Annotated in this window: 53 protein-coding genes and 1 tRNA gene (1 of these 54 running past the window's edge); 21 read left to right on the top strand and 33 right to left on the bottom strand. The window is 64.5% G+C overall.

The features are described 5' to 3' along the window. The 5 genes from ABEA18_RS14850 to ABEA18_RS14870 form a co-directional block, all read right to left on the bottom strand. Window positions 1–1,718, bottom strand: a 1,718-nt coding sequence (locus ABEA18_RS14850; protein WP_345450266.1) for a SpaH/EbpB family LPXTG-anchored major pilin, incomplete at its 3' end; no start/stop codon positions are given. A 282-nt stretch (window positions 1,719–2,000) separates the two neighbouring features. Next, entirely contained in the window at window positions 2,001–2,357 is a 357-nt protein-coding gene (locus ABEA18_RS14855; protein ID WP_345450267.1) for a GNAT family N-acetyltransferase, read from the bottom strand. Continuing rightward, window positions 2,354–3,700: an acyltransferase family protein gene (locus ABEA18_RS14860; RefSeq protein WP_345450268.1), complete on the bottom strand. Its 1,347-nt coding sequence runs from the start codon at window positions 3,698–3,700 to the stop codon at window positions 2,354–2,356. Before ABEA18_RS14860 ends, ABEA18_RS14855 begins: the two co-directional genes overlap by 4 nt. 240 nt (window positions 3,701–3,940) lie before the next feature. Next, complete coding sequence (locus tag ABEA18_RS14865) at window positions 3,941–5,164, bottom strand: amidohydrolase (protein ID WP_345450270.1); 1,224 nt, start codon at window positions 5,162–5,164, stop codon at window positions 3,941–3,943. After that, window positions 5,161–6,591 (bottom strand): MFS transporter, encoded by a 1,431-nt coding sequence (locus ABEA18_RS14870; RefSeq protein ID WP_345450272.1) that lies wholly within the window; start codon window positions 6,589–6,591, stop codon window positions 5,161–5,163. Before ABEA18_RS14870 ends, ABEA18_RS14865 begins: the two co-directional genes overlap by 4 nt. Window positions 6,592–6,739: 148 nt before the next feature. Here ABEA18_RS14870 and ABEA18_RS14875 point away from each other — a divergent pair, with 148 nt between their 5' ends. After that, the gene (locus ABEA18_RS14875) at window positions 6,740–7,741 is read left to right on the top strand and encodes an Lrp/AsnC family transcriptional regulator (protein ID WP_345450274.1); all 1,002 of its coding nucleotides are present in this window, start codon (window positions 6,740–6,742) and stop codon (window positions 7,739–7,741) included. 304 nt (window positions 7,742–8,045) lie between these two features. Beyond that, entirely contained in the window at window positions 8,046–10,853 is a 2,808-nt protein-coding gene (locus ABEA18_RS14880) for an aminotransferase class I/II-fold pyridoxal phosphate-dependent enzyme (protein WP_345450362.1), read from the top strand. 136 nt (window positions 10,854–10,989) lie between these two features. Here the strand turns inward: ABEA18_RS14880 and ABEA18_RS14885 are convergent, their stop codons facing one another. From ABEA18_RS14885 to ABEA18_RS14905, 5 genes are all read right to left on the bottom strand, one after another. Continuing rightward, window positions 10,990–11,382 carry a DUF1304 domain-containing protein gene (locus tag ABEA18_RS14885; protein WP_345450276.1) on the bottom strand — a complete coding sequence of 131 codons (393 nt, stop codon included), beginning with the start codon at window positions 11,380–11,382 and terminating at the stop codon, window positions 10,990–10,992. 46 nt (window positions 11,383–11,428) lie between these two features. Further along, on the bottom strand, window positions 11,429–12,304 hold the full coding sequence (locus tag ABEA18_RS14890; protein ID WP_345450278.1) for a class II fructose-bisphosphate aldolase: 876 nt from the start codon (window positions 12,302–12,304) through the stop codon (window positions 11,429–11,431). Continuing rightward, entirely contained in the window at window positions 12,304–13,770 is a 1,467-nt protein-coding gene (locus ABEA18_RS14895; RefSeq protein ID WP_345450280.1) for a GntP family transporter, read from the bottom strand. Before ABEA18_RS14895 ends, ABEA18_RS14890 begins: the two co-directional genes overlap by 1 nt. A gap of 101 nt (window positions 13,771–13,871) precedes the next feature. Then, window positions 13,872–14,771, bottom strand: coding sequence for an NAD(P)-dependent oxidoreductase (locus tag ABEA18_RS14900; protein ID WP_345450282.1), 900 nt, complete (start codon window positions 14,769–14,771; stop codon window positions 13,872–13,874). A 45-nt stretch (window positions 14,772–14,816) separates the two neighbouring features. Further along, the gene (locus tag ABEA18_RS14905; RefSeq protein WP_345450284.1) at window positions 14,817–16,304 is read right to left on the bottom strand and encodes a four-carbon acid sugar kinase family protein; all 1,488 of its coding nucleotides are present in this window, start codon (window positions 16,302–16,304) and stop codon (window positions 14,817–14,819) included. Window positions 16,305–16,423: 119 nt separating this feature from the next. Here ABEA18_RS14905 and ABEA18_RS14910 point away from each other — a divergent pair, with 119 nt between their 5' ends. The 3 genes from ABEA18_RS14910 (at window position 16,424) to ABEA18_RS14920 (ending at window position 18,430) form a co-directional block, all read left to right on the top strand. Continuing rightward, window positions 16,424–17,242 carry an alpha/beta fold hydrolase gene (locus tag ABEA18_RS14910; protein ID WP_345450286.1) on the top strand — a complete coding sequence of 273 codons (819 nt, stop codon included), beginning with the start codon at window positions 16,424–16,426 and terminating at the stop codon, window positions 17,240–17,242. A 28-nt stretch (window positions 17,243–17,270) separates the two neighbouring features. After that, window positions 17,271–17,972, top strand: a complete 702-nt coding sequence (locus tag ABEA18_RS14915) for a FadR/GntR family transcriptional regulator (protein WP_078106926.1) — start codon at window positions 17,271–17,273, stop codon at window positions 17,970–17,972. A 248-nt stretch (window positions 17,973–18,220) separates the two neighbouring features. Continuing rightward, window positions 18,221–18,430, top strand: coding sequence for a dodecin (locus ABEA18_RS14920; protein WP_345450290.1), 210 nt, complete (start codon window positions 18,221–18,223; stop codon window positions 18,428–18,430). Window positions 18,431–18,527: 97 nt separating this feature from the next. On the opposite strand, the gene ABEA18_RS14925 is transcribed toward ABEA18_RS14920, so the two are convergent. From ABEA18_RS14925 to ABEA18_RS14935, 3 genes are all read right to left on the bottom strand, one after another. Beyond that, complete coding sequence (locus ABEA18_RS14925; RefSeq protein WP_345450292.1) at window positions 18,528–18,800, bottom strand: hypothetical protein; 273 nt, start codon at window positions 18,798–18,800, stop codon at window positions 18,528–18,530. Next, window positions 18,797–19,003, bottom strand: coding sequence for a hypothetical protein (locus ABEA18_RS14930; protein ID WP_345450294.1), 207 nt, complete (start codon window positions 19,001–19,003; stop codon window positions 18,797–18,799). Before ABEA18_RS14930 ends, ABEA18_RS14925 begins: the two co-directional genes overlap by 4 nt. A gap of 144 nt (window positions 19,004–19,147) precedes the next feature. Next, window positions 19,148–20,068: a helix-turn-helix transcriptional regulator gene (locus ABEA18_RS14935; protein WP_345450296.1), complete on the bottom strand. Its 921-nt coding sequence runs from the start codon at window positions 20,066–20,068 to the stop codon at window positions 19,148–19,150. 164 nt (window positions 20,069–20,232) lie between these two features. Between ABEA18_RS14935 and ABEA18_RS14940 the strand changes: the two genes are divergently transcribed. The 5 genes from ABEA18_RS14940 to ABEA18_RS14960 are packed head-to-tail and all read left to right on the top strand — an operon-like array spanning window position 20,233 to window position 25,037. Then, on the top strand, window positions 20,233–21,078 hold the full coding sequence (locus tag ABEA18_RS14940) for an aldo/keto reductase (protein WP_345450298.1): 846 nt from the start codon (window positions 20,233–20,235) through the stop codon (window positions 21,076–21,078). Window positions 21,079–21,108: 30 nt separating this feature from the next. Further along, the gene (locus ABEA18_RS14945; RefSeq protein WP_345450300.1) at window positions 21,109–22,080 is read left to right on the top strand and encodes an aldo/keto reductase; all 972 of its coding nucleotides are present in this window, start codon (window positions 21,109–21,111) and stop codon (window positions 22,078–22,080) included. Continuing rightward, the gene (locus ABEA18_RS14950; protein ID WP_345450302.1) at window positions 22,077–23,084 is read left to right on the top strand and encodes an NAD-dependent epimerase/dehydratase family protein; all 1,008 of its coding nucleotides are present in this window, start codon (window positions 22,077–22,079) and stop codon (window positions 23,082–23,084) included. Before ABEA18_RS14945 ends, ABEA18_RS14950 begins: the two co-directional genes overlap by 4 nt. Before the next feature lie 19 nt (window positions 23,085–23,103). Beyond that, window positions 23,104–23,934, top strand: coding sequence for an aldo/keto reductase (locus tag ABEA18_RS14955; RefSeq protein ID WP_345450304.1), 831 nt, complete (start codon window positions 23,104–23,106; stop codon window positions 23,932–23,934). 32 nt (window positions 23,935–23,966) lie between these two features. Then, window positions 23,967–25,037, top strand: a complete 1,071-nt coding sequence (locus tag ABEA18_RS14960; protein ID WP_345450306.1) for a lactonase family protein — start codon at window positions 23,967–23,969, stop codon at window positions 25,035–25,037. Window positions 25,038–25,112: 75 nt separating this feature from the next. Here the strand turns inward: ABEA18_RS14960 and malQ are convergent, their stop codons facing one another. After that, window positions 25,113–27,305, bottom strand: a complete 2,193-nt coding sequence (gene malQ / locus ABEA18_RS14965; RefSeq protein ID WP_425550538.1) for a 4-alpha-glucanotransferase — start codon at window positions 27,303–27,305, stop codon at window positions 25,113–25,115. A gap of 427 nt (window positions 27,306–27,732) precedes the next feature. Between malQ and ABEA18_RS14970 the strand changes: the two genes are divergently transcribed. Next, a complete protein-coding gene (locus ABEA18_RS14970; protein ID WP_345450308.1) occupies window positions 27,733–28,758 on the top strand; it encodes a PHP domain-containing protein in 1,026 nt (341 codons plus the stop codon). Here ABEA18_RS14970 and ABEA18_RS14975 read toward each other — a convergent pair. The 9 genes from ABEA18_RS14975 to ABEA18_RS15015 all read right to left on the bottom strand — a co-directional run bounded on the left by ABEA18_RS14975 (window position 28,755) and on the right by ABEA18_RS15015 (window position 35,996). Then, window positions 28,755–29,798 (bottom strand): HoxN/HupN/NixA family nickel/cobalt transporter, encoded by a 1,044-nt coding sequence (locus tag ABEA18_RS14975; protein WP_345450310.1) that lies wholly within the window; start codon window positions 29,796–29,798, stop codon window positions 28,755–28,757. The genes ABEA18_RS14970 and ABEA18_RS14975 overlap by 4 nt on opposite strands. Then, window positions 29,798–30,628 carry an urease accessory protein UreD gene (locus tag ABEA18_RS14980; protein WP_425550539.1) on the bottom strand — a complete coding sequence of 277 codons (831 nt, stop codon included), beginning with the start codon at window positions 30,626–30,628 and terminating at the stop codon, window positions 29,798–29,800. Before ABEA18_RS14980 ends, ABEA18_RS14975 begins: the two co-directional genes overlap by 1 nt. A gap of 62 nt (window positions 30,629–30,690) precedes the next feature. After that, entirely contained in the window at window positions 30,691–31,308 is a 618-nt protein-coding gene (gene ureG / locus ABEA18_RS14985) for an urease accessory protein UreG (protein ID WP_078106937.1), read from the bottom strand. A 16-nt stretch (window positions 31,309–31,324) separates the two neighbouring features. After that, on the bottom strand, window positions 31,325–31,993 hold the full coding sequence (locus ABEA18_RS14990; protein WP_345450314.1) for an urease accessory protein UreF: 669 nt from the start codon (window positions 31,991–31,993) through the stop codon (window positions 31,325–31,327). A 210-nt stretch (window positions 31,994–32,203) separates the two neighbouring features. Continuing rightward, window positions 32,204–32,689: an urease accessory protein UreE gene (gene ureE / locus ABEA18_RS14995; RefSeq protein WP_345450316.1), complete on the bottom strand. Its 486-nt coding sequence runs from the start codon at window positions 32,687–32,689 to the stop codon at window positions 32,204–32,206. Window positions 32,690–32,708: 19 nt separating this feature from the next. Further along, window positions 32,709–34,466, bottom strand: a complete 1,758-nt coding sequence (gene ureC / locus ABEA18_RS15000; RefSeq protein ID WP_345450318.1) for an urease subunit alpha — start codon at window positions 34,464–34,466, stop codon at window positions 32,709–32,711. Beyond that, window positions 34,463–34,870, bottom strand: a complete 408-nt coding sequence (locus ABEA18_RS15005; protein WP_345450320.1) for an urease subunit beta — start codon at window positions 34,868–34,870, stop codon at window positions 34,463–34,465. The genes ureC and ABEA18_RS15005 overlap by 4 nt, the downstream gene beginning before the upstream one ends. Before the next feature lie 9 nt (window positions 34,871–34,879). Continuing rightward, window positions 34,880–35,182, bottom strand: a complete 303-nt coding sequence (locus ABEA18_RS15010) for an urease subunit gamma (RefSeq protein WP_078106942.1) — start codon at window positions 35,180–35,182, stop codon at window positions 34,880–34,882. Window positions 35,183–35,387: 205 nt separating this feature from the next. Further along, the gene (locus ABEA18_RS15015) at window positions 35,388–35,996 is read right to left on the bottom strand and encodes a DedA family protein (protein WP_345450322.1); all 609 of its coding nucleotides are present in this window, start codon (window positions 35,994–35,996) and stop codon (window positions 35,388–35,390) included. 312 nt (window positions 35,997–36,308) lie between these two features. Here ABEA18_RS15015 and ABEA18_RS15020 point away from each other — a divergent pair, with 312 nt between their 5' ends. Then, a complete protein-coding gene (locus ABEA18_RS15020) occupies window positions 36,309–37,484 on the top strand; it encodes a CoA transferase (protein ID WP_345450324.1) in 1,176 nt (391 codons plus the stop codon). A gap of 55 nt (window positions 37,485–37,539) precedes the next feature. Here the strand turns inward: ABEA18_RS15020 and ABEA18_RS15025 are convergent. After that, window positions 37,540–37,612: transfer RNA gene (locus ABEA18_RS15025), tRNA-Lys, on the bottom strand. A gap of 597 nt (window positions 37,613–38,209) precedes the next feature. Between ABEA18_RS15025 and ABEA18_RS15030 the strand changes: the two genes are divergently transcribed. The 3 genes from ABEA18_RS15030 (at window position 38,210) to ABEA18_RS15040 (ending at window position 40,740) form a co-directional block, all read left to right on the top strand. Continuing rightward, the gene (locus ABEA18_RS15030) at window positions 38,210–38,869 is read left to right on the top strand and encodes a hypothetical protein (protein WP_078106945.1); all 660 of its coding nucleotides are present in this window, start codon (window positions 38,210–38,212) and stop codon (window positions 38,867–38,869) included. A gap of 238 nt (window positions 38,870–39,107) precedes the next feature. Continuing rightward, window positions 39,108–39,725: a DUF47 domain-containing protein gene (locus tag ABEA18_RS15035; protein ID WP_345450326.1), complete on the top strand. Its 618-nt coding sequence runs from the start codon at window positions 39,108–39,110 to the stop codon at window positions 39,723–39,725. 1 nt (window position 39,726) lies between these two features. Then, window positions 39,727–40,740, top strand: a complete 1,014-nt coding sequence (locus ABEA18_RS15040; protein WP_345450327.1) for an inorganic phosphate transporter — start codon at window positions 39,727–39,729, stop codon at window positions 40,738–40,740. 235 nt (window positions 40,741–40,975) lie between these two features. Here the strand turns inward: ABEA18_RS15040 and pstB are convergent, their stop codons facing one another. The 4 genes from pstB to pstS all read right to left on the bottom strand — a co-directional run bounded on the left by pstB (window position 40,976) and on the right by pstS (window position 45,118). Next, window positions 40,976–41,755 (bottom strand): phosphate ABC transporter ATP-binding protein PstB, encoded by a 780-nt coding sequence (gene pstB, locus ABEA18_RS15045; protein ID WP_059388353.1) that lies wholly within the window; start codon window positions 41,753–41,755, stop codon window positions 40,976–40,978. Between the two features lie 48 nt (window positions 41,756–41,803). Further along, window positions 41,804–42,913 (bottom strand): phosphate ABC transporter permease PstA, encoded by a 1,110-nt coding sequence (gene pstA / locus ABEA18_RS15050; protein ID WP_345450328.1) that lies wholly within the window; start codon window positions 42,911–42,913, stop codon window positions 41,804–41,806. Further along, window positions 42,913–43,845 (bottom strand): phosphate ABC transporter permease subunit PstC, encoded by a 933-nt coding sequence (gene pstC, locus ABEA18_RS15055; protein ID WP_345450329.1) that lies wholly within the window; start codon window positions 43,843–43,845, stop codon window positions 42,913–42,915. Before pstC ends, pstA begins: the two co-directional genes overlap by 1 nt. Window positions 43,846–43,996: 151 nt before the next feature. Next, window positions 43,997–45,118, bottom strand: coding sequence for a phosphate ABC transporter substrate-binding protein PstS (gene pstS / locus ABEA18_RS15060; protein WP_345450330.1), 1,122 nt, complete (start codon window positions 45,116–45,118; stop codon window positions 43,997–43,999). Between the two features lie 282 nt (window positions 45,119–45,400). Here pstS and ABEA18_RS15065 point away from each other — a divergent pair, with 282 nt between their 5' ends. From ABEA18_RS15065 to ABEA18_RS15075, 3 genes are all read left to right on the top strand, one after another. Next, a complete protein-coding gene (locus tag ABEA18_RS15065; protein ID WP_345450332.1) occupies window positions 45,401–46,531 on the top strand; it encodes an FUSC family protein in 1,131 nt (376 codons plus the stop codon). Between the two features lie 41 nt (window positions 46,532–46,572). Beyond that, entirely contained in the window at window positions 46,573–47,946 is a 1,374-nt protein-coding gene (radA, locus tag ABEA18_RS15070; protein WP_345450334.1) for a DNA repair protein RadA, read from the top strand. 64 nt (window positions 47,947–48,010) lie between these two features. Continuing rightward, entirely contained in the window at window positions 48,011–48,634 is a 624-nt protein-coding gene (locus tag ABEA18_RS15075) for a Pr6Pr family membrane protein (protein ID WP_345450336.1), read from the top strand. Window position 48,635: 1 nt separating this feature from the next. Here ABEA18_RS15075 and ABEA18_RS15080 read toward each other — a convergent pair whose 3' ends face one another. After that, on the bottom strand, window positions 48,636–50,249 hold the full coding sequence (locus tag ABEA18_RS15080; protein WP_345450338.1) for a peptide chain release factor 3: 1,614 nt from the start codon (window positions 50,247–50,249) through the stop codon (window positions 48,636–48,638). 829 nt (window positions 50,250–51,078) lie between these two features. Between ABEA18_RS15080 and disA the strand changes: the two genes are divergently transcribed. Then, window positions 51,079–52,155 (top strand): DNA integrity scanning diadenylate cyclase DisA, encoded by a 1,077-nt coding sequence (disA, locus tag ABEA18_RS15085; protein ID WP_345450340.1) that lies wholly within the window; start codon window positions 51,079–51,081, stop codon window positions 52,153–52,155. Here the strand turns inward: disA and ABEA18_RS15090 are convergent. Beyond that, the gene (locus ABEA18_RS15090) at window positions 52,152–52,871 is read right to left on the bottom strand and encodes a hypothetical protein (RefSeq protein WP_345450342.1); all 720 of its coding nucleotides are present in this window, start codon (window positions 52,869–52,871) and stop codon (window positions 52,152–52,154) included. The genes disA and ABEA18_RS15090 overlap by 4 nt on opposite strands. Window positions 52,872–53,114: 243 nt before the next feature. On the opposite strand from ABEA18_RS15090, the gene ABEA18_RS15095 reads away from it, so the two are divergent. After that, the gene (locus tag ABEA18_RS15095; protein WP_345450366.1) at window positions 53,115–54,020 is read left to right on the top strand and encodes an HhH-GPD family protein; all 906 of its coding nucleotides are present in this window, start codon (window positions 53,115–53,117) and stop codon (window positions 54,018–54,020) included. Window positions 54,021–54,042: 22 nt separating this feature from the next. Here the strand turns inward: ABEA18_RS15095 and ABEA18_RS15100 are convergent, their stop codons facing one another. After that, on the bottom strand, window positions 54,043–54,711 hold the full coding sequence (locus tag ABEA18_RS15100) for a class I SAM-dependent methyltransferase (RefSeq protein ID WP_345450344.1): 669 nt from the start codon (window positions 54,709–54,711) through the stop codon (window positions 54,043–54,045). Window positions 54,712–54,983: 272 nt separating this feature from the next. On the opposite strand from ABEA18_RS15100, the gene ABEA18_RS15105 reads away from it, so the two are divergent. Further along, window positions 54,984–55,379, top strand: a complete 396-nt coding sequence (locus tag ABEA18_RS15105) for a hypothetical protein (protein WP_345450368.1) — start codon at window positions 54,984–54,986, stop codon at window positions 55,377–55,379. Between the two features lie 67 nt (window positions 55,380–55,446). On the opposite strand, the gene dhaM is transcribed toward ABEA18_RS15105, so the two are convergent. Then, window positions 55,447–56,142, bottom strand: coding sequence for a dihydroxyacetone kinase phosphoryl donor subunit DhaM (gene dhaM / locus ABEA18_RS15110; RefSeq protein ID WP_345450346.1), 696 nt, complete (start codon window positions 56,140–56,142; stop codon window positions 55,447–55,449). Then, a protein-coding gene (dhaL, locus tag ABEA18_RS15115; protein WP_345450348.1) for a dihydroxyacetone kinase subunit DhaL crosses the window boundary here: on the bottom strand, window positions 56,139–56,507 show its 3' portion. 282 nt of this gene lie beyond the right edge of the window; the window shows 369 of its 651 coding nt (coding positions 283–651); its start codon lies beyond the right edge, outside the window — the gene reads right to left on this strand; the stop codon is at window positions 56,139–56,141. Before dhaL ends, dhaM begins: the two co-directional genes overlap by 4 nt.

Here is a 56,507-nt window from a genome sequence, read left to right on the forward strand (position 1 = left end):
ACGTTGTCTCCGAGCTTGAGGACCGATGCATCGTTCACGGTCTTCGTGGCCGCAGTCACGGCGTTCTTGGGATAGACGTTCACGTCATACATCCAGCCGTTCCCGCCGGTGGGGTCCGTCATGGGAATCGTCACCAGGAACGGGGCCGAAGGAGTCACACCGGCCGGGTAACCGGTCTCCGTCACCAGATACAGGCCCAGCGGAAGACTCCCCAGGGTCGCCGTCCCGGCCGCGCCGGTCGTGGCCGTCGAACCCGGGCCCGCCTGCCCCGCGGCCTGCGCCGGAGTCAGCGCAGCCGCCGCAGCCCAGCCCGCATTCGTCGTCAGGTCAATGTTGTCCACCTTCTGCACCGTGAACGTCACCCCAGCCATCGGCATCAGCCCCTGCAACTGCGCGGCGGTCAAAACCGTTCCATCGCTGGGCAGACCGGTCGGCGCGGCCGGCTTCTCATACTTATGGATCGTCAACGAACCCGTCTGCCGAACGGGGGTCGTGATGACGGTTCCGGAATCAACCACCCTGACCGTCTCCTGCGGCACAGGAACCGCCTCTGGCACGATCGGCGCGGGCGCCGGAGGTTGCGGCACCGCGATGGCAGACGGGTCCGCCGTCGGCACCGGGCTCGGTGCGGGTGCCGGGCTCGGTGCGGGTGCCGCCGGTGCCGTCGGGGCCCGTTCAGGCAAGGACGGTTGAACCGATGGCGCGCTGCGCGGAACATCGGCTCCAGCGAGTGGTGCCGGGCCGGTCTGTCCCAGCCACGCGAGGATGCCCCCAATCACGAGGCCGCCCATGACCAACGCGGCAACTGCCATAGTCCAAACTCCACCCACCGAGGGCAGTCCAGCCACGGCCGGTGCGCCTCCTCGCGGAAGGAACGTCTTAGGAAGGAACGTCTTAGGAAGGAACGGCTTGGAAAGGAATGGCTCCGAGAGAACCCCTCCGGGGAGAAGCGTTTCCAGCAGTACAGTTCCGGGGAGGAATTCGGCCGTCACAGCCGGTGTGAAGACCACCCCGACCACCAAGGGGAAGACAAGCGCCCTCATGCCTGCCTGGACATCGTTGAGTTCCACCAGCAGAGCCGTGCACTTCGGACACTCCTCCAAGTGGGCCTTGACCTTTTCGTACGACGCACGTTTCAGGCCGCCGCGGACGTACTTTCCGAGCTGGCTTGAAAATTCAACGCATGAGTCGTCGTTCACCACTTTGATGTGGTTTTGCAGGTAGGCCTGCCGGAGCCCCTCGCGCGCCCGGATCACGAGCGAGGAGACGCCGTTGGGGCTCAATCCAATAAAGGGTGCGGCTGCGGCGGGTTTCAGGCCTTCGATGTCCACGTGCCAAAGGGCTGCCTGCCAGCGTTCCGGAAGCGACTTGAAGGCCTTCGCCATGGTGCTGGATTCAAAGGCGTCCAGAACCGTGTCCGCGTCGAGGGCAACGGTATCCAAGGCGTCGACGTCGCCCACAATCTGGGTACGCCTGGCCTTCCGATTCCGGTCGTAGGCAATTCGTCTCACGGCAGTCAGAAGATAGGAGCGGAAGAACTGGTCCGGTCCCTTTCCCTCAGTGAGGGCTTGGAAAATCGAAGCAAACGCCTCGGACACGACGTCGTCGGCGTCACTGACATTGTCAGTCTGGGCCCGGGCAACGAACTGGGCTGCCGCCAAATGCCGCTGGAACAGCACATCGAAGGCGGAAGCATCGCCGTCACGCACCATGGCCATGATTTGAGGGTCGCTATGCCCAACAGCCAACGACTCGTCCCCGCCATTCGAACCGTGCCCTGAAACTTGCCCCATAGCACTCCAGTGTGACAGCAACAGAGTTTGTGACTTGAATTTTACTTCGAACCCGGTTACTCAACCGGCAGCGAGCTTGACCCAATGCAACACGATTCCGCGCCGAACCACACTCAACTGAAATGAACCGACTCCGGCCGGGCAATCCGCGACGAACACGACGCCGTTGTCGCCCTCAGGCAATAGGTCTCGGGCAGACCCCTCTGACTATTCGTTGTCCGGTTCCCCCACCGGCGGCTCCGGCGGCCAATCGACGTCGAGCTCGTAGCCCTCATGCTTGCGCAGATAGGCGGCGATGAACGGGCAATGCGGGATGATCCGCTTGCCCGAGGCGACGACGTCGTCCAAGGCAAAGTGCGCCAGGACCTTGGCCAGCCCACGGCCTTTGAACTTCGGGCGTGTCTCGGTGTGGAGGAAGTCGATGTGGCCCGGCTTATCCATAAATTGCGAGATCACGGCTACTTCACCGTCAACAAGGAGCTCGTAGCGGTGGAATTTGTCGTTCCTGACCGTTGTCACGTCCGGGCTGAACGACTCTGCGGTTGAATCCGTGAACTCAGTCATGAGTCGAGATTCGCACGTAAACCGGGCTCTGGCAATGGCACGGCAGGGGCATCGGGAACCGCTGCGGAAAGGACTCCGGCCGGCACCCGTCCCAGCAGTAACACTCCCAGCGCGAAGCACGCCGCTCCCCCACCGAGAAGGGTCAGCGTGAGTCCGTTGAAGGCGGCGTCCACCACAGGAATGAAGACCACGACGCCGGCAGTCACCACCGCGACGTGCGTCCTGCCGCGCGCGTGGCTGGCCGCCGTCGGGCGCTCTTCAAGCCTGCCGAACAGCAGCAGGACCGGGAGCAAGAGGAGGAGGACGCCGAGCAGCACCAATGGGCGGGCCCACCACCATTCGGCGGTACCTGCCGCCGGTTTGGGGAAGTCCGTGAGGAGAAGCAGCCCCGCCATGGCTGCAAGCAGCGGCAAATGCCACAGATAGACCGTCATGGACCGCCGGCCCGCCACGGCCACGACCCAACGGATCCAGCGCACCCCAGCCACCCAGGCAAGGGCGGGGCGCAGCAATTGGAGCGTTGCCGCCTGGGACAGACCCAAGAGCAGCATGCAGAAGTTGGGCGGATTCAGGTCCACGATCATATTCCCGGAGTAGACCCCGATCCCGGTCACGAACCCCAGCAGAAGGTTGCTTCCCACGATCAACCCCGCGAACCAGCCCCGGCTGCGTCCAGCGAAGATGCCATCGGCAATGAAGAAGCCGAATTGCTGGACCGCACACCACACAAAGAGCATGTTGACGAAAGCGAGCATCGGAAACGCCCCGCGCAGGGAGTCAAGGGTGATCACGGCGGCCACGAGCCCGCCGAGGGTCAACCACGGGGAATGTCCGTGCAGCCGGGCCAACAAGGGAACGCTGAGTTGAGTTGCGAGGTACGCGGCCAGGAACCACAAGGGCATGCCCGCCCCAGTCGCGATGAGCTGGACCACTTCCGGGTCGACGCCAAGCAGTCTTGCGGCCCACAACCCCACGAACATCGAGGCCAGCAACGCAGTTGCCGGACGGATGAGGCGCAGAAGCCTCAGTTGCGCATAGTCGACGCCGGAGCCGCCGCGCGCACGCAGGCGACGCCATGACTCCAGTCCCGTGATACCTCCGAGGACGAAGAACAGCGGCATCACTTGGAACACCCACAACACGGGTTCGAACCAGTGCTGTTCCATGAGCGTGTTTTCCGTCGTGACGGTGCCGTCCGGGTGCAGGACCGGGCTGACCATCATGCAATGCGAGAGCACCACCAGAATGAGGCAGAAGAACCGGGCGAGATCGATCACGGGATCACGAGAGCGGCCAAATGCGGACATGCCCGCCGACGTCTTTTGTTGCCTCAATAATCCCATTGCACTCCTTCGCGAACTGCTGAGATCATTGTCCGCCCGCTCGACGGCGGGAACCAGAGCGTGCGAAGGTGCGAATTCGTGGGTGCGGCCCGCCCTCCCCGACGCGCGCTCACCTATGACCCGAATATCCCCGACGCGCGCTCACCTATGACTGAAAGCCACGGGACCGTCGCTCAGATGATCTGAGCGAGCGATCCCGATTTTGGCCTCATAGGTGAGCGAGCGTCGCTGCGGGGGAGTTCAGTTGGTTCGGCGGAGCAGCCTTTCCCGTTGCCGCGGATCGTTTGCCGCCGCGCTGGCGGCAAGGGCCAGGCCGAAGGCGCCATCCAAGACCGCCCGGTCCGCGGAGGCGGACGATCCGTGGGCAGCGAACTCGGCGGTGTGGTGGGCGGCCCCGTGAACGTCGTAGCCGATCAGCCGATGGATACTTGGGACCAGTTGCGAGACGTTGCCCATGTCTGTGGAAGCCACTGGTTCTTCGTTGAACGCAACAGCCCTCCCCCGGGCGGACATCGCTTCCCGGTAAGCCTCGGAAAGGTACCGGTCCTGCCTGAGCTCAGCGTAGGCATTGCCCGTGGGCGTGACCTTGAGTGTGCTCCCGCTTGCAAGGGCGCCCGCTTCCAGGCAGCGCCTCACGCGGTCCTCTATGGTTCGCAGGTTCTTGAGGCTCGGCGAGCGCATTTCGACGCTCGCCCGGGCCCGCTCCGGTATGACGTTGACGGCGCTCCCGCCTTCCGTCACTATCAACGAAACAACCGAGCCGGGCGGAAGTTGCTGCCGTGCCAAGGCGATGGCCGTCTGCGCAATCACGAGCGCATCGAGGGCATTGATCCCTTCGGATGGAGCAGCTGCGGCATGCGCAGGGCGCCCTTCATAGAGCACGTCCCACATACCCATGGCCAGGGATGAGCCGCCGATGACGTCCTCGGCACCGGCGTGGGCCATCATCGCGAGGGATACGTCTTCGAAGAAGCCCTCGCCAATGAGATCGACCTTGCCGCCGCTCGTCTCTTCCGCCGGAGTGCCGAGGACCTTGACGGTGATCCCGAGTTCGTCGGCGACGTAGGTGAGGGCGAGTGCCGCGCCCACAGCGCAGGCGGCGTTCACGTTGTGTCCGCAGGCATGCCCGATGGTCGGCAAGGCGTCGTATTCGACGCACAACGCGACCACCAGCTCACCCGTCCCGAAGCCCGCGCTGAAAGAAGCCGGGAGCACAGGCTGCGGACCGTCAAAGCTGAAGCCCGCGCTTCGAAGCAGCCGGCTAACCCGCTTGGCGGCCCGGAACTCCTGCCCGCTGAGCTCGGGATCGGCGTGGATCGCGTGGCTCAGGCCAAGGATTTCCGGCTCCCAGCGCTCCAGTGCCGTAGAGACGCAGCGTTCGACGACGGCCTCAGTAGTGGCTGCGGGCGTTGCGGTTTCCGGTGACCCGGCATGCATAGCGGCTTTCACGGCAGCGGCTTTCATACGGCGACCCCTGCGGCTGTCGCCGCTGCGTGACGCTTCGGGTAACAGGCGGCTGCTGCCGCGGCGACCAAAGCCGCGATGGCCAGGGCAATCCAGATAGACAGGAGCCCACCCTCGCTGATGTGCCCGGACTGGACTGAAGACGAGGAGATGAGCTTCACGACGGCGGCGCCCACCGCGATGCCCACGGACAGTGCCAGTTCGTTGAGGCCGGCCGCCGTCGAGGTTTCCTCCAGCGGAACGCCCTCAACAGAGAGCGCCCTGGTCCCCGCCTGGTACATGCCAAGACTCAGGTTGAACATTGCGAATCCGGTGCAGTAGCCGGCCAGGGAGCCGTGCGCAGCCGCCATGACCAGGAAGCCGCCCGCCAGCAGGAGACCGGCGAACACCAGGGTGGCCCGTTCGCCAAAAAGACTGAGTGCCTTCGAGGTCAGAAGCGAGAAGAACAGCGAGAGCACCGATGCGGCAGCCAGGACGATGGCGATCATGAGCGGACTCAGCGCGAAGCCGTACCCGGTCTTGTCCGGGTTTGAATACAGGAAGATCCCGTTCGTGCCGAAGTAGCTGATAGAGGCAAAACCGAAGAAGAAAGTGGCGAGCGAGACCGTCCGGATGCGCGGGATGGCAAGCATCCGCAGGTCCATGAAGCGCCTCCCGTTCACGCTTCGAGCGTCCAGGACCACCCAGTAGGCCAACAGCGCGAGGCCGATGATTCCGGATCCGAGAGTCTTGGCATCCAGCCAACCCCAGTCCGGGCCCATCGAAAGGGCCACCACAAAGCCGATCAGTCCGAGGGAGCATGCCAGGAGCGGCACGAGGGCGAGTCCCTCGCGGGTGGGGGTTCCGGCGTCGGGCAGCACGAAGGAGCAAAGCAGCCCAACAACCGCGAACGGCACCGCAACCCAGAACCCGAGAGTGGGATCGTCCACGCCGATGATCCCGGCGAGCAGGCCGCCTGCGCCAACCATGATCATGAGCATTCCGATCATCACGCTGACCCCGGTGCGGGTCTGCGCCGGGCTGCTCACCCGCAGGATGCCCATCATCAACGGGATGAAGCCGACCACGCACGTGAGCATGACGACGCCGATTGTCACCGTCCACAGCGAGGGCCACAACGCCATCATGAGGACGCCGGCCGCGACGACCGCGGTCGACCAACGGAGTACGAGCCTGTAGCCGTAGCTGTCGCCAAGCCGCGCGATGATCGGCGTGAGCACGGCAAAGCTCACGTTTGAGATCAGGAAAATGCCGTTGATGGTGGGGTCGTCGATCGAAAAGCTCGGCCCCAGGGCGGGGAGGATGGGGTTCAGGTATCCCTGGGTGACTCCACTGAGCGATTCGATCAGGGCCATCGCCACGATCATTCCGGTGATGGTCCGGCGGGCGACGGCCGTCGTCGCCGGAGGTGCTGTCTTGCTTGCCATGTGCTTCCTTGAATGTGGGGGGCTTCTTTGCCTGGGCGTTGGGAAATGCGAGTGGGTGATGCGAGTCACAACGCTAGGTCCGCCGTCTACACTGGCTAGGAATTTGTTTGAAATCCTCTGAGAATCGCGAATTTTGAAGGAATCAGCCATGATCTCCGAAATTGATCTTGAAATCGTCAATGCTCTTCAGATCAATCCCCGTGCCGACTGGAGCCGCGTGGGGGATGTCCTGGGCTTGTCCGGGCCTACCGTCGCGCGCCGATGGAACTCCCTTGCCGAGCAGGGATTGGCGTGGATCACCCCGGCCCCGGGTCCGCGCTATCTGAGTGCTGGCTGGTCGGCGTTCATTAGCCTCTCTTCACTTCCAAGCCAGAACGAAGCCCTGGTCCAAAAGCTGTGCGCGGAGCCGGCATTCGGCACGGTTTCGCTGGTGTCCGGCTCTCACGACCTCTTCGTGGACTGCTTCGCCTCCAGTCACGAGGAGCTCATGGAGATCGTTACCGGCTCCTTCGCAGCCCTCCCCGGAGTGACCCATCGGGAGGTCGTTTTCGTCACCAGGCTGTACCGGCAGGCTTCGGACTGGCGGAGCGGCACCCTCGAACCGGCGCGGGCCCGGCTCATGTCAGCAGAACCCCTACCCGCCCCGGCGGCCTACGCTCCCGACCGGCTCGATGCGTCCCTCTTAGAGGAACTGGCCAAGGACGGGCGCGCAAGTTGGGCCGAACTGGGAGCCGCCTGCGGCGTCTCTCCCCAAACGGCTCGACGGCGGGTGGAGCGGTTCCTCGCGTCCGGCTACATGACGCTGAGGTGCGATACGTCCGCCTCCGCCCAACAAGGACTCAGGGAAGTCAGTCTGATCCTTAACGTGCCCGCCCACCACGTTGACGCCGTCGGGCGCTATTTCGCGGCCCTGCCGAACTGCAGGCTCAGCGCCCAGGTTCTGGGCGCCCAGAATCTGCTCGTGACACTGTGGGTCCGCGACTACCTCGAAGTCCAAAGCCACGAGCGCGAATTGGCGGAGCGCGCTCCGGGAAGCGCCGTCATCTCCCGGCAAGCCGTGGTCCGCAACTACAAACGCCTCGGACACGTGCTGGACCAGTCCGGACGCAGCCGGAGCGTCGTCCCTTTGCCGCTGTGGCGTGAAGGGTAGTTGCCGGCCCACTCCGACGCTCGCTCAGCTATGGCGGTATTTTCCCCGACGCTCGCTCACCTGTGACGGTATTTTCCCCAACGCTCGCTCAGCTATGACGGGAAGATCCGCTCCCATCTGGAAACCCAGACGGCAACCCGAACATTTGCCGTCCACGGCGATGGCTCGCGGCGTTTAGTAGAGAGTGCTATCAATCCATGACAAAGGAGTCATCGTGGCACGCGCCGATTTCGCGACAGTGCAGTCAGCCCCATTTCCCTCCGCTCCGGCCGCCCTTGCCGGCGGTGCATCGCTTGGCCTCGGTTTGGCGGCAAGGCCAAACGCCGACGACGAATCCGGGTCCGGCGGCGAGGTCCCCAGCAGCGCCTGGCGGGTGCGCGCCGACACCTGGGAGTTCCTTGGCTACGCCGTCAAACAGCTCTCTGCCGTGGCCACATCGGGTTCCGGGGGTGGTCGAACGCCGCGGGAACTGCCGCGGGAAGTTCGAAGGCTGTTGCCACTGCTGGAATCCCTCGAAATGTATTGGGCATCTCCGGGGCAGCAATATGTCATGGAATTGCGGCGAATCCTGGAGGCCGGGAATTACCTTGAGGCCCTAAGCCTCATCGAACCGGTCGCGCGCCGGGCTGCCGGCCACAACCAAAACGCCCAGGAACCCTCACCGGACCCCGAACGCGAAACAGACCGGGCTGAAGAACCCGCCGAGTCGCGCAAGCGGTTCGAGGTCCTCGTGATCGATGACGTCTCCAGCGCCGACCGTGAAGCACTTCAAACGGAACTGCATAATCAGCGCCGTCCCGCCGACTCCTTCAATTACGAGCTCGTGTTCGTGCCGAGCTTCGAGGACGCCATCGTGGCTGTCCTGCTCAACCCCGACATCCAAGCATGCGTACTGCGGCCGGGCTTTGTCCCCACCAGCAGGCAGCGCCTGAGCCGGGACGTGCGCAGCTTCCTGGAAAGGTTCCTGGGGAAATCGCTCCCCCAGCGACCCTTGGACCGCATCCTGAGCTTGGCGGAGAAGCTGGGCCAACTCCGGCCCGAGCTTGATCTCTACCTGGTGGCGGGGGTGGGGATTGAAGAACTCGCCGGTTCCTTGACCCGTCAATTCCGCCGGATATTCCGCCGCCAGGACGGGCTGGAGCTCCATTTGTCCTTGCTCGCCGGGATCGCGGAACGATATGAAGCTCCGTTCTTCCACGCGGTCCAGCAATACAGCCGCAAACCCGCCGGCGTTTTCCATGCCTTGCCGGTGTCCAGGGGCGGATCGGTCATACATTCCAAGTGGATCAACGATCTCGGCGAGTTCTACGGCCTCAACCTGCTCCTCGCCGAAACCTCCGCCACGTCAGGCGGGCTCGATTCGCTCTTGGATCCGCATGGCTCCCTCAAACAGGCCCAGAAGCTGGCGGCCCGGGCATTCGGTGCCCAGAAATCGCTCTTTGTCACCAATGGAACGTCAACAGCCAACAAGATCGTGCACCAATCGATCCTGGCTCCCGGCGACGTGGTTCTGGTGGACCGAAACTGCCACAAATCGCACCACTACGCCCTCATGCTGGCCGGCGCGCAGGTCTCGTATTTGGACGCCTACCCTTTGAACGATTTCTCCTTCTACGGCGCCGTTCCTTTGGAAAGCATCAAACGGATGCTCCTGGATTACCGCCGGGCAGGCCGGCTCCACGAGGTCAAGATGCTTGCACTCACGAACTGCACATTCGACGGCATTGTGTACGACGTCGAACGCGTGATGGAGGAGTGCCTCGCCATCAAACCGGACCTGGTATTCCTGTGGGACGAGGCCTGGTTCGCGTTCGCGGGATTCCACCATATCTACCGCCGTCGCACGGCCATGGCTTCGGCCCGGTCGCTTGAGGCAAAGTTTGCAGATCCGGCTTACGCCCGGCGCCACGCTGCGCAATTGCGGGACCTTGCTGCGGCGGGCGGGGCGGCCGACAGCAGCGGTTACGACGACGGCGGCGAGCCCGACGACGGCGGCCCGGGTTCCGGCGTCGGGCACGTCAACGATGAGCTGCTCCTGAAGACGAGACTGGTGCCGGATCCGGCGAAGGCCCGCCTGAGGGTCTACTCAACGCAGTCGACGCACAAGACCCTGACGTCGCTCCGGCAGGGGTCCATGATCCACATCCATGACCAGGACTTCGGCCAGTTGAACGAGGAGAGCTTCCGGGAGGCGTACATGACGCACACCTCCACGTCCCCCAACTACCAGATCCTGGCTTCCTTGGACATGGGACGGCGGCAGGTCGAGTTCGAAGGCTACGAACTCGTGCAACGGCAGGCAGATCTCGCGGTCAGCATTGCCCAGGCCGTGGCAAGGCATCCCTTGCTGAAGAAGTACTTCCGCGTCCTCGGCACCACGGACCTCATACCTGCGCAGTACCGCGAAACGAACCGGCAAATGCCGCTCCGCGACGGGTTGGCGGCCATGTCGGAAGCTTGGGAGCGGGACGAATTCGTTGTTGATCCGAGCCGTTTGACCCTGCACATCGGCCTCACCGGCGTGGACGGCGATACCTTCAAGCACGACTACCTGATGGACAAGTACGGGATCCAGGTCAACAAGACCTCAAGGAACAGCGTTCTCTTCATGACTAACATCGGCACCTCGCGGAGTGCCGTTGCCTACCTCGTCGAGGTTCTGGTCAAGCTGGCCGAGACCTTCGAAGACGAGCAATCCGGCCTGAGCGGCTTGGGCCAGCGGGCCCGCCGTGCGCGTGTCGCGGCACTGACCAGCACGCCGCCGCCCTTGCCGGACTTCAGCCGCTTCGCCGAACGGTTCCGCAAGGACGCGGACACGCCCGACGGCAACATGCGCGCGGCCTACTTCGAGAGCTACAAGGCCGGATCCTGCGAATACTTCACTGCGGCCGAACTTGCGCGAATGGTCACCGCGGGAGAGGAGATGGTCTCGGCGTCCTTCGTCACCCCCTACCCTCCCGGATTCCCTGTCTTGGTTCCCGGGCAAGTGATCACGCAGGAGATCCTGGCTTTCATGTCGGCACTGGACACGCGGGAGATCCACGGCTTCAATGCGGAACTGGGGTTCAGGGTTTTGACGGGTGAGCTAGCGTCACGCCAAAAGCCCGCATAAGTGAGCGAGCGACGGGCTTGGAGGGCACATACGTGAGCGAGCGTTTGCCTCGTAGGACGCTCGCTCACATCTGACGGCATTTTCGCCAACGCTCGCTCACGTTTGACGCCTTTTTCGCCAACGCTCGCTCATATCTCTAGCCGAGCGACACGGCCAGGATGCCGAGCACGACGGCGAGTAGCGGCGTCGTGCCCTGAAGAACCGCGGGGCGGAGGTACTTTTTGCCGCTCAGGGCAAGCACGATTGCCGCCAGCAGCATCGAGCCGCACGAACTGAAGACGAGGGTCCAGCCCACCTGCAGATGACCGAGCGAGACAAAGACGATCCCGGCGAGCGCCCCGATGGCAAGGAAGAGGTTGTAGAAACCCTGGTTGTACGCGAGGGACTTGGTGGTTTCGGCGTCGGACTGGGAAGCGACGCTGAAGCGCTTCCACGTGGCGGGGCGGGTCCATGTGACGGACTCCATGCTGAAGATGTAGACGTGCAACAAGCCGGCAAGGAGGGCGAAAATCAGGGAGGCCAGGATCATGTGCTGATCCTAGCCTCCCTGCGTTATGTAGCTTCGCCAGCCGCCCCTATTTACTGAGCATGTCCAGTGTTGCTCCGGCGAACGTCGAGGCGGAGGAACTCCAGCATCCCAACAGGCCCTGGAGGTTCTCGCCATCGGCCCGGTGCGCGGTTGTTTCGGCCTCGAGCGTGGTGAGGATGCCGGTGCGGAGCTCGGTGTTGAAGTTCACCTTGCCGACCCGCATGGACATTGCGTTGACGAGGTCCGCAGCGGGGATGCCCGACGCGCCGTGGAGCACGAGCGGAAGTGACGTTCGCGAGGCGATGTCGTCCAGCACGTCCCAGTGCAGCCTGGGCTCGCCGGTGTAACGGCCATGTGCGTTTCCGACCGCCACGGCCAGGAGCTGCGCGCCGGTGCGGGCAACGAAGTCCTGCACATGGCCGGGATCGGTCAGACCTGCGGGATGGACGCCCGCCGGATGAGCGTGAACATCAGCATCGAACGCCTTGTCTTCGTCACCGGCCAGCCCGCCAAGCTCAGCCTCAATCACGACGTCGAAGGCACCTTGGGCGTCTAGCGCGGCTCGGACTTCGCGGACCAGGGCGATGTTCTCCTCGAACGCGAGGGACGAGCCGTCGGCCAGGACGGCGTCAGCCCCTGCCGCCACCGAATTACGGACGACGTCCAGGTCCGAGGCGTGGTCCAACTGCACCGAGACCGGCACACTGGCGTCGTCGGCCAAGGCGCGCAGGGCGGTGATGAGCCGCAAGCCGAACAGGGCGGCCGCTGTCTTCGGCGCGACCAGCAGGATGACCCCGCGGCCGGACTCCTCCGCCGCAGCCACCACAGCCAGGGCGGTGGTGAAGTCGTAGCAGGTGAAGGCCGGGACCGCTGCCCCACGCTCCAGTGCGGAGCCTACAAGATCGTCAAGGCGTACACGCATCAGTGGGCCAGGCCTCCCACCAGGATCCAGGCGACATAGCTGAGCAGGAAGCCGGCGATGCCCAGGATGGTCGTGAGCACGGTCCAGGTCTTCAGCCCATCGGACACTGTGAGGCCGTAGTAGCGCACTACCACCCAGAAGCCGGCGTCGGTCACGTGGGACAGGCCCAGTCCGCCGAAGCCGATCGCGATCACGATGACCGCGATCTGCGCCGGGGTGTAGCCGCCGTGCGCCACGGCAGCCGAGAGCAGGCCGGTGGTGGTGACGATGGCGACCGTGGCCGAACCCTGTGCGGCACGCAATGCCAGGGAGATGATGAAGCCGAGCAAGATGATCGGCACGCCAATGGAGTCCAGCGTCTGGGACAGGGCCGCGCCGATGCCGGAAACCTGCAGGACGCCGCCGAACACGCCGCCGGCGGCTACAACCATGAGGATCGACGCGATGGGAGGCAGCGCGCCTTCGAAGATCTCGCCGGTTTCCTTGAGCGACCACTGGCGGCGGACCGCCAGCAGGAAGAAAGCGAGCGCAACAGCCACGAGCAAAGCGAAGAACGGGTTGCCCACGAAGGACGCGACGCCGTACCAGTAGTCCTTCTTGTTGATCAGGAGGGTACCGGCTGTGCCGAGCAGGATCTGGACGATCGGGGCGGCGATGAGGAACATGATCAGGCCCGGACGCGGCGGGGCGACTGCGCTGGCACCCGGACCGTCGTGGCCCACGCGCACCAGGGAATCGGAGCCGAATTCTTCAATCTGGTCACGAACGCCCGGCAGCAGTTCGTAGTCCTTACGGTTCATGATGCTGGCAACCCAGTAGGACAGGAAACCCAGCGGCACGCAGATGATCAGCGAAATCATCGCGATGAGTCCGATGTCGGCACCCATGACGCCTGCCCCGGCAACAATGCCCGGGTGCGGAGGAACCGCGACGTGAATGGAGAGCATGATGCCGGCCATGGGAAGGCCGAACTTGATGGGGTGCAGCTTGGCGATTTTCGCAAAGGCGTAGACGATCGGCACCAGGACGATGATGCCCACTTCGAAGAACACGGGAATGGCAACGAGGAAGCCGACGGCGGTCAGTGCCACAGCGACGCGCTTGGCGCCGAGCTTCGCGGTGAAATGGTTGGCCAGCGATTGCACGCCACCGGACACCTCGATCATGCGGCCCAGCACGGCGCCGAGGGCAATCAGCAGTGCAACTTTGCCCATGGTTCCGCCCACGCCGTTGGCCACAACGGTGAAGACGTCCGCCAAGGGGATCTGCGCGGCAACGGCAACCAGGATGCTCACGGCCAGCAATGCCACGAATGCCTGGATCTTGAAGCGGATGATCATCAACAGCAACAGTGCGACGCCCGCGACGGCGATAGTCAGCAGCAGCGGGGTCCCAAGGTCCACGGCCGGTTTGATGGCAGGGGCATCAGCTGCCCGGACCGCCAAGGTATTGATGAGGGGATTCATCGGGGGTGTCTCCTTTGACAGCGCCGGCCTCGACTCGAGGCCGGCAAGAGAGGCGACGACGGCGGAGGGGGGACCGCCGTCGTCGCACGTTGTGCGAGGGTTTAGTTGGTACGCCTGGTGGGCGCGACGACCTTGATGACGGCGGAGTCGTCGGCTGCGGCGAGGCCCTGGGCCTGACCGAGGAGGTAGAGCTGTTCGGCAGCGGCGGCAACCGGTGCGGCCAGGCCGGCGGCGCGCGTGGCCTTGCCGACGATGCCCATGTCCTTGACGAAGATGTCCAAACGGCTCAGGACCTCGGCGCCTTCCTCGTTGTATGCCTCGAGGATGCGGGGGCCGCGGTTGGACAGCATGAACGAGCCGGCGGCGCCTGCCTCCAAGGCCGCGAGGGTCTTCGCCTGGTCCAGTCCGAGGGCGTCCGCGAGTGCCATGGCCTCGGCGGCAGCGGCGATGTGCACGCCGCACAGCAGCTGGTTGACAGTCTTGAGTGCCTGGCCGTCGCCGGGCTTGTCGCCCACGATGCTTAGCGTGGAGGCCAGCAGTTCCAGGGCGGGGCGGGCCTTTTCCTGGGCGGCCGGCGTCGCGCCCACCACGATCAGAAGATCGCCTTCGCCGGCACGCTTGGGGCCGCCGGAAAGGGGTGCGTCAACGAGTTCGACGCCGTACTCGGCCAGGCGCGCCACGGTGGCCGGAATGGCTTCGGTACCGACGGTGCTGCCGAGGATCACGACGGCGCCCGGCTTCAGTACCGAGGCGACGCCGTTCTCACCGAAGAGGACGTCGTCGAGCTGTTCGCCGTTGCGTACGGCAAGGAGCAGGGCGTCGGCGCCTTCGGAGGCTTCACGCGCCGAAGCGAAGGTACGGATCCCGGCGTCGGCAGCGAGCTTCAGCCGCGCTTCGGCGATGTCGAAGCCGTGGACGCTGAGCTGGGTTGCCAGGCGGGTGGCCATCGGCAGACCCATGGCGCCCAAGCCGAGGACGGCGACGGTGTAGTTGCTGGTCATGGTGTTCTCCATTGAATGCGGGGGTTCCTTTAGGAATGCGGTCGGCTAGAAAGTGTTGCTGAGCTTGCGCGTGACCTGCGCGAGGGATTCGTCGTCGCCCACGTTGCCGGCGAAAACGATATACGGGATGCCCTTCGCGGGTCCGTCCACCGGCTCCCACAGGGAGACGATGCCGGGCAGCATGGGGCCGCGGACAATCGCGTGGCGGATTTCCAGGCCGTGCGCGGCGACGTCCGAGGAGGTGATGCCGCCCTTGGCGATGACGAAGCGCGGCGGGAAGGTCTTGAGCGTCCGGTTCACGATCGCGACGACGGCGGCAGAGACGGTGCGGGCAATCTTCAGGCTCGCCGCGGCGTCGTCGGTCTTGATGAGAAGGCGGCTCGTGTGGACGATGACGTCGCCGTTGTGGAGGGCGTCGACGACGGCGGCGACCGTTTCGTCGAGGTAGGCCTCCGCGCCGCTAGCGAGAAGCTTCTCGACGTCGATCTCGATGATGCGGGCAGCGCTGTGCTGGGCGGTCAGGACGTTGAGCTGGCGCGTGGTGAGGCCGACGTGCGAGCCAACGACGATCAAGCCACCGGCCGCGGAGGGAGTGTTGCCTTCGTAGGCCTCCTCGCCGCTGAGTGCCTTGCGGATTTCCTGGCCGATGCGGCCGCGGACGAAGGGCGGCCCCACACGGTAGAGCAGCTTCTTGCAGCGGCGTTCCGCTTCTTCCAGTCCAAGGGCCAGCGCGCGAAAATCGTTCTCGGTGACGATGTCCACGACGATGGGTGTGGAGTTCGTGGCGGGTTCGATCGCATCGGCAATGGCCTTGGCAGAAATTGAAGGGTCCTGTGCCGAGGCGCCGGCGCGGATAATGTCCAGGTCGAGGACGATCACGTCGCTGGCCGGGAAGCGGCCCTGCGACTTTTCCTCCACATATTTGGCCAGCTCGGAGTTAGCGAAGCCGAAGCTCGCATCCTTGGCGAACTCGGTCTCGGCAACCGGGGTGAGCTTGCCGGCGTCGCCCCCTGTGCCCCGCATGTAGTGCACGCCGCCGATGGTGACGCGACCGGCGTCGGGAAACGCCGGGACCATCACGACGCCGTCGGTCGCTTCGCCGGTCACGTCGGCAATCGTGGCTGCAATGATGTCCGGTTCCAGCGGGTAGTGGCCGCGGAGGGTGGAGTCGGAGCGGCTGACGAACCCCAAGCGCACATCGCCGCCCGCTGCGGCGAGGGCGTTGCGCACGATTTCCTCGTTGCGGGCAGCGGCCTCAACCGGGTCCAGGCTGCGGGTGTTGGTCAGCACGTAGACCGCAGGCTGGGACCGGCTTTCCGCGATGTGGGCGAACGCCCATTCGAAATCGCCTACCTCCCAGCGGGTGAGTACCGGCAGGTTGGCGACTGATTGGGTGCCGGTGGGGTCGTCGTCGAGGACTACCAGGATGCGGGGCGAGGCTGCGGAAGACGCTGCTACGGCGTCGGCAACCAGCCGAGCGGGGATCTGGACTTCAGCCGGGAAGGCGGCCAGAACATCGGCTTCAAGGGTCACTGTGCACTCCATCGTGGTTTCGAGAGTAAATGTAAGATGTCAGACATCTAATATTTGAATGCTAGTGTGACACACCCTCTTTCGGCTGTGCAAGTGTCAGTCGTCACTACGCTTGGCGCATGCTTCAAGAGCCTCCAGCCGTCGCGGCACTGCACGTGGACATGCGCCTTCCAACGGCCGCCGTTAGCACGGACCTTCCGTCCCAGCCTCCCGTCCTCTTGCTGCACGGCTGGGCCTCGACATCCGCCTATTGGGAGCCGCTCGCCACCGAATTGCTCGACGCCGGACGAACCGTCTGGATCGTCGATCTGCCCGGGTATCACCGTGGGGACGTATTGCCTCCGGGCTTCCAGTGGACCCTGGAAGCAGCGGCCGATTCCGTGGCTGCGGTTGCCGTCCGGAACGCATCTCCCGTCCACATTGCGGGCCACTCGATGGGCGGCAGCGTGGCGCTGACGTTAGCGGCCGCGAATCCGGAGCTGGTGGCGAGCGTGGCCTTGATCGGCATGGTCCCGGCTCCGCCGAACGAAGTCTTCAGATCGATACTCGAATCCCAACTACGGCAAGGCTTCATTGACGACGCGACGCGCGCCAAGTGCATGAAGGCCTGGTTCGGGGCGTTGTCCCCGGAGGACCATCGTTTGTTGAGCCGAGGATTTGAACTGCCTTTCGAGGTCCTCGGCCCCAGTGGCCTCGCGGCGATGGCCGGGGTGGCTGCGGACGTCCCCGAAAAGGTGACGGCACCGACGCTGGTGATTGCCGGCGTCGGGGACCGACTACGTTCGCCGGAGCAGGCGCAAGCCTTCGTGGCAGCCAGTCCGCTGCGGAGGCTCGTGGCAATCCCCGACGCCGGGCATAGCGTCCATTGGGAGCGGCCACGTGCTTGCGCCCTCGCGCTCGGCGCGTTTTGGAACGAAAGCCGGCAACCGCCAGCGTAAGATGTCAGACATCTAGGAACGGAGCACCATGGCACGCAAGTCGCTGGTCGGCGTCGTCGCTGACGAGCTGCTGGACCGCATCGTCGCGGGCGAATTTCCGCCGGGCACAGTGGTTCCCGGCGAACTCGAGTTGAGCGCCAAGCATGAAGTCAGCCGCATGACTGTCCGCGAGGCCATGAAGACCCTTGAGGCCCAGCGAATCCTTAGCGTGGAGCGCGGCCGGGGAACGTTCGTCAACCCGCTGAACCGCTGGGCATCCCTCGAAGCTGTGTTGCGTGCCGCTTCGGAAGGAAAGAACGACGCAGCAGCGTCCGTCCAACTCATCGAGCTGCGCCGCATGCTCGAGACCGGCGCCTGCGAACTCGCCGCGTCACGGATCTCCCCCGAAGAAATCGACCAGCTGCAGGTTCACGTGTCCGCCATGCAGAAGGCCCATGATTCGAATGATGTGGGCGCGTTCGTCGAGGCGGACCTGGGCTTCCACGATGTAATCCTGCATGCTTCCGGCAACGTCTTCGTGGCCGTGCTTTTCGAACCGCTGCACCGCGTCCTGGAAGCCCGGCGCACCCAGACGTCGCAAATCCCGGATATTCAGCGGCACGCGATCGGACATCACCGGGCCATCCTCAAAGCCCTCGAAGCCGGCGACTCCCCCCGAGCCCGCGAGGCCATGGACGCACACATGCAGCAGACCCTCGACGATCTCAGGACGTACGTGCTGGAGGCCTAGCCCCCTGACCCCTTGGGACGCCCGCTCACATATGCGGGCCAATCCACGGACGCCCGCTCAGATATATGGGTCGCGCCGCCGACGCTCGCTCAGATCATCTGCAGTAGCGTTCGGCCAAAAGGCACCATAGGTGAGCGAGCATCGGCGGGGACCAGACCCCTAGTCCGCCGGCCCCGGGTCGGCTAGTCTGCTTTCACGGCCTGCCAGGCCAGCAGTTCAGGCATCAAGGACGATTATGAGGAGCAAGAATGGCTGACCACACATATAGCGTTTCCGAAATTGTTGGAACCTCGTCCGAGGGCGTCGACGCCGCGATCAAGAACGGGATTGCGGCCGCGAGCCAGACCCTCCGGAACCTCGACTGGTTCGAGGTCAAAGAAATCCGCGGCCACCTCAAAGAGGGCGCCGTTGCCGACTGGCAAGTAACCATCAAGCTCGGATTCCGCTTGGAGCGTTAGAGCCCCGGGCGTTAGGCCACACACAACCCTCAACAAACGACGATGGCCGCCAGCCTTTCTGTGGAAGGGCTGGCGGCCATCAGTTGCGAGGCTGGACTCACCCGCGGGTCCAGACTTGGACGGGGTCACCGCCACAGAGGAGTCGCCGGCCGCGCCCGGCAAAATCGATCCACAGGAATTCGTGGTCGGAGGAAACTTCGTCCACAAGGCCGGCGTCGAAACCCCATTTTTCCTCGTGGATCCAGACAGTTTCGCCGCGGCTGAGTTCCGACCATTTCGACGGCGGCAGACGAAGTGCCGCTCCAGCGGGCCGTTGCGCCGACGTCGCGAAGTGCCGTGGGCCCCAAGCGCCCAAGGTTTCGGGACTCATCGAGACTCTGCGGCCAGGTACTGGCGGTGCCAGACCGTTGCCGCGCCGTTGTGGGACGGGAAGACGTGGCCTTCGAAGAACGTGTGCACCACGTGGGGTTCGCCTTCAGGGCTCCACTGACCGGATGCCGGGCAATGCGAGCCCGTGGATCCCGCGGACCCGGCGGTGGATGCCCGTTCCCTCAGCAGCGCGATGCGTTTCATCGTTGAATTCCATCCTTGATATGCGAAAAGGTCTGGATTCAGCGTAAACGCGATTCAAAAGCCGCCCAATGGGCATATAGACAAACTCACGCCGATTCACTATGCACTAGCACAGTGACGCAGAGCACTTAGCCTGAAACCCGTTCAGCTCTCGTCCATTGCATGACGCTCGGACAGCTCCGGGCCCGTCACGGCTCCCGCACCAAACGTGGGCCCCGCACCAAACGCCGTTCCCGCACCAAAGCTGCCGAGCAACTTCAGGGCATCGTCCGACGGCGAACCCGCCTTCGCGGAATAGACCCTCAAGACCTGGTCCGGGTCCTCCGGCAGGGCCAGATTCTCGAAGTTCAGTTCAACATCCCCGACGGTGGGGTGGTGCAGGCGGACAGTCCCGGCTGAACGCGCTGCCACTCGATGCCCTGCCCACCACTGGCGGAAATGTTCGCTGTTCACGGCGAGTTCGCCCACGAGCTGGTTGGCTTGGGGATCGTCGGGGTGCCGCCCGGTATCCGCACGCAGGGAGCCGGCAGCTTCCGCGGCAACCGTCTTCCAGTCCCGGAACAGTTCGCGTGCATTGGGGTCCAGGATCAGCCAGCGGGTTAGGTTTCGCTCGGCGGGAGGCATGGCCGGGAAGTCGGCGAACAGCAGGACCGCCATCCGATTGGCTCCCAGCACGTCGCTGCGCCGGCCAAGCAGGAGTGCCGGAACGTCGCCCACCGCGTCCAGAAGTTGGCGCAGGGCAGGCCGCACCCGTGGCGTGGGAGTCGGCGCTTTGGCGCTCGACGCGCAGTGCTCAAGGAGGTCCATCATGTGGGAGTGCTCGCTTGAGTCCAGGCGAAGCGCCCTCGACACCGATTCAAGGACTGCCCGGGACGGATGGATGTGGCGGCCCTGTTCGAGGCGCGTGTAGTAGTCCGTGCTGACATCGGCCAAACGGGCAATCTCCTCCCTGCGCAGCCCCGGAACCCGGCGCGCGCCGGACGCGTCCGGCAACCCTGCATCCTCCGGCGACATCCGGGCACGCATGGCTTTGAGGAATTTTCCGAACTCGGCGCTTTGACCCATGTCCCTATTCTTCCTTCCCTCAGGGCTTGTTTCTACGGCCAACGTAGGACTGCGAGTCCTAGGAAAAGGAGGGGGCGTCAAAACTACTGATTGTTGCGCCGAAAGTGCATAGGCTCGAAAAAGCCAGTCAGGCAATCCACCCACCAGCGACGAAAGGGCCGGACATGTCCAACGCTCAGAATTCAACCGTTCCCGGGCTCGTCCTGAACAACTCGGTCACCATCCCCCAGCTCGGCTTCGGCGTCTTCCAGGTCCCACCTGCCGAGACCCAGAAAGCCGTCGAGGACGCACTTGAAGCCGGGTACCGGCACATCGACACCGCCGCGGCGTACCGGAACGAGTCCGGCGTCGGCGCCGCAATCAAGGCTTCCGGCATCGCCCGGGAGGAACTCTTCATCACCACCAAACTCCGCAACGGCGAACAGGGCCGGGCCGCGGCGGCATTCAACCACAGCCGCCGCGAACTCGGCCTCGACGTCATCGATCTCTACCTGATCCACTGGCCCGTGCCGTCCCAGGGCCTGTTCGTGGATGCGTGGAAGGCACTGGAAAAGATCCATGCCGACGGCGGCGCGCGGGCAATCGGCGTCTCCAACTTCTTGCCCGAACACCTCGACACGCTCCTGGAGTTCGCCGACGTCGTTCCCGCCGTCAACCAGATCGAACTGCACCCGACCTTCCAACAGCGGGAACTGGCGGCGAAGAGCCGCTCGCACGGGATCGCCGTGGAGGCTTATAGCCCGCTGGGGCAGGGCGCGGACCTGGGGTCGCCAAAGGTCACCGAACTTGCCGAAACGCACGATGCCACCCCGGCGCAGATCGTGCTGGCATGGCACCTCGGAACCGGCAACATCGTCATCCCCAAGTCCGTCCACCCGGAGCGGATCCGCCAGAACCTCGCGGCGGCATCGTTGCAGCTCACCCAGGACGAACTGGCAGCTATCAGCGCGCTCGACGCCGGCGCCCGCCTCGGTGCCGACCCCGCCGTCGCGTCCTTCAGCCAGATGTAGAAACCACCACAGCGTAAGGAAAGCAAAACCATGCAGTACACCCACTTGGGCCGCTCGGGCCTCAGCGTCTCCCGCTTGTGCCTCGGAACCATGAACTTCGGCCCGCAGACGGAGGAATCCGCAGCGCATTCCATCATGGATTCCGCGCTTGATGCCGGCATCAACTTTTTCGATACCGCCAACGTCTACGGCGGCACCCAGCACCGGGGATGGACCGAGGAAATCCTGGGCCGCTGGTTCGCCAAGGGCGGCGAGCGCCGCGATCGTGTTGTCTTGGCCACCAAGCTCTACGGAACCATGACGGAGCGCCCCAACGAGTCCAAGCTCTCCGCCCTCAACATCCGGCGCGCCTTGGACGCCAGCCTCAAGCGCCTGCAGACCGACTACATCGACGTCTACCAGTTCCACCACGTGGACCGGAACACGCCGTGGGACGAGATCTGGCAGGCCATCGAGGTCGCCGTCCAGCAGGGCAAGATCCTGTATTCCGGCAGCAGCAACTTCGCCGGCTGGCACATCGCCCAGGCCCAGGAGGCCGCCGCGCGGCGCAACTACAACGGACTCGTGAGCGAGCAGTCCATCTACAACCTGCTCACCCGGAACGTCGAATTGGAAGTCATCCCGGCCGCCCAGGAGTACGGCCTCGGGCTCATCCCGTGGTCGCCGCTTCACGGCGGCCTTTTGGGCGGGGTGCTGAAGAAAGAGCGCGACGGCGTCCGCCGCCTTGAGGGCCGTGCGGCCGAAACCCTGAAGAAGCACGAAGACCAGATCCGCCAGTATGAGGACCTCGCAGACGACCTTGGCCACGAGCCCGGCGACGTAGGCTTGGCCTGGTTGCTGCACCAGCCGGCAGTGACCGCACCGATCGTGGGTCCGCGCACGCAGGACCAGTTGGACGCCGCCATCAGGGCTTTGGATGTCACCCTCGACGCCGATGCCCTCAAGCGGCTCGACGACATCTTCCCGGGCCACCGGACCGCGCCGGAGGACTACGCGTGGTGACGTCGGCACCTCTGCGCCTGCTGTTCATCGGCGGGACCGGGACCATCAGCGCGGCGGCGGCGGAGCACGCCGTCGCGCTGGGTCACCGGCTCACCATGCTCAATCGCGGACTGAGCTCGGAAAGGCCGGCCCCTGCGGGCACGGAATTGCTCCAAGCAGATATCCGCAACCCCGCCGAGGTGGCGGAAGTGCTGAACGGCCGCGAGTTCGACGCCGTCGCGGACTTCATCTCCTTCACGCCGGAGCATGTGGCCGCCGCCGTGGAGCTGTTCCGCGGCCGGACCGGTCAGTACGTGTTCATCAGCTCAGCTTCGGCCTACCAGAAGCCGCCCGCACACTTGCCGATCCTCGAGTCGACCCCGCTAAGGAACCCGTTCTGGAAGTACTCGCAGGACAAGATCGCGTGCGAAGACCTTCTCGTCCGGGCCTACCGCGACGAGGGATTCCCCGTGACCATCGTCCGGCCTTCGCACACCTATGACCGCACGCGGATCGCCCTTCTGGGCGGTTGGACGGACATCCACCGGATGCGGGAAGGCCTGCCTGTGGTAGTCCACGGCGACGGTACCTCGCTGTGGACCCTCACCCACGCGGATGATTTTGCGGTGGCCTTCCTCGGCCTCCTCGGCCGGCCGCAGGCCGTTGGTGAAAGCTACACCATCACCTCTGACGAAGCGCTCCCGTGGGACCAGGTCTACCGGCTCTTCGCGACGGCCGCAGGGGCCCCGGAACCCGAACTGGTGCACATCGCCTCGGACACCATTGCTGAGCACTCCCCGGACGAGCTTGGCCCGGCGCTTCTCGGGGACAGGTCCCACTCCGTGGTCTTCGACAACACCAAGATCAAGACGCTCGTGCCCTGGTATCGGGCAGAAATTCCGTTCGCAGCAGGCGCACGGGAGATCGTCCGGTGGCATGATGAACATCCAGGCATCAAGCACGTGGACCAGGACTTCATGAAACTCAGCGATCAACTGGTCCAATGGGCACGGAGGCCGATCTAGCAACCGAAAGGACAGGACCATGGCACTTGCTCCGACCGTCAGGCTCAACGACGGTAATGCCATTCCGCAGATCGGCCTTGGAACCTGGCCGCTCGACGACGCCCAGGTCGCCACGGCGGTGGTGTCCGCCGTCGAGCTTGGCTACCGGCACGTCGACACGGCCTACCGCTACGGTAACGAGGCCGGCGTCGGGCAAGGCGTGCGGGACTGCGGGATCCCGCGCGAGGAACTGTTCATCACCACCAAACTGGACGGCACGCACCAAGGCCGCGATCGCGCCGTCGACGGGCTCGAGGGCTCCCTCAAGCGCCTCGGGCTGGACTACGTGGACCTCTTGTTGATCCATTGGCCGCTCCCCCAACGGAATGAATTCGTGTCCACTTGGGAGACTTTCGAGCGGCTCCAGGCTGAGGGGAAGGTGCGCTCAATCGGCGTGTCCAACTTCAAGCCCTCGCACCTCGAACGGCTTCTGGAGGAAACCTCGGTGGTGCCGGCCGTCAACCAAATCCAGATCTCGCCGTCCATCACGCGGATCGATGAGCGTGCCTTCAACGGCAGCCATGGCATCGCCACGGAATCGTATAGTCCGTTGGGGGCCGGCCGCGATCTCCTGAATGCTCCGGTGTTGGCCGCGATCGGGAAGAAACACGGAAAGACTCCGGGTCAGATTGTGCTGCGCTGGCACGTCCAGGAGGGGCTCGTTGCCATCCCGAAGTCCGCCAATCCGCTGCGCATGAAGGAAAACCTGGACGTCTTCGACTTCGCTTTGGACCGCGACGATCTGTCCGCGATCGCCACTTTGGACGCGGGTGCCGACGCCGGGGTCGACTCGGATGTACAAGGGCACTGAGGCAGCACTCCATCACCAACACTAAGGACGGCATGGCAGGGAACATCGAAGGAACGCTCATCTGGGCAGGCGCTTACACCGCGGACAGCGACGGGAGCGGAACGGGCATTGGCGCAATTGCCGCCCGTGAAGATGGCAGCCTCAGTTGGCTGGGCACGGCCGTCGAAGCGCCCTCGCCGTCGTTCCTGGCCGTGCACCCCACGCTACCGGTGGTCTACGCGGTAGCCGAGGCCGCCCGGACGGTCCGCGCGTACCGACGGACCGGGCCGTTTGGCCTCGAGCCGCTGGGCGAGGCCTGGCCGGCCGGAGCCGCGGCCTGCCACGTCGCCGTCGACCCTTCCGCCCGTTTCATCGTGGTCAACTGTTGGGGCGACGGCAACGTGCTGCTGTACGGGCTCGACGACGACGGCGGCATCACCTCGCGCTTTGCGGCGCCGCCAGCGAAGGATCCGCACGCCGGCGTCGACGGCGGCATCGACATCGCCACGGGCGGCCCCCGGGTGAGCCGCGCCCACGCAAGCCTCATGCTGGAGGACGGCCGGATCATGACCACCGACCTCGGCTTCGACCTTGTACGGGTGTGGAACTATTTCCCCGACACCGGCCTGCTTCCTGACCACCAAGTCGCACTCCCGATGGGCAGCGGTCCGCGGCACTTGGTCCAGCACCCCTCCGCCGACGCCGTATTCGTGGTGACCGAATATACGATCGAAGTGGTGGTGCTCCTGCACGGCGCCGATGGCCGCTTTGTGCTCCACCGTCGCGGTCCCGCGACGGCAGGTGGGGCCGCCGACGGCGACGCAGCCGCCGAGATCGCGCTGTCTCCGGACAATCGCTTCGTCTACACGGGCATCCGCGGGTCCAACCGGATCTCAGTACTGGCCGTCGAAGGCAGCGGAACCCGGCTCCGACCCGTCGCTGATGTGCCCAGCGGAGGAGACTGGCCCCGCCACCACTTGGTCCGCGACGGCCGGCTCCACGTCGCGCACGAGCGTTCCAACCAAGTCACCACGTTCGCCCTGGACCATGCCACCGGCATCCCGGGCGAGGTCCTCGACCAGCTGAACGTGGGTTCCCCCACCGCTTTGGTTATAGCTCCCTGAGCGGCTAATCGATGCGTGAGATCTCGCCCCTTTCGCGACCCGAAAGAGGCGAGATCTCACGCATCGATGCGTTGCCTAACCCCGTACGGCCTCGTCAACCGCCGCCAGCAGAGAGTTGAACCGCGGGTTCGCGTCGAGGTCATCGATGAGCACGGCGCGGCCGTTTTCGTCGGCTAGTGGCACTTGCCAGTTGGGGTAGACCTCCGACGTCGTACCGGGCTGGTTCTGCACCCTCCGCTCCCCCACGGCATCCACCAACGCAACGCCGAGCAGGACCGACGGCGCGAGGGCCAGCAAGCGATGTAGCGCCTCAATGACCTGCTCCTCGCGAAGCGCTTTTCCGTCGGCAGGCAGCAGGCCCCGTTCCCGCAGCAATCCCATCATCTTGTCCAGGCTGGCCTCGTGCTCGGCCCGTTCCTCGGCCACGCTCCGTTCGAGCAGGCCCAGTTGGCTCCGGAGTTCCACGTGGTCGCCTGCGAGGTACCCGGCAGTCGGCGGGAGGTCGTGGGTGTTGACGCTGGCGAGGGCCTGCACCCGGTAACGTTCGGGCGGGAGGGGCGAGTCGCCGTCGTACTCGAACCACAGGATCGACGTGCCCAGGATGCCGCGGGCCGCAAGGTAGTCCCGCACCCAAGGCTCGAAGACTCCCAGGTCTTCGCCGATGACCACCGCGCCCGCGCGGTGCGCTTCCAAGGCGAGGATGCCGATGAGGGCCTCGTGGTCGTACCGGACGTAGGTGCCGTCGCGGGCGGAATTCCCGGCGGGCACCCACCACAAGCGGAACAGCCCCAGGATGTGATCCACGCGGATTCCGCCGGCATGGCGAAGGACGGTGGAGAGCATCGCGCGCAACGGCGCGTAGCCCGCCTCTGCCAAACGGACCGGGTGCCAGGGTGGCTGATTCCAGTTCTGGCCGAGCTGGTTATACATGTCCGGTGGTGCGCCCACGCTGACACCCGGCGCGAAGCTGCTGCGAAGGGTCCAGGCGTCAGCGCTGCTCAGGTCCGCCCCGACCGCGAGATCGTGCACCACTCCCAGCCGCATGCCGGATCGCCTTGCAGCGGCCTGGGCCGACTCAAGCTGCTCATCGCAGATCCACTGGAGCCAACGGTGGAAACCGATCCGGTCGGCCAATGCCTGGCGCATCGACTCAACCTTGGGCGAACCGAGAGTGGCCGCGGGGTCCTGCCAGAAGGGGTCGTCCGGCGACCGGTCCTCGCGGATGGCGCACCAAAGGGCGAAATCATCCAGGCCAGGGCCGGCCTCGCGGCAGAATTCCTCGAAGGCACGTTGCCGGGCAGGAGAAAGCTTGACGGTGTGAAGGAGTTCCAGGGCAGCGAGTTTCGCGGCAAAGATCTGGTCCCGGTCCAGCCGTTCGGCGTCCTTGTTGAGGGCATGGACGTGATCCAACAGCCGATCCACCGTAGCGCGCTTCCGCGGCTTGACATATGCCAGTTCGGGAATGGATTCGACTCGGATGTAGAGGGGGTTGAAGAATCGCCTGGTGGACGGGGAATACGGCGACGCTTGAACCGGAGGCACAGGATCTGCGGCATGCAAGGGGTTGACCAGGACGTAGTCGGCACCGCGTGCGCCGGCCAACGACGCCAAATCGGCCAAGTCCGCGAAATCCCCGATACCCCACGAGCGCTTCGAGCGTACCGAATACAGCTGCGTGGCGAGTCCCCACCCGCGCCGTTCCTCGAGCTGCGCTGCCGTCTGCAGCTTGGCTGGAACCACGGCCAGCGCGGCGGTCGCCGTCACGCCGTCGGACTCGGCCGTGAGCGAATGCCAGCCGAGCGGCAAACCCGCCGGCAGCTCAAAGGTGGCACGGCCTGTAGGCACTCCATCCACGTCGCGCGGCGGCGCCCAGTCCTCCTGTTGGGTGGCGGCGAGTTCCGTTCCGTCCTCGAGCGAGATCGTCAGGCGGGCCGGCGAACCGTCACGGACGTGGACGTGCACAGCCGCCGTCGTTCCCTCTTGGACGACGACGGCGGGCGGCAGCATCCGCCGCCATGGCGCCACTTCCGCGTCTGCGAGGGCCGCCTCGATCTGCTCGTCGGAATGGGCGGCGACTCCCAGGGAACCCAGTACCTGGATCAACGTGGCGGGCAAAACGTCGTGTTGCAGCCCATCCCAGCCGTGGAACGATGTCCCGACGCCATAAGCGTCCGCGAGCCGGTGAAGCAGGTCCTCGTCGATGGCGATGTTCGGGGCGGGGGGCATCGCCGTGGTGTCGGTGGCCTGCTGGATGGGAGTGTTGGTCATGTCCGCCTCGTCTGCGATGTGATTCGTCCGAAGGTGCATACCGCCCCGCGTGCAACTCGAGCGAGGCAACTGGTTCCGATTATTGCAGGGCGGTGGGGGCCGTCCCAGTTATTCCGACAGCATGACGCTCCAACCCGACCCCCGAAACGCTCGCTCACATGATGTGAGCGAGGGTCGGTCGTAGAACCCACATATCCGAGCGAGGGTCCGTCGAAACACCCACACATCCGAGCGAGCGTCCGTCGAAACACCCACATATCCGAGCGAGCGTCGGAAGTCCCGAACCCTCGCTCACATATATGCACCTAACCCAAAACCCGCGCTCACATATACGCACCTAACCCAAAACCCGCGCTCACAAACAACCGCCCAAACCGGAAACCCTCGCTCACATACGTCTGGGCGCGGCGTGGTACATGATTGAGCCATGGACGCCATCGACGCGCTCAATGAAACCGCCTTCTGGCTGGAACGGGAACTCGCGGACAGCTTCAAGGTCCAGGCGTTCCGCCGCGCTGCGGGCATCATCGCCGGACTCAGCCAGGAGGAACTGACTGCCCGGCTCAAGGATGGCCGCCTCAAGCGGACCAAGGGAATCGGCAGCCGGACCTTCGAGGTGATCAGCCAGGCCCTGGGCGGGGCCGTTCCGGACTACCTTGAGAACCTCCGCCGTCGTGGGGCCGAACCCCTGGTCAACGGTGGACACACTCTTCACGCTGAACTCCGGGGCGATCTGCACAGCCACAGCAACTGGTCGGACGGCGGCTCACCGATCGAGGTCATGGTCACCGCTGCGAATATTCTCGGACGGGAATATCTCGCTTTGACCGATCACTCCCCCAACCTCACCATCGCGAATGGACTCAGCCCCGAGCGCTTGATGGAGCAGCTCACGGTTGTGGACGGGATCAACGAGCGGTACGGCCAGGAGCCCGGGTTCCGGCTATTGGCCGGAATTGAAGTGGACATCCTTGAAGACGGCGAGCTGGACCAGTCCGCGGAGCTGCTGAGCCAACTTGATGTTGTGGTGGCCAGTGTCCACTCGAAGCTCCGGTCCGACAAAGGGCCCATGACCCGGCGCATGCTCGCCGGCATCGAAAACCCGCACACGAACGTCCTCGGGCACTGCACCGGCCGCTTGGTCAAGGGATCGCGAGGAACCCGGCCTCCGTCGGAGTTCGACGCCGAGAAGGTGTTCGCGTCGTGCGCGGAACACTCAGTCGCCGTCGAGATCAATTCGCGGCCCGAACGCCAGGACCCGCCGGACGAATTGATTCGGATTGCCCTCGACGCGGGCTGCCTCTTCAGCATCGACAGTGACGCGCACGCCCCCGGCCAGCTCGACTTCCTGCAGTACGGTGCGGAGCGGGCGGAAGCCAACGGCGTACCCGCCGATCGCATCATCACGACGTGGTCATTGGATCGGCTACTGGAGTGGCTCCAGCACGGCTAACGGCGCCGCGCCGCCCGGAACCGCAAGGCCGCAGCCACCCACACGACGGCGAACAGCGCGATCAGCACCAGCCCGGCGTCGCCAAGGTCTATTTCGCCCAGCCACGTGGTGACAGGATCGCTCAGGCCAAAGGCCGCATTGAGGAAGCCGCCCAGCGTGATGACCGAGATGAAGAGCGCCGAGAAGGCCGAGATACCGGTGATGATCGCGTTGAATCCAAGTTTGCGCCGGGGATCATGGATGGCGGACTTGTACATGCGCATCATGGCCACGCCGTTTACTGAATCGCACAGCGTCATCGCCGCAGTGAAGGCCAGTGGCAACGCCAGGAGGGCGAGCACAGACACGCCCGCGAGCGACGCCGCAGTCGTGAGCACCAGCAGCCCGATGGTGGTGGCAGTGTCGAAGCCAAGGCCGAACAGGAACCCGATCACGTAGATATTTCGCGGACGCTGGACCTTGGATAGCGGCTTAGCCAAAAGCCGCGAGATGAGCCCTTTGGTTTCGAGGTCGTCGACGGCGATCGCGCCGCCGGCCTGGGCGGCGCGATACAGCTGCATGGTGCGGAGGAACGCCGACCCGTTGAAGATACCCATGGCCAACAGGAACATCCCGGAGACGCCGCTGCCGATCAGCCCCAGTACGAGGTGTCCAGAGGTGCCGTCCTCCATGAGCTGGCCCACAAGGCTGGCGCCGCCGACCACCATCACACCGGCCAGGATCACGACGGAGCTGTGGCCCAGGCTGAAGGCGAATCCCACGCTCACGGGGTCCTTGCGCTGTGCCACGAACTTTCGTGTGGAATTGTCGATCGCGGCGATGTGGTCCCAGTCGTAGCTGTGCTTGATGCCGGCCACGTAGGCCGTCAGCACGAGGCCCAGCGCCAGCGGCTGCCCGCCGCCGGCTCCACCCACCAGCAGGAGTACGACGGCGGCTAGGTGCAAGAGGACGACCGAACCGAACATGAAGGCGAGGCGCGACTTCATCGGGAGATGCTCACGCCGGCGGTACATCGAGGCGAACTCCGCGAGTGAGGTCATCAGTACTTCCTGAGGTTCAGCGGCGCCCTGCCGTACCAGCGTTCGCGCAAAAGACCGGTGCAGGCACCAAGCAATCGATTCAGTTCCTCGGTGCTGTTCGAGAGGGACCGCAGGACCAGGCCCGTTGTGCCCGCAAGGGTTCGGGTCAGTGACAAGCCCGAGTACGCGTCATACCCCGCCGTCAGCCGGTGCAGTTCATCGGCGAGCGCCTGGTCAACCCGAGAATCCACCACGATGAGCGAACCCAAGTGGCTGTACCCCTCCATGAAGCCCATTCCGGTTACATCGCCCAGGGGCGGCCGGATCAGGAGGTTGTCGAGCGCGAGCAGCGCTGCGCCGTCGTCGCCCTCCACCTGGATCTCGTTCCGGAGCCGCAGTTCCCGGTACTTGAAAGAAGCACCGTCCGGTGACCAGCCGGGCGTGATGACTTCCGCCATGATGAGGCTCGACGTCGGATGCACAGTGATGTGCGTATTCTGCCGATAGCTGGCCTCCCTGTAGGCGATGAGCTGGTCGGGAGCCAACTCCAGTTCGGCGCCTTCCCCCAGCCGGATGGTCATCCGCTGCTCCGCAAAAGACCCCGGCGTCCGATAGATCTTCGTGGCCGACTGCGTCGTCAAGAGCAACGAAGCCCCAGCCTCGACCTCCACATCCACAACATAGAGATCCGCCCCCAAATATGCCCCGCCCGGATTGACCATGACATAACAAACCTGCCCAGACCCATCCAGGTAATGCGGCCTCAAAACCCGCAAGGCACCCTGATGAAACTGCTGCACGGCCACGGAGCGACCTGCACGTTTCCCTACGACGAGCGCAAGGCGACCCATCTCGGGCCGATCAGCGGACGCGGATGAAGGCCCAGGTGAGATGAGAGCGTTCGCGAGTGAACTCATTGCGCCAGGTCGAGCATCAGGACGTCGTGCCGCATCCATGCGATGACCTTGTCCAGCCCTTCGTCGGTCTTCAGGTTGGTGAAGCAGAAGGGCTTGTCGCCGCGGAATTCCTTCGAGTCCCGCTCCATCACTGACAGGTCTGCGCCGACGAACGGGGCGAGGTCGGTCTTGTTGATGATGAAGAGATCCGACTTGATCATGCCTTGGCCGGCTTTGCGGGGGATTTTCTCTCCTTGGGCGACGTCGATGATGTAGATCGAGAAGTCCACGAGTTCGGGGCTGAACGTGGCCGAGAGGTTATCGCCGCCGGATTCCACGAAGATGACTTGCAGGTCGGGGTGCCGTTTCTTGAGTTCCTCGATGGCTGCCGTGTTCATGGAGGTGTCTTCGCGGATGGCGGTGTGCGGGCAGCCGCCGGTTTCGACGCCGATGATGCGGTCCTCGGGCAGGATGCCGTTGGCCGCGAGGATTTTGGCGTCTTCGATCGTGTAAATGTCGTTGGTGATGGCGGCCATGGAGATTTCCCGGCTCATGTGGCGGGTCAGGCGCTCCACGAGCTGCGTCTTGCCGGCACCTACCGGGCCGCCGATGCCGATCTTGATGGGTTCAGACATGTGTCCTCCTATGGTTCTAGCTCATGAACATGCGCGCGCGTTGCCATTCGTGCCGCATCTGCGAAATTTCCAGCCCGGGGCTGACGGCTCCGAAGTCGTCCCAGCTGAGGTGCCGGACATGTTCGACGGCGGCAGCGACGTCGTCGTGCGCTTTGCGCAGCAGCCGCTGCCCGGAGTTCTGGCCGAGCGGGATGGCGCGCACGGCGTTCTGCGTCAGGGAGGTGACCGCCGCAAAAAGGTACGCGGCCAGCGCTTCTTCGAAGGGCACGCCGAGCGAGCGCGCGACGACGGCGAACGCGAGCGGCTGATGCCCGGCGGCTTCGCCGGTGGTCACCCTAGCCCGGTATGCTTCCAGCTCGGCCGACGGAAAGACCTCGGTCCCGATCTCGATCAGCCGCCCGCCCATTTTGGTACTGGCCTCCCGCAACTGCCGAGGCAAGAGCTGGGCACTCAAATGAGCATCCAACTCCCCCAGACCCACCCCTTCATAAAGGAACCGGATGGCCAGCCCATCAGAATAAGTCAGCTGCTGCGAAATAAACGCAGACAACCAAACCCCGAAACTCCCCTCATCAGCCACAACCCCACGCTCGATGTACGTCTCAAACCCAAGAGAATGCGCAAACGCCCCGGTAGGAAGAGTGGAGTCGCACAACTGCTGGAGGGCTAGCTGATAGGAGCTCACTGCTGCCCCCCGAAGGTGACGTGGACGGCGTAGGTGGGTGATAGGGGCCGCGGCGTGGCGGGCACCGCGGGGGGCCCACTGCCGCGAGGGCCCCGACCCGAGCTTGCGAGGGTTGGGAGCGGCTGGGGACGGGCACGGCCCCTATCACCTGCCGAAGCAAAGGCGACCGAACCCGACAACCCGCGCGAAGAGCGCCGCGACGGGACCGGCCTAGTGCGTGTGTTCAGCATGGCGGAAAGGCACCGGCATTACGCGTTCCTGGCGTTCGTAAGGCACACCGACGTGTTTGAGGTAGTCCTCGACCGTGTGGTCGTACTGGCACACCATGACTTCGGCCCCGTACTCGGACGCAGCGTCGAAGAACTGGGCCTGCAGGTGCCGGTTGCCGAGGGAATGCGCCACGACACCCATTTCGTAGATGCTTCGGGCGGCGATAACCAGGACGTCGCTCGGCAGCACCGACACAACGATCAGGTTCGTATCCTCGACGGCGAGGATGTCGCCGTCGCGCAGGTCCCCGGATCCGGCCGGGAGGCGGATTCCGAGTTCCTTGCCGTGGTCCGTGGTGACGCGCTGGATGCGTTTGACGAGTTGGGCGCTCGGCAGCACGACCTTCTCCTTGTGGAGCGCTGCGAGCGCCGCGGCCTCGGCCTGCGGCAGTTCGTGCAGGTTGCCGAGGATCTTTTCGATGATCATGTGGTTTTCCTCCGGCGTTCTAGAAAAGGAAGTAGCGCTGGGCCATGGGCAGCACGTCGGAAGGTTCGCAGGTGACGTCTTCGCCGTCGACCGTCACTTTGTAGGTTTCGGGGTCGACGGCGATGTCGGGGGTTTCGCCGTTGAACTTGAGGTCCGCTTTGCTCAGGTTCCGGATACCGGACACCGCCCGGATAACGCGTTCCAATCCCAGTTCCTCGGGGACGCCGGCGTCGATGGCCGCCTTGGACAGGAAGGTGATGGAAGACTGCTGCAACGCCTTGCCGTAGGTGGCGAACATGGGGCGCATGGTGCGTGGTTGCGGGGTGGGGATGGAGCCGTTGGAATCGCCCATGAGTGCGTAGGCGATCTGGCCGCCTTTGAGGACCAGTTCCGGCTTCACTCCGAAGAAGGCCGGATTCCAGAGGACGAGGTCGGCGAACTTGCCCACTTCCACGGAGCCGATGGAGTCTGCCATGCCCTGCGCGATCGCCGGGTTGATGGTGTATTTGGAGATGTAGCGCTTGATCCTGAAGTTGTCGCTTTCCGCGCCCAAGCCGTTCGGAGCGCCGTGGCTCGCACCCGTGCTGTCCCTCCGGGGGTCCTTGAGGACGCCCCGCTGCCGCTTCATGGCGTCGGCCACTTGCCAGGTGCGGATGACGACTTCGCCCACACGGCCCATGGCCTGGGAATCCGAGGAGGTCATGGAGAAGATGCCCAGATCCTGGAGCACGTCTTCGGCGGCGATGGTTTCGGCCCGGATGCGGGAATCGGCGAACGCCACGTCTTCCGGGATGTCCGGGTTGAGGTGGTGGCACACCATGAGCATGTCCAGGTGCTCTTCGATGGTGTTCCGTGTGTACGGGAGCGTGGGGTTGGTGGATGCCGGGAGGACATTTGGCAATCCGGCGATCTTGATGATGTCCGGAGCGTGCCCGCCGCCGGCGCCTTCGGTGTGGAAGGTGTGGATCACGCGGCCGTCGATGGCCTTGATGGTGTCCTCCACGAATCCGCACTCGTTGAGGGTGTCAGTGTGGATGGCTACTTGCACATCGTATTCGTCAGCTACACGCAGGGACATGTCGATCGACGACGTCGTGGCGCCCCAGTCCTCGTGGACTTTGAGGCCCACTGCGCCTGCACGGATCTGTTCGGCCAGCGGCTCGATGGCGGACGCGTGGCCCTTGCCGAGAAGGCCGATGTTGACCGGCAGCCCTTCCACGGCTTGCAGCATCCGTGAAATGTGCCATTTGCCGGGCGTGATGGTGGTGGCCTTGGTACCTTCGGCCGGTCCCGTGCCACCGCCCACCATTGTGGTGATGCCGCTGCACAGGGCCGTGGGGACTTGCTCGGGCGAAATGAAATGGATGTGGGTGTCCACGCCCCCCGCGGTGAGGATCTTGCCCTCCCCCGCAATCATCTCGGTGCTGGCCCCGATCACGATGTCCACGCCGTCGGCGATCTGCGGGTTGCCCGCCTTCCCGATCTTGAAGATGTGGCCGTCTTTGAGCGCGACATCGGCTTTGTAGATTCCGGTGTAGTCGAGGACCACCACATTCGAAATGACGGTGTCCGGGACGTCCTCATCCCGGGTCACTTGGCCGTTCTGCCCCATGCCGTCGCGGACTACTTTGCCGCCGCCGAACATGACCTCTTCGCCGTAGACCGTGTAGTCCTTCTCGATCTCAAGGAAAAGTTCGGTGTCCGCCAAGCGGATGGAGTCGCCCGTCGTCGGGCCGTAGAGGTCTGCGTATTGTTTGCGCGAAATTTCAAAGCTCACTGGGCTGTCCCTTCCTTGCTGGTTCCGGGCCCTTCCTTACTGGTTCCGGGCCCTTCGGTGGAAGCGGCAGCGCCGCCGTCGTTCTTTCCGGCGTCCGCATCAAGGGGACCGTTGACGGCGTTCCGCAGGCCGTAGACTTCGCGGCTGCCTGCAAGCGCAATGAGCTTGACGGTCTTGGAATCGCCGGGTTCGAAGCGCGCGGCCGTTCCGGCAGGGATGTCGAGGCGGCGGCCGTAAGCGGCTTCGCGGTCGAAATCGAGCGCGGGATTCGATTCGGCAAAGTGGTAATGCGAGCCCACCTGGACCGGGCGGTCGCCACGGTTGACGACGTCGACGGCGATTGCCTCGCGTCCGCTGTTGCAGGCAATGGGCTCTGACTGGAGCCGGTACTCACCGGGAATCATGTTGGCCTCCTAGCGGATCGGGTCGTGGACGGTGACGAGCTTGGTGCCGTCAGGGAAAGTGGCTTCAATCTGGACGTCATGGATCATCTCGGGCACGCCTTCCATCACATCTTCACGGCGAAGCAGGGTGGTCCCATAGCTCATGAGTTCAGCCACGGTTTTCCCGTCGCGGGCGCCCTCGATCAGCTCGTAGCTGATGATGGCCACGGCTTCGGGGAAGTTGAGCTTCAGGCCTCGGGATTGCCGACGGCGGGCGAGGTCGGCCGCGACCACGATCATGAGCTTTTCCTGCTCACGGGGCAAAAGATGCATCGGTTCTCCTCAAAAGTTGTGTGCTGCAGAAAGCGGACATCAGATCACTCGAGGCTCAGATAAGCCGAGGACGTCGGGGCAGCTACTACGGTTATAACGCCAAACATCAGACATATCCAGTTCGCCCCTTCACCGCCCCTCCCGTACCAATTGTGACCAGCCTAAAGCCTTGAGGTTTCCGCCAGATTTCCGTGCTCCTGCGGTATCAGGTCCTCTTTGCGCGGTGTTTCCTGACCTGCCAGACAAGCAGAATCGCCACCACAATTACCGCCACCACGATCGCGGCATCACGGCCTACCACGCGAGCCACTTCCTCGTACGAATTTCCAGCCACAAAGCCGAGCGTCACGAACAAGGACCCCCAGATAATGCCGCCGCTGAAGTTCCAGAACGCGAAACGCCGGTAAGGCATACGGCTGAGTCCGGCGAGCGCGGGCATGACGGCACGAAAAAAAGCGGTAAACCTGCCCAGGAGCACCGCGACGCCGCCTTTGTCCTTGAGAAAGTCTTCGGCCTTCTGCAATTGGGCGCGTCTCTTGTCCAGGATTTTCAAGGCCATCACCCGCGGGCCGAAGTGTTTGCCTATTTCGTAGCCCACGGTGTCTCCTGTGATGGCGGCACTGACCACAATGACGATCATGGCCCACAATTCGAAGAGCCCGCGGCTCGCAATCACCCCACCGACCACCGCCGCCGTTTCACCGGGAATCACGAAGCCCACAAAGATTGCATCCTCAGCGAACACGAGGGCGAAAACGATGCACGCGATCACGAGCGGGCTGGTATTCAGGAGTCCGTCCAAAAGCGCGTGCATGAAGAACAGTCTGGCAGTTGGAGGCCCACTTGGGCAGGAGGCGTTAGTTCCGGACGCCATTGCTCGTTCCGTGCAGGCCCGTTGAGAATGGTGAGTGTGAACGACAGCTTCGCTGATGCGACCTCCCGCCTATGGCACGCACTCGGTGCAGAAGATGCGGATTTGGCGGCCACTCAGCTAACGACGACCGGGCCACGGGCGGTCCTCCCGGCCGCTTTCGACGTGACAGGACTTGGGACGGGGGCGGTGGCTGTCGCAACGGTGGCGGCAGCGCAGTTTCTGGCAGCTCGCCGGGAGTCACGGCAGCCGGCCGTGTCGGTAGACAGTCGGGAGTCATGCGCCGCGTTCGCGTCCGAGAGGCTGTTCACTCCAGTCGGCTGGAACCGGCCACCGCTCTGGGACCCGATCGCCGGCAACTATCGTGCGGCCGACGCCTGGATCAGGCTGCACACCAACTACGCCAACCACCGCGCCGCCGTCGAGCGGGTGCTTGGAGCCCATGACCGCAAAACAGTTCAGGCGGCAGTGGCCGGGTTGCGTGCCGAGGAATTGGAGACGGCCATCGTAGAGGCGGGCGGATGCGCCGCCGTCATGCACAACCGCGTCCGGTGGCTCGCCTCGGCTCCAGGGGCGGCGACCGCGGACGCGCCGCCCGTGACCGTCGTCGAGCGCCGCTCATCCGGTGCCCGCACGCCGGACGCCGTCGGGAAACTGCCCTTCGACGGTGTGCGCGTGCTCGACCTGACTCGGGTAATCGCTGGACCGGTCTGCACCAAGTTCCTCGCGGGCTACGGTGCCGACGTGCTGCGGATCGACCCGCCGGGCTTTGACGAGGTGCCGTCGCTACTGCCTGAGACGACGCTCGGCAAACGTACCGCCGCTTTGGATCTCACTGCCTCAAGCGACCGCGCGATTTTCGAGGCACTGCTCGCGGGTGCCGATGTGCTCGTGTCGGGACTGCGAGGCGACGCCCTGAAACGCCTGGGTTACGATGACGAGGCCCTGACCGCCGTGAACCCCGGCATGATCATCGCGAGCTTGGACGCCTACGGCTGGGATGGCCCATGGCGCAACCGCCGCGGGTTCGACAGCCTGGTCCAGATGAGCTGCGGGATCGCCGACGACGGCGCTACCGCCACGGGCCAAGTGGAGCCGGTCCCGCTTCCCGTCCAAGCCCTCGACCACGCGACCGGCTGGCTTTTGGCCGCGGCCGTCGCCCGTGCCTTGACCCGACGGCTCACCCACTCAGTGTCGGCCCGCATCCAAGGCTCACTCATCGGCACGGCCAACCTGCTGTACTCGCTGACCCCGCCGAACGACCACCTACCGGTACCTACACCGAATGACTTCACCCTCACGGCAACCACCACTGACTGGGGACCGGCGCGCCGCGTGCCGCTTCCAGGGCGAATCGACGGCGCTCCCGTGCACTGGTCGCAGCAAGCCGGACCGCTCGGCCGCCACCCGGCTGTGTGGGGCACGGCCTAGTTTTCGTTTGGCACAAGTAAACCCCCGGAACCGTGCGGTTCCGGGGGTTTTAGGGTGGGCCCTGTGGGGATCGAACCCACGACCCACGGATTAAAAGTCCGATGCTCTACCAACTGAGCTAAAGGCCCCTGCCGACTGTAGAAACAGCCATAAATACTGTACCTCAAGCTCAAGGCCGTTTTGACACGCCTGGCACCCGTGCCGTCCTGACCTCTTTTGAACCAAACCCCGACGACGACGCGCGGCCACAACGGTGTGTCGGCGCCCCGGCGAAATCAAAGAGGATCAGGAAGGAACGCCCCGCAGCAGCCCCGGTAGCGTTCTCCCCACTTGTGAACCAAACCCCGACGACGGCGCGCGGCCACGACGGCGTGTCGGCGCCCCGGCGGATTCAAACGTGGGGAGGACGCAACAGGTCCCAAGAGGCACTGCGTCCAAGCGAACACACCACCAACACCCGTGCCGTCCTGACCTCTTTTGAACCAAACCCCGACGACGACACACGCCCACAACGGCGTGTCGCGGCAGCTACGGAATCAAAGAAGGTCAGGAAGGAACGCCCCGCACCGACCCCCGCGCCGTCCTGACCTCTTTTGAACCAAACCCCGACGACGACGCGCGGAGACGAGGAGAGGTCGCCCGCTCCCACGGATCCAAACATGGGGAGGTTGCAACAAGCCCCAGTCAAGAGTGCACGAGCGAAAACACAGGAGTAGCGTTGGGGCATGAGCGAACAATCGGGACCTCCTGTGTACGGCGGAGCAAATAGGCACCACAAGCCGAAACCCTTCGCGCCGGTTGACTTCGAGCCGTTTGCCGGCGGAGCGGACCCCGCGCGCGTGTCCGAAGCCGCGCACCTTGCCGCTCAGGCCCTCGTGCGGCGAGGTCGAGATAGCGATGATCCCAAGATCACCAGGCGCCTCGTGAAGCTCGCTGATGAGCAAGGCCTGGAGGCCATCGCCGAAATGTGGGCCGAGAGCCCCGCCCGGTCCTTGCCCGGCGCCCTGTGGCGGCTCTATGCATTGCGCGCCGCCACCATGCAGAACTCGGAGCGGATCTCCGTGTACTTCAAGGCCGGCCGGGACACCGCCCAGGTTTCCCACGTTGTGGCGGGCGCTGCCGAGCCGCCGGGAGCCGACGAAATGAAGCAAATGGCCGACGCCATTCTTTCGGGAGCGTTCGACGGCGATTTCGACGTCGCGCTGGAACGCTCAGCCGCGTTTTGCCGCGTCGTCGCGCTGGGCCAAGCCACTCTGGCGGACAGTGCGGAGCATTCCAATGAAGGCCACGCAAGCAAGCTGACCCGAAACTCCCACCAACTCGTAAAGACCGCGGAAGATCTCGAGCACGCGGCCAATGCGTGGCGCCTGGGAGAGCTGGACTGACATGAAATATATGGGCGAGGGGCAGTCACAACCACCCCGGGCGCCAGCTGTCAAGATTGACTTAGCTCGGGCGACGTAGAAAACTGAAATTGGTGTCGAACCGCGAAACCCCCGGGCTTCAACTTATAGCCGCTTCGAGCGGCCTACCGCCGAGAGGCGTATCCGGTTCGGCACCATTTTTATGCCCTTCGGCGAAGACGCCGCCCCACCACTATCCCTCCCGCCTACCGGAAGCCAAATGAAGCTGCGTCTCTTCCCCCAAGAACCCGCCGGGTTGCAATTGTTGTCGCAAATGGCCCGCCAGATTCTTGAGGCAACCGGGACGCTTTCTGAGATCTTCGGAGCTCCCGTCGCGGAGCACGAACGGCTTGTGGAGGAGATGCACGAACACGAGGCGAAATCCACGGATCTGCATTTCGCCCTCCTGACCCACATGCGCACGAGCTTCGTGAACCCACTCCCCCGCGAGGATATGTACGCACTCTCCCGTTTCCTCAACGAGGCGATGGAAAAGCTGGATGCCGCAGGTGAACTCGTGGCCCTCTACAAACTGGACCGGGTGCCCAAGCGCGCGGCGGACCAGTTGGAGATCATCAGCCGCCAGGCGGAACTCACGGTTGATGCAATGCGCCAGCTCGATGATCTGGACGAACTCGAGGATTACTGGATCGAGGTCTTGCGGCTGGCCAAGCGTGCGGAGCGCAGCCATCGGACCTGGGTGGCCGAGATGCTCCGCGACATGAAGTCCACCCAATTTTCGCGGAACCGCGACGTAGCCAATCAACTAGTGGACGCTACCAAGGACATGCGCCGCGTCGCGACCCAGGTAGGCAGCATCATCGTCAAGGAAGCATGAGGTGGCGGTCGCGTTCTTCGCCCTTGTGGTGGTGCTGGCGGCTGGCTTCGCATTCCTGAACGGCTTCCGCGACGTCTCCACCGCCGTCGCACTCTCCGTGCGGACCCGTGCCCTGACTCCGTCGGTTGCCGTCGTGTTGGCGGCCGTCTTCAACTTTGCCGGCGTGCTGCTCAGCGGCGGTTTCGCACTGGTCTTCAGCCAGTCGTGGGTGGTTCTCCCCTCGGGAATGAGTGGGCTGACAATACTCGCCGCGGGGTTGTGCAGCGCCATCCTTTGGGGAATCTACGCTTGGTGGCGCGGTGTGCCGCTCTCGTCAACCCATGCCTTGGTGGGAGGCCTCGTTGGCGCCGGAGCCGCAAGCGCGTTGATGGGAGGCAGCCCGATCAGCGGGGTGGACAGTATTTTGCTGGCGCAAGTAGTCCTGCCGTTGCTCCTGTCCCCCCTGATTGCCTTCCTTGGCGCCTATCTGCTCGTGTGGCCTGTCACGTGGGCGGCCCGCTATACCCAGCCCGATGTTGTGCATGGCCGCTTCCGCCACGCGCAGTCCGTCTCGGCCGCTGCCGTCGCTTTCGGCCACGGCCTGCAGGACGGGCAGAGATCCGTAGCGGTGATCCTGTTGGGAGCCGTGGCGGCTGGAGTGTCCGACTCCAACGACCTCCCGTTCTGGGTCATCCTGCTGACAGCGGTCATGCTCACCGCGGGAACGCTTTGTGGTGGTTGGCGCATCTCGTACACCCTGGGTTACAAACTGACGCGGGTAGACCCGATGCGGGGATTCATTGCCCAAAGCCTGACCTCGCTGATGTTGTTCGTCGGTGCCATTGGCTTCCACTTGCCGCTTTCCACCACGCACACTGTGACGTCGGCAGTGCTCGGCGCAGGAACCAACCAGAACTTTTCCGTTACCAACCGTCGGATGGTGCTGCGGATCCTGGGGTTCTGGGTCGCGACGCCGATCGTTACCGCGGCAGCGGCGTTCATCCTCGGGCTGGCGCTCTCACCGCTTTCGCACTGAGTTCAGGCTGTCCCGCTGAGTTCAGGCTGTCCCGCCCGGCACGCAAAGGCCCGACGGCGGCAGTCGCCTGGAGGGGTGACAGTCGCCGTCGGGCTTTTCTGGCATCCTCTGTTCCAAAACTGCCGTTTGGACGTCCAAAACGGCCGTTACTCAGCAATCGATGGGGAGCCGGTGGGTGGGCCCACAGCCGCAGGGGTCCCCGGGCGAGCTTGCGAGCCAGGGGGGCGGCTGGGGCTTATCCGAACCGGCCGGAGACGTAGTCTTCCGTGGCCTTCTGGGACGGGTTGTTGAAGATCGTGGTGGTGTCCGCGAACTCGATAAGCTTGCCCGGCTTGCCGGTGCCGGCGATGTTGAAGAACGCGGTCTTGTCGGAAACGCGTGCGGCCTGCTGCATGTTGTGGGTCACGATTACCACGGTGTATTCGTCCTTGAGCTCATTGATGAGGTCTTCGACGGCCAAAGTAGAGATGGGGTCCAGCGCCGAGCAGGGCTCGTCCATGAGGATGACCTGCGGTTCCACAGCAATGGCACGGGCAATGCAGAGCCGCTGCTGCTGGCCGCCGGAGAGTCCGGAGCCGGGCTTCTCGAGGCGGTCCTTGACCTCGTTCCACAGGTTGGCGCCGCGCAGGGACTTCTCCACAAGCGCGTCGGCCGCACCCTTGCTGATCCTCTTGTTGTTGAGCTTCACGCCGGCCAGCACGTTGTCGCGGATGGACATCGTGGGGAACGGGTTGGGCCGCTGGAAGACCATGCCAACCTGGGTGCGGACCGTCACGGGGTCCACGCCGGGGCCGTAAAGGTTGTCGCCGTCGAGCAGGACTTCGCCTTCAACACGCGCACCGGGCAGCACTTCGTGCATGCGGTTCAGCGTGCGCAGGAACGTGGACTTGCCACAACCGGACGGGCCGATGAATGCCGTGACCGATTTGGCTTCAATGTTGATGTTGACGCCTTCAACGGCCAGGAAGCTGCCGTAGTAGACGTTCAGATCCTTGACGTCGATCCGCTTAGACATGGTGTTCCTTCGGTGCTGTGGTTGGAAGTTTGCGTTTGGCCTGGCGACTCAACGGCCGGCCTTGGGGGCGAAGATCCGGGCGATCAGCCTTGCGCCGAGGTTCAGGAGCATCACCAGGATGATCAGGACCAGCGCGGCGCCCCATGCCCGCTGGCTCGACGGGTCCGGGTTGGACGGCGAGGTCGGGTTCAGGATCTGCGTGTAGATGAACGTAGGCAGCGAGGCCATCCAGCCTCCGAACACGTTGTTGTTGATCGTTGTGGCGAATCCTGCGGTGACCAGGATCGGAGCCGTCTCGCCAATCACTCGGGCGATCGCCAAGGTGACGCCGGACGCGATGCCGGAAATCGCCGTCGGGATGACCACCTTGACGATGGTGCGCCACTTGCGGACACCCAGCGCATAAGCCGCCTCACGGAGCTCGTTCGGGACGATCTTGAGCATTTCCTCGCTGGAGCGGACCACCACCGGAATCATCAGGACTGAAAGCGCGACGGCGGCGACCGCACCGGTCTTGGTGCCCGGTCCGACTACGGCGAAGAAGAAGGCTGCGGAAAAGAGGCCTGCCACAATCGACGGAATGCCGGTCATGACGTCGACGAAGAACGTGATGGCACGGGCGAGGGCCCGGTCGTTGCCGTACTCCACGAGGTAAATCGCGGTCAGCAGCCCTACCGGAACAGAGATGACAGTGGCAAGCAAGGTGATCTGCACGGTGCCCAGGAGCGCGTGGTAGATACCGCCAAGGACCTTGGTGCCTTCATCGACGCTCTTGTTGTCGAGGGAACCCGTGACGCCGTTCATGGAAGTCGTCAGGAAGCCGGGGGTGATGATGCCCGGGATGCCGTTCACGAGGACGGTCCAGATCACCGAAATCAGGGGCAGTAGCGCCACGAGGAACGAGCCGACGATCAGGCAGGTGGCAAGCTTGTCGCTCGCCTTCCGGCCGCCTTCGACAACTGCGCTCCAGCCGACCAGGCCGATCGCGAAGAGGATGGCGGACACGAGGCCCCACCCGAAGGCGTTGAAGCCGATCAGCGCAAGGATCGCTGCGCCCAGCACCAGTGCGACGGCAAGGACGATATACGGCGCAAAGGCGGGCAACTGGCCTTTGGTCAGTGCGGAGCGTTTGCGCGCCACAGGGGCTGTGACAGTCATTAGTTGGCTCCTGAGAATTCTTTGTGCCTGGAGATGATCCAGCGTGCAATCATGTTGACACCCAGGGTGATGACGAACAACACCAAGCCGGCCGCGATCAACGTGCTGACCTTGAGTCCGCTGGCTTCAGGGAAGTTCAAGGCGATTTCCGCGGCGATGGTCTGGTTGCCGGACTGGATCAGGCTCGCGGTCAAAACGCCGGAGGACAGCACCAGCGCGACGGCCATGGTCTCGCCAAGTGCGCGGCCGAGGCCAAGCATGATGGCGCTCACGATACCCGGGCGGCCGAACGGCAAGACAGCCATCTTGATCATTTCCCAGCGGGTCGCCCCGAGGGCCAGAGCGGCTTCCTCGTGGAGCTTCGGGGTCTGCAGGAAGATTTCACGCGAAAGGGAAGTGATGATCGGCAGGACCATGACGGAAAGGACGATGCTCGCGGTCAGGATGGTCTTGCCGGTAGCGGAAGCCGGGCCTTGGAAAATCGGCAGCCAGCCCATGTTGCTGGCGAGCCAGCCGTAGGCGGGCGAAATCTGGGGGGCAAGGAATGCCGCGCCCCATGCGCCGTAGACCACGGAAGGAATAGCAGCGAGGAGGTCCACCACATAGCCAAGGCCCGAGGCAAGCCTGCGGGGCGCGTAGTGGGAGATGAACAGCGCGACGCCGATGGCTACGGGAGTTGCAATCACAAGGGCGATGACGGCGGCAATCAGGGTTCCCACCACGATCGGACCGATGTAGGCGAAGAAGCCGTGGCCGCCTTGGATGTCCGCGGGTGGAGCCACAAGGGCCGGAATGGCCTGGATGACAAGGAAAAGTGCGACGCCGAAGAGAACCACGAGGATCAGGCATCCCGCGGCCAAGGTGGCTCCGGAGAAGACCTTGTCCCCGGCGCGTCCGGCACCTTGGGAAGTGGTCAAGGAGTTGGTGGTCACTTCACGATCCTTCAGATTCACTCAAGATTCACTCAAAAATGGCCAAGTTCCCCGCCCCGTCCGGTGATGTTTCACCAGCGCGGGACGGGGAACGTTGATATTCAAGGGTAGTGGTGCCGCGGTCCGCGGCACCACTACTCCATTGTGGTCCTTAGGCCTTGGCCTTGATGGAGTCAACAGCGGCCTTCGCCTTGTCCTGCAGCGCCTTGGAGAGCGGAGCGGACTTGGCAGAGCCGGCAGCAGCCTGCTGGCCGGCGTCGGAGACTACGTAGCTCTCGAATGCCTTGACCAGGTCAGCGGTTTCCTTCTTGTCGTAGGTGGTGCAGACGACGTGGTAAGAAACGAGGACCACCGGGTAGGCCGAGGAATCCGTGGTGGTGCGGTCGAGCTTGATGGAAAGGTCGCCGGTCGGGCGGCCAGCAACGGGCTTGCCCAGTTCAACAGCCTTGGCGGCAGCGGCAGCGGAGATCTTGACGAAGTCCGAGCCAACCTTGATCTGTGCGGTGCCGAGCTTGCCGGAAACTGCGGAATCGTCAGCGTAGGTCACGGCACCCGGGGTGTCGGTGACGGTCTTGACGACGCCGGAGGTGCCCTTGGCGTTCTCGCCCTTCAGGGATGCCGGCCAAACGCCAGCAGCCTTGTCGGTCCAGACCGAGGGAGCAGCAGCAGCCAGGTAGTCGGTGAAGTTCTGGGTGGTGCCGGAGTCGTCAGAGCGGTTGACCGGGGTGACCTTCAGGTCCGGAAGCGTGACGCCGGAGTTCAGGGCGGCGATAGCGGGATCGTTCCAGTTGGTGATCTGGCCGCGGAACATCTTCGCAACGGTGTCGGCGTCGAGCTTCAAGTCCTTGACGTTGGGAATGTTGAAGGCAACGGCGATCGGGGAGACGTAGACCGGGATGTTGATGGCGCCATCGGTGCCGCACTTGGTCTTGGAGGTGGCCAACTCAGCGTCGGTCAGGTAGGCGTCAGAGCCCGCGAACTGCGCGGATCCGTCGAGGATGGCCTTGCGGCCCGCGCCCGAGCCATCCGGGGAGTACTGGACCGTGGCACCCGGGTTGGCGGAAGCGAATGCGGCCTTCCAAGCGTCCATGGCCGCGCCGGTCGAGGAGGCGCCAATACCGGTCAGCGTGCCGGTGACCTTGACGGCCGCGGCGCTCGGGGTGGCTGCCGGTGCGGCGCCGGTTGCGTTGTCTGAACCACAAGCGGTCAGCGCAAGAGCGCCGACTGCGAGGACCGCGATTGCCGCGTTGCGGCCGAAGCGAGTTGCCTTCACTGGGATGTACCCCTTCCAGGGATTCTCTGATGCGTGCCGAGGGAGAAAGTCGGCATACGAAAGATATGCGTACGTGTTTGTACCTTTATTGAGGTTAGGAGCAGCAGGTAACGGGATCGGCGGTCCAAAGTGAACGGAAGGTGAACGACTGTGAACCATTGGCTTACATGTGCAGCGTCGCCCTTGCGTTTGGCCCCCTCCGGGGGATTAGGTGACGCCCCTCACTTTGGGGTTCCCCCGGCGAGCCGCACTCCGTAAGCCGCTCCTGAATAGACTTGAGCCATGACCGCCCCCCAAGGACTTTCAGCAAGCAAGAAATTCCTACGGGCGCGGCTGCGCACCGGCCTCGTCCGCAGCCGGAACTCGTTGGTTCCGGCCGTCCAGATGACCGTGTGCGCCGTGGGCGCCTACGCGTTCGCTGAATACATCCTGGGGCACTCGGGACCCCTTTTCGCAGCGACCTCGTCACTGATCGCGCTTGGCTTCTCACGGGATCCACGGCTTCGCCGGGTAGTGGAGGTCGGCTTTGGCTGCACCCTCGGGATCGTCGTCGGTGATCTGCTCCTTCATTGGCTGGGTTCAGGTATCTGGCAGGCCGCCGTCGTCCTTCTTTTCTCCATCCTGTTGGCACGTTTCCTGGACGGCGGCTCCATTTTCACCACCCAACTAGGCCTGCAATCGCTTCTCGTGGTCTTGCTGCCCGCGCCGGCCGGAGGGCCGTTCACCCGGAGCATCGACGCCGTAGTTGGCGGAGTTTTCGCGCTCCTCGTCACCATGCTGGTCCCGAAAGACCCGCGCCGGGAGCCGCGCCAGGACGTCCGCAAACTGCTGCACGAACTCTCGGAAGTCCTCCGTGAGTGTGCCGACGCTTTGATTAACAGCGACTCGACCCAGGCCTGGCATGCCCTCATCCGGGGGCGGAATTGCCAGCCCCTCGTGGACCGGATGCGCCAATCCCTCAAGGCGTCCGGTGAGGTTGCCACACTCGCCCCGGCGTACCGGCGGCACCGCGACGAGCTGACCAGGCTGGAGGAATCGCTGGATTCCATCGACCTCGCCCTTCGCAACGGCCGGGTGTTCGCGCGGAGGCTCACGAGCGCCATCAACCATGCGGCATTGACGGACGAAGCGACGGACAGCATTTCGGAGGTCCTGCAGGACACTTCCGCCGCCGTCGAGGAGCTGTCGCTCGGCCTCGCGGAAGTGCACGACGGCGCCCGCCGCGCCCACCTTCGCGGTGCGCGCCAGGACTTGGCCGACATTGCCACCCGGTTGCACCCCAGAATGCTGCACGTCCAGAAACTCGAGGGCGAAACAGTGGTGATGCTCTTCCGCCCGCTCATGGTGGACCTGCTCGAAGCGGCGGGCATGGACCCCCGGGAAGCCCGCGACGTGCTTCCTCCCTTGCAGTGAGGCGCACTTGACTGTCCTACCCCTCCACTAGCCTTGTACGCATGGCTTCCAAGACCTCACGCACTTCCAAGACGCCCGCGTACAAATGTGCCGAATGCGGGTGGACCACGGTCAAGTGGGTGGGGCGCTGCGGCGAGTGCCAGGCGTGGGGCACCGTGGAGGAAACAGGCGTCACGGTTGCGCGTACGACGGCGGCCACAACAGTTTTGGAGCCGGCCCGCCGGATTGCCGAGGTAGACGGCACCACGGCCGCATTCCTGCCCACCGGCGTCGACGAACTGGATCGCGTCCTGGGCGGAGGGCTGGTTCCCGGCGCGGTGATCCTGCTCGCCGGAGAACCCGGCGTCGGGAAATCCACCCTCCTCCTGGATGTCGCTGCGAAGTTCGCCCGCACGGGGCAGGACGTCCTGTACGTCACGGGCGAGGAATCTGCGGCCCAGGTCAAGCTCCGTGCGGAGCGGATCGACGCGGTCGCGCACACCCTCTATCTCTCGGCGGAGACGGACCTCGGGCAGGCGCTGGGGCAAGTGGAGAAGCTTGAGCCGAAGCTGCTGATTGTCGACTCGGTGCAGACCCTCAGCAGCGCCGATGTCGAAGGCAGCGCGGGCGGAGTCTCACAGGTCCGTGAAGTCGCGGCTTCCATCATCGCCGCCGCAAAGCGCCGCAACATGACCACCTTGCTGGTTGGCCACGTGACGAAGGACGGCTCCATTGCCGGTCCGCGTCTTTTGGAGCACTTGGTGGACGTTGTATGCCAGTTCGAAGGCGAGCGCCATTCGCGCTTGCGCTTGTTGCGCGCGGTCAAGAACCGCTACGGCGCCACGGACGACGTCGGCTGTTTCGACCTCAATGAAGCCGGCATCGAAGGCCTAGCCGATCCCAGCGGCCTTTTTGTATCGCGGACCCGCGAGCCGGTGTCCGGCACTTGCATCACCGTGACCATGGAAGGCCGGCGCCCGCTGCTGGCCGAGGTGCAGTCGCTCCTGGCCGAAAGTACCAGCTCACAACCCCGCAGAGCCACGAGCGGCCTGGACAGCTCGCGCGTGGCAATGCTCCTGGCCGTGCTCCAACAACGGGCCGGCTGCATCCTGCACAAGGACGACTCCTACGTGGCCACTGTCGGAGGAGTGAAATTAAGCGAACCGGCCACCGACCTGGCTGTGGCGCTTGCCGTGGCCTCGGCGAAGGCGCGCAAGGCACTGCCGCAGCGGCTCATTGCCTTCGGCGAGGTGGGCCTGGCCGGCGAGGTCCGTCCGGTTCCCGGGATCAACCAGCGCATCCACGAGGCTCAGAGGCTTGGTTTCACCCACGCCGTGGTGCCGGCCAGTCCCAACGGACCGGGCCCCGTCCCGGAGGGTTTCTCGGTCCGCGAAGTGGCACACCTGGCGGAGGCCTTGGAGTTGCTGATCACCTAGCGGCCGGCTTGGCTTCGGAGTGTCGGGCGCGTGACTTAGCCGTGGCCACCGGAAGATTATCCCCATGACAAAAAGAAATGTGCTCATTGGGGGACGCCTCTTCTTTGCCCTCCTGACCCTTGTAGCCGTCGGGACGCAGCTCACGGTCCACATCGGCCTGGGCTTTGATCCGTGGAACTTCTTCAGCTACTTCACCAACCTGTCCAACATCTTCGCGTCGGTGGTGCTGTTGATCAGCGGCTACCGCGTGATGGTTGGCAAGCGGCCCAGCGAACTCGACGACGCCACGCGGGGCACTGCAACGATCGCCATGGCCGTCGTGGGACTCGTCTTCGGCGCACTCCTTGCAGGACAAGACCTCGGCTCCTTGCTCCCCTGGGTCAACTTCGTCGTCCACTACCTCATGCCGGTTGTCATGGTTGCCGATTGGCTGTTCCAGCCTCCGCGCTCGAGGCTGACCGTCAAGCACCTCTGGTACTGGCTGCTCTACCCGGTTGCCTACCTCGTCTACAGCCTGGTCCGGGGCTCATTCGTAAACTGGTACGCCTACTGGTTCATCGACCCTATGCGCGCAGGCGGTTGGGGCGGAGTGGCGGTCTTCGCAGTGGCGATCTCCATAGGATTCCTCGTGGTGAGCCTCGCCATGCTGGGGTTGGGAAACAAGCTCGAACGCCAAGTGAGCTACTGAACTATTTCGCGGGGTTGTGCGTGCCGATCGGGACCAGCGTGAGCTTCGGGTGGTTCTTCTCGATCCGGCGCAGTGCCCAGACGTCGTTGAACAACGCGAGGTATTCGCCGTCGGACCTGAGCAGCACCTCTGCGCCCGGGACGTTGGCGAGCGCCGGCATGGCCTCCGCCGTCGAGATCCTTGCCATCGAGTACGGAAGGCGCTCCAGGCGCATCGGGGCGTTGAAGTCGTGGGCCATGCGGTCTTCCACAACCTCGAACTGCATGGGACCGACAGCCGCGAGCACGGGTGCCTGGTCGCCCCGGACGTCGGAACGGAGCACCTGGATGACGCCTTCGTGCTCAAGCTGCTCAATGCCGCGGCGGAACTGCTTGAAGCGGCTGGGGTCCTTGGACCTGGCCACCTGGAAATGCTCGGGCGCAAAGAGCGGGATGGCAGGGAATTCCACGGGCTCGTCGAGGAACAGGCTGTCTCCTACGCGCAGCGAGGACGCGTTGACCAGGCCAACGACGTCGCCGGGATAGGCCTCGTCGATGACTTCGCGTTCGCGCCCGAACACCTGCTGGGCGTACTTCGTGGCGAAGGACTTTCCGGTGCGTGTCTGCGTAACAACCATGCCGCGCTCGAAGACGCCGGAGCACACACGGATGAACGCGACGTGGTCGCGGTGGGCCCTGTTCATGCCGGCCTGGACCTTGAAGACGAACCCCGCGAAGGGAGCGTCTACCGAACGGGCCTCGCCGTCGACGTCGGGGCGGGGCGCGGCCGGAGGCGCGAAGTCCACCAAGGCGTCAAGGATTTCCTTGACCCCGAAGTTCAGGGCCGCCGAACTGAAGAGGATAGGTGTTGCCGTTCCGGCGTGGAAGCTCTCAATGTTGAACTCGAGGTTCGATTCGATCACGAGTCCGGCTTCGTCGACGGCGTCGCTCCAGTTGTTGCCCTGGGTTTCGGCTGCTTCCTCCGGAGTGAAGTACTCGGTGATGGCGATGTTGGCACCGGCATTGTTGCGCGCGAACCGTGCGAAGCGGTCATTTCGCAGGTCCCAGACCCCGCGGAAGTCGCCGGAAATGCCCACGGCCCACGTCAAGGGCATGGGCTGGAGTCCGGTGCGTTCCGTGATCTCGTCCATCAGCGCGAGGGCGTCGAGGCCCGGGCGGTCCCATTTGTTGATGACCGTGATGATGGGAAGGTTTCGCTGCTTGCAGACTTCGAAGAGTTTCATGGTCTGCGTTTCCAGGCCCTTGGCGGCGTCCACCAGCATCACTGCGCAGTCGACGGCGGCCAGGACGCGGTAGGTGTCCTCGGAGAAGTCGGCGTGGCCCGGGGTGTCCAGCAGGTTGATCACAGTGTCCCGGTAGGAGAACTGCAATGCCGCGGAGCTGATGGAAATACCGCGGTCCTTTTCCATCTGCATCCAGTCGGAAACAGTTTCCTTGCGGTTGGCCTTGCCGCTGGACGCACCGGCGGTGCCGATGACCTTGGCGTGCAGGGCGAGGGCTTCCGTGAGCGTGGACTTGCCGGCGTCAGGGTGCGAAATGACCGCGAAAGTCCGACGCCGGGAGGCCTCATGGTGAATTTCCTGGACTCGGGCGGGGCTCAGGACTTCTTGGGACACGGTGCTACTTTCGCTGCGATCTGGGCGTTGCCCGCATTGGAACGACGGGCCGAACGTGGGATGGAGGCTGGATACTGGCCCCGTGCCGGCAGGGGGCCAACTCAGGGAGCGGCACGATTTGCGCGCCGGCCAAGATACCAAGTTTATCGCAGCCCGGGACCACGCCGGAGGCAGGGTCCCGGGCCGGCGCTTAACAGGATCGAAACGAAGTGCACAAACCTCCGAAATCACCTGCCGATAGTTTGAACTCATAGCGGATGCGTCCGGCCCGGATTGGAGCCATCCGCCAGGAAAAACCAGGCCGCCGACGATGGCATGAAAGGAACAGGGCATCAATGAATCCAGGGAATGACTTGTTCTACGATCCCCTCGGCCCCTCCCCCGCTGGGAACCCGGTTGGGAACCAGCAAGGACACCGGCCGAACGCCAGCAGAGGTGGAGTCCACCCTCCTGCGAGGCAAGCGCATCCGGACACGGGAAGGGCCGCCGCCCGGGAAGCGGCGCTGCAGAGCGTGCGACGCGACCTTGAGCGACTCGCGCGCCTTCGGACGGCTCCCTGAGGGTCAAGGGTCACTGAGGTTCCGGGACCGAACTGAGGGTCCGGGACCGAGCTGAAAGTGGCGGTGCGGCGGCCGCCGTCGAACGCGTTTCGAAGGTCCCGCCACATAACCCAATTTGGGGCACTTTAAGGCTTGCCCGTGCGGTTGTTGCCGGTCTATACCTCTATCATTGAGCTTGCGGGAAACCTGGCATTTTGATCCCGTCGACTTACTGTTGAAAACCGGCACACTTGCGGGCGCGCCTGCGTGCACCTTTGAAGGGAACACCTATGGCTCGGAGCCCCGAAGATTCGCTCAAGGCGACTCTGGGCAGGGTGGCCCCCGGAACACCGTTGCGCGACGGCCTGGAACGCATCCTCCGTGGGCGCACCGGCGCCTTGATTGTGCTGGGAACGGACCGGACCATCGAATCCATCTGCTCCGGCGGCTTTGAAATCGGCATCGATTTCTCCCCGACGCGGCTGCGTGAACTCGCAAAGATGGACGGTGCCATCATCTGCGACAAGGACGCCGGGAACATCCTTCGTGCCGCGGTACAGCTTGTGCCGGACTCCAGCATCGAGACCCAGGAATCAGGAACGCGTCACAGGACGGCCGAGCGCGTGGCCATCCAGACCGGTGTTCCGGTGATTTCGGTCAGCCAGTCCATGCAGATCATCGCCCTCTACGTCAACGGCCTGCGCCACGTGCTTGAGGGCTCCGAGAAGGTCCTGGCCCGCGCCAACCAGGCTCTCGCAACCCTCGAACGATACAGCGCCCGCTTGGATCAGGTCACTAGCGCCCTATCGGCCCTCGAAATCGAGGCCATGGTCACCGTTCGGGATGTGGCTGTCACCCTCCAGCGCCAGGAAATGGTCAGGCGCATTGCCGAGGAAATCGCTCAGTATGTCTTGGAACTGGGTGAGGACGGCAGGTTGCTCTCGCTGCAGTTGGAAGAGCTCACCACCGGCCGCGGCCCGGGCAGCGACGTGATCATCCGCGACTATGCCGGCGCCAACGCCTCGCCCGAGGACATCGACGGTGCGGTGCAGGCCCTTCTGGATCTTGGCCCGGCGGAGCTGATCGATCTGGGCAAGATCGCCGGGATCATCGGATTCGCCGGGGGCATGGACGTGCTCGACGCGGGTGTTCAGCCGCGCGGCTACCGCCTCTTGTCCGGGCTGAAGTCGGTTCCGAAAGCCGTGGCCGACCGTTTGGTGGAGCACTTCGGCGGACTCCAGTACCTCATGGCCGCCACTATCGACGATCTCATGACCGTGGACGGCATCGGCGACCAGCGCGCCCGGACCGTCCGCGAAGGGCTCAGCCGCATGGCCGAAGCCAGCCTGCTGGACCGGTTCCTCTAGCCGAGCTGGAACACGGCTTTCGTGCTCGCCTTGTTTCCCAGTACGGCCTTGAAGGTGTAGGTGCCGGTGGCAGGCTTGGCCGAGATTACGCCGCAGCCCTCCGTCGTCCGGTTGCGTTGCCACGGGAAGTTGGCGATTTCGCTCTTGCCCGGATCGATCTGCTTCACGAGGTCATCGCCCTTCGCTTGGCAGTCCTTGGAGGAGAAAATCCGGTCCTCGCCGCTCATCACCAGGAACTCCATCTGGGACGTGCCGACGTTGACCTGGCACGGTGCTGCTCCGCCATTGGTGATCTTCATGCTCAGCACGGGATTTTGCCCGGCCGCATACGCAGGCTGGTCCGTGGACGCCGTTACCGTCACCAGATTGAGGTCGCACACCGGCGTGGCTGCGGGCGTTGTGGTGGCCGCGATGGGATCCGTCGTAGCGGCCTGGCTCGCGGGAGCGGCTCCGGGGGCTTGGGTCGTTGATGGGCCGGGATCAGCCTTGCCCGCAAGGGATGAACTCATAGCCACGGCCCCGGCCACGAGCATCGCCAGGACCACCAGGAGCGCGCCGAAAACAACCAGCCTCCGACGCCGGTAAACGGCAGGGCTCGTCCGTCGCCTTTGGGGCCGGGCCCCGTTCGTCGAACGGTTTACGCCTGTGGTCCGGGCAGCGCTTTTTGCCGACGGCGACGTGCGCGCCCTCGGCGGTTGCTTGCCCTTGTTGACCATGCTTCTAGGCTAGGCAACGCAAGGCGTGGATGGTGCCGCACCACGCCGCCGGGCCCTGATCCGAGCCAGTATGACCTACGTCATTCCCGGCCGGCTCCACTACAGTGGATGGCAGGAATCGGCTGCCAACAGGGCCCGCCACGAACCGCAGCAAGGATCTTCATGTCACTGCCCGGCTCCGCCGAGATTGCCAGCGCCGCTGAACTTGCCGGCACCCATCGCCTCACGGACTTACACCAGTCCATGGACCGCTGGTTCTCCGAGGTGGCCCGCATATTGCCGTGGAGGTCGCCGGACTGCAGCCCGTGGGGGATCCTGGTAAGCGAGGTCATGCTGCAGCAGACTCCGGTAGTCCGCGTCCTGCCGGTGTGGAGAGACTGGATGGAACGCTGGCCCGAACCCGCGGATCTCGCAAAGCAGCCTTCGGGCGAGGCCGTGCGACATTGGGGGAGGCTCGGTTATCCCCGCCGCGCGCTCAGGCTCCACGCGGCCGCCGTCGCGATCGTGGAAGAGCATGGCGGCAGGGTGCCGGACACGCATGCCTCGCTGTTGAGCCTTCCCGGCGTCGGCGACTATACGGCCGCGGCCGTGGCTGCTTTTGCTTTCGGTCGCCGCGAAACGGTCGTAGACACGAACATCCGGCGGGTGCATGCCCGGCTCGTTTCGGGACTTGCGCTTCCGGCGCCGTCGCTCACCGCGTCGGAGATGCGCCTCGCCGAATCACTCATGCCCGACGACGTCGGGCTCTCCGTCCGCTGGAACGCTTCCGTCATGGAACTCGGAGCGCTCGTGTGCACCGCCCGCTCCCCCAAGTGCCTGGATTGCCCCGTCCGCGATTCCTGCGCGTGGCTTGCGGCAGGTGAACCGCCGCCCACGTATACGCCCAAGGGCCAGGCGTGGCACGGGACAGACCGGCAGCTGCGGGGTGCCGTCATGGCCGTATTGCGAGTGGCAGAGTCGCCGGTAGCCCCTGAGCTGTTCGAACGATCCGCAGCTGACCTCGGTTTCGCCGCCGAGGGCGCGGCCGTCCCGCTGGCGGCCCTGCACCGCTTGAATTCGGCCCCCGAGCAGCTGGAGCGCGCTGTTCAGGGGCTACTGAGTGACGGCTTGGCCGAGATGCACGACGGCGGGCTGCGGCTCCCGGCCTAGGCCTCCTTTTGCGCGGCTTCCGCTACGACATGGCTGGCTTGCGCGCTGGTTTGCGGGCTAGGAGATACGCCTGCGGGGTCTTCTCGTGCCTGTCGTCCGGCTCGCGGAGAAGCTGCGCTTCAGCAACAAAGCCGGCCTGAACGAGGAGTTCCATGATGCGCTCAGGCGGCAAGCGGTAGGCGTCGAGGTCGATTTCGTGGCCATACGCGAAGTCCAAATGCCTTGGCTCGTCGCCGGCCTGGAAAGCGAGCAGCAGCAAGCCGCCGTCCAGGAGGGTCCGGTGGAACTCCGCGAACACCCCCGGCAAACGGGCGGGCGGCGTATGGATGATCGAATACCAAGCAACGATGCCACCCAGAGTGCCGTCCGCCAGCTCCAGGGCCTCCATCGATCCTTCATCGAACTGCAGGCCGGGGTGGTCCTTGCGGGCTACTGTTAACATCTCCGGCGACAGGTCGATGCCTAAAGCCGCCAGCCCGAGGGAATCCAGGTACGCCGTGATCCGCCCGGGCCCGCAACCGATGTCGGCAACCGCCCCGCCTCCCGAGGAACGCACGAGCTCGGCGAACGTGCCGAGCATGGCCCGGTCAATTGGTTTGGCGTCGAGTTCGTTGCGCAGGAGTTCAGCGTAATCGGCGGCTACCGTGTTGTAGGCGGCGCGAGTGGCAAGCAGATCCGAGGGTTCAATCATGCAAAGAACCCTATCCTCTGTGGCCGGCGCATTCCGAAAACCCTGCAAAACCCTGCCGAACCGCCCATGACTAGGCCTTGAGGTCGCGGAGCCGCAACGATCCGTAGATGTCGGTAACGATGTGCCTGCCAGTTGTAGATATCCCGTTCCCGGCCCCGGGTGCGGGATTATTCTCAAGTATGCGCAGGTTGTGGGCCGCCATTGCATTGACCACGACGGCGGCGCTCTGGTCGGGATGCGAACCTCAAGTCACCGTTTGTCCGGCAATTGCGATGGCCCCCGTGGTCTCCCTGACAATCACGGCAGAGTACGCGCCAACGGTCAAAACCGTCCATTTGAAGGCATGCCAGGACGGGAAATGCCGCGAAGCCGATTTGGAGCTGCGCCCGGGCAGCGTGTCGCTCCCTCAATCCTGCGGGCCGGAACCCGAAGGGTCATGCTCTGCCGTCGCGTCACCGGATGGCACCCGCTACGGCTTCCTCAACATGGGAACGCTGACGTCCTCGCCCATCGATGCCGAAGTGACTGGCGCGGACACAAACGGCGGGACCTTGCCGGTCAGGACACTCAACTTCACGCCCATAAGCGCCAAACCGTGGGGCGAGGAGTGCCAAACCGCCATCACGGCAAGCCTCGTGCTCGATGCCCGCGGCCTGCGGCAGTCCTGAACACCCCCCGCACCACGCCCCCCGCGCCACGGCAAATTCCGACATGCAGCGACATCTCGGCGCGGCGTCAGATCTCGCCGAATCCCTGTTCCACCAGCCGCCTGACGTAATCCACGGCCTTCGATGAATCTTTGCCCCAAGCCTCGACCTTGAGCTTGCCGCCCTTGCCCACGGCGAGGCTCATGAGTTCCATAATGGAGGTGCCATCGACGCCGTTTACAGTTGCCTCGACATCCAGGCCGGCAAGTCCGCCAGCAATTTTGGCCGCAGGCCTGGCGTGCATTCCCATCGGGTTTACGAGCTCGAACTCACCGCTTTCCGCCGGTTCGCCCCTGCCTCGGGATTCTGCCGGCCCCGCCGTCTCAAAAACGGGCTCCTGACCAAAACGCACCCCCTCGGCGGCAGCCTTGACTGCGGCCGCCGAGGCACCACCCTGGGTGGCCACCGCGGCGGCAACCAGGCCCTCAACCAAGGGAGCGTCGGCAAGGAGGACCTTTTCCGGCTCGCTGCAGAACTCGGCCGCTGATTCTGCCGTCATAACCGCCGAACCAAGATCCGTCAGGACCACCACGCCATCGCCTGAAGCCTCCCCAAGTCCTGCCTCGAATGCGGCGATCGTTTTCTCCAGGTCGGTGCCAATCCGGCCATCATCCGTGCCGCCTACGGCGTAGAACTTCACATCGGTGGCCATCTGCGCAGCCAACTCCACCGCACCTTCCGCGATTTTCCGGCTGTGCGAGACCACCACCAAGCCCACCGTCATTCAGCGGCCCCTTCAGGGAATCCCGCAGCGGTAGCGGCTGCGCGCAACAACAGGGCAGAAGACACAGCCCCGGGATCGCGGTGACCTGCGCTGCGTTCACCGAGGTAGCTTGCGCGCCCCTTGCGGGCTACCAACGGATCTGTCGTGACGGCACCAACTTCGGCAGCCTCGGCCGCCGCAGCCAGCACCGCCACAGCATCTCCACCGGCCACCAGGGCCTCGTCCGCCGCTTCCACAGCAGGAGACCAGGCATCCACCATGGTTTTATCACCGAGCTCCGCCTTGCCGCGGGCAACAATTCCGTCCCGAGCCGCGGTCAGTGCTCCGGCGAGCGCCGCTGCGTCAATGTCTGCGTCTTCTCCCAG

Origin of the sequence: Arthrobacter gyeryongensis, from assembly GCF_039543785.1 — a bacterium.
Classification (GTDB): domain Bacteria; phylum Actinomycetota; class Actinomycetes; order Actinomycetales; family Micrococcaceae; genus Arthrobacter; species Arthrobacter gyeryongensis.

Excerpts from the sequence above, each read along its gene's own strand:
- ABEA18_RS14855 (WP_345450267.1), bottom strand. The coding sequence starts at position 2,357 with ATGACTGAGTTCACGGATTCAACCGCAGAGTCGTTCAGCCCGGACGTG.
- ABEA18_RS14860 (WP_345450268.1), bottom strand. The coding sequence starts at position 3,700 with ATGGGATTATTGAGGCAACAAAAGACGTCGGCGGGCATGTCCGCATTT.
- ABEA18_RS14865 (WP_345450270.1), bottom strand. The coding sequence starts at position 5,164 with ATGAAAGCCGCTGCCGTGAAAGCCGCTATGCATGCCGGGTCACCGGAA.
- ABEA18_RS14870 (WP_345450272.1), bottom strand. The coding sequence starts at position 6,591 with ATGGCAAGCAAGACAGCACCTCCGGCGACGACGGCCGTCGCCCGCCGG.
- ABEA18_RS14875 (WP_345450274.1), top strand. The coding sequence starts at position 6,740 with ATGATCTCCGAAATTGATCTTGAAATCGTCAATGCTCTTCAGATCAAT.
- ABEA18_RS14885 (WP_345450276.1), bottom strand. The coding sequence starts at position 11,382 with ATGATCCTGGCCTCCCTGATTTTCGCCCTCCTTGCCGGCTTGTTGCAC.
- ABEA18_RS14890 (WP_345450278.1), bottom strand. The coding sequence starts at position 12,304 with ATGCGTGTACGCCTTGACGATCTTGTAGGCTCCGCACTGGAGCGTGGG.
- ABEA18_RS14895 (WP_345450280.1), bottom strand. The coding sequence starts at position 13,770 with ATGAATCCCCTCATCAATACCTTGGCGGTCCGGGCAGCTGATGCCCCT.
- ABEA18_RS14900 (WP_345450282.1), bottom strand. The coding sequence starts at position 14,771 with ATGACCAGCAACTACACCGTCGCCGTCCTCGGCTTGGGCGCCATGGGT.
- ABEA18_RS14910 (WP_345450286.1), top strand. The coding sequence starts at position 16,424 with ATGCTTCAAGAGCCTCCAGCCGTCGCGGCACTGCACGTGGACATGCGC.
- ABEA18_RS14915 (WP_078106926.1), top strand. The coding sequence starts at position 17,271 with ATGGCACGCAAGTCGCTGGTCGGCGTCGTCGCTGACGAGCTGCTGGAC.
- ABEA18_RS14920 (WP_345450290.1), top strand. The coding sequence starts at position 18,221 with ATGGCTGACCACACATATAGCGTTTCCGAAATTGTTGGAACCTCGTCC.
- ABEA18_RS14925 (WP_345450292.1), bottom strand. The coding sequence starts at position 18,800 with ATGAGTCCCGAAACCTTGGGCGCTTGGGGCCCACGGCACTTCGCGACG.
- ABEA18_RS14930 (WP_345450294.1), bottom strand. The coding sequence starts at position 19,003 with ATGAAACGCATCGCGCTGCTGAGGGAACGGGCATCCACCGCCGGGTCC.
- ABEA18_RS14935 (WP_345450296.1), bottom strand. The coding sequence starts at position 20,068 with ATGGGTCAAAGCGCCGAGTTCGGAAAATTCCTCAAAGCCATGCGTGCC.
- ABEA18_RS14940 (WP_345450298.1), top strand. The coding sequence starts at position 20,233 with ATGTCCAACGCTCAGAATTCAACCGTTCCCGGGCTCGTCCTGAACAAC.
- ABEA18_RS14945 (WP_345450300.1), top strand. The coding sequence starts at position 21,109 with ATGCAGTACACCCACTTGGGCCGCTCGGGCCTCAGCGTCTCCCGCTTG.
- ABEA18_RS14955 (WP_345450304.1), top strand. The coding sequence starts at position 23,104 with ATGGCACTTGCTCCGACCGTCAGGCTCAACGACGGTAATGCCATTCCG.
- ABEA18_RS14960 (WP_345450306.1), top strand. The coding sequence starts at position 23,967 with ATGGCAGGGAACATCGAAGGAACGCTCATCTGGGCAGGCGCTTACACC.
- malQ (WP_425550538.1), bottom strand. The coding sequence starts at position 27,305 with ATGACCAACACTCCCATCCAGCAGGCCACCGACACCACGGCGATGCCC.
- ABEA18_RS14970 (WP_345450308.1), top strand. The coding sequence starts at position 27,733 with ATGGACGCCATCGACGCGCTCAATGAAACCGCCTTCTGGCTGGAACGG.
- ABEA18_RS14975 (WP_345450310.1), bottom strand. The coding sequence starts at position 29,798 with ATGACCTCACTCGCGGAGTTCGCCTCGATGTACCGCCGGCGTGAGCAT.
- ABEA18_RS14980 (WP_425550539.1), bottom strand. The coding sequence starts at position 30,628 with ATGGGTCGCCTTGCGCTCGTCGTAGGGAAACGTGCAGGTCGCTCCGTG.
- ureG (WP_078106937.1), bottom strand. The coding sequence starts at position 31,308 with ATGTCTGAACCCATCAAGATCGGCATCGGCGGCCCGGTAGGTGCCGGC.
- ureE (WP_345450316.1), bottom strand. The coding sequence starts at position 32,689 with ATGATCATCGAAAAGATCCTCGGCAACCTGCACGAACTGCCGCAGGCC.
- ABEA18_RS15005 (WP_345450320.1), bottom strand. The coding sequence starts at position 34,870 with ATGATTCCCGGTGAGTACCGGCTCCAGTCAGAGCCCATTGCCTGCAAC.
- ABEA18_RS15010 (WP_078106942.1), bottom strand. The coding sequence starts at position 35,182 with ATGCATCTTTTGCCCCGTGAGCAGGAAAAGCTCATGATCGTGGTCGCG.
- ABEA18_RS15015 (WP_345450322.1), bottom strand. The coding sequence starts at position 35,996 with ATGCACGCGCTTTTGGACGGACTCCTGAATACCAGCCCGCTCGTGATC.
- ABEA18_RS15030 (WP_078106945.1), top strand. The coding sequence starts at position 38,210 with ATGAGCGAACAATCGGGACCTCCTGTGTACGGCGGAGCAAATAGGCAC.
- ABEA18_RS15035 (WP_345450326.1), top strand. The coding sequence starts at position 39,108 with ATGAAGCTGCGTCTCTTCCCCCAAGAACCCGCCGGGTTGCAATTGTTG.
- pstB (WP_059388353.1), bottom strand. The coding sequence starts at position 41,755 with ATGTCTAAGCGGATCGACGTCAAGGATCTGAACGTCTACTACGGCAGC.
- pstA (WP_345450328.1), bottom strand. The coding sequence starts at position 42,913 with ATGACTGTCACAGCCCCTGTGGCGCGCAAACGCTCCGCACTGACCAAA.
- ABEA18_RS15065 (WP_345450332.1), top strand. The coding sequence starts at position 45,401 with ATGACCGCCCCCCAAGGACTTTCAGCAAGCAAGAAATTCCTACGGGCG.
- radA (WP_345450334.1), top strand. The coding sequence starts at position 46,573 with ATGGCTTCCAAGACCTCACGCACTTCCAAGACGCCCGCGTACAAATGT.
- ABEA18_RS15075 (WP_345450336.1), top strand. The coding sequence starts at position 48,011 with ATGACAAAAAGAAATGTGCTCATTGGGGGACGCCTCTTCTTTGCCCTC.
- disA (WP_345450340.1), top strand. The coding sequence starts at position 51,079 with ATGGCTCGGAGCCCCGAAGATTCGCTCAAGGCGACTCTGGGCAGGGTG.
- ABEA18_RS15090 (WP_345450342.1), bottom strand. The coding sequence starts at position 52,871 with ATGGTCAACAAGGGCAAGCAACCGCCGAGGGCGCGCACGTCGCCGTCG.
- ABEA18_RS15095 (WP_345450366.1), top strand. The coding sequence starts at position 53,115 with ATGGACCGCTGGTTCTCCGAGGTGGCCCGCATATTGCCGTGGAGGTCG.
- ABEA18_RS15100 (WP_345450344.1), bottom strand. The coding sequence starts at position 54,711 with ATGATTGAACCCTCGGATCTGCTTGCCACTCGCGCCGCCTACAACACG.
- ABEA18_RS15105 (WP_345450368.1), top strand. The coding sequence starts at position 54,984 with ATGGCCCCCGTGGTCTCCCTGACAATCACGGCAGAGTACGCGCCAACG.
- dhaM (WP_345450346.1), bottom strand. The coding sequence starts at position 56,142 with ATGACGGTGGGCTTGGTGGTGGTCTCGCACAGCCGGAAAATCGCGGAA.